The 40862-nt window shown below is 66.0% G+C and carries 35 protein-coding genes (1 of these 35 only partly in view); 16 read left to right on the plus strand and 19 right to left on the minus strand.

Annotated elements, in window-relative coordinates; genetic code table 11:
* The 3 genes from VFW04_13225 to VFW04_13235 form a co-directional block, all read left to right on the plus strand.
* Window positions 1–432 carry the final stretch of a sugar phosphate nucleotidyltransferase gene (locus VFW04_13225; GenBank protein ID HEX5180289.1) on the plus strand. Its footprint begins 2190 nt before the window's first position, so only the last 432 of its 2622 coding nucleotides appear in the window; its start codon lies beyond the left edge, outside the window; its stop codon occupies window positions 430–432.
* A 75-nt stretch (window positions 433–507) separates the two neighbouring features.
* On the plus strand, window positions 508–1518 hold the full coding sequence (locus tag VFW04_13230) for an integron integrase (GenBank protein ID HEX5180290.1): 1011 nt from the start codon (window positions 508–510) through the stop codon (window positions 1516–1518).
* Between the two features lie 311 nt (window positions 1519–1829).
* On the plus strand, window positions 1830–2588 hold the full coding sequence (locus tag VFW04_13235) for an SDR family oxidoreductase (GenBank protein HEX5180291.1): 759 nt from the start codon (window positions 1830–1832) through the stop codon (window positions 2586–2588).
* A 185-nt stretch (window positions 2589–2773) separates the two neighbouring features.
* Here the strand turns inward: VFW04_13235 and VFW04_13240 are convergent, their stop codons facing one another.
* Complete coding sequence (locus VFW04_13240; protein ID HEX5180292.1) at window positions 2774–3001, minus strand: hypothetical protein; 228 nt, start codon at window positions 2999–3001, stop codon at window positions 2774–2776.
* On the opposite strand from VFW04_13240, the gene VFW04_13245 reads away from it, so the two are divergent.
* The 7 genes from VFW04_13245 (at window position 2974) to VFW04_13275 (ending at window position 11881) form a co-directional block, all read left to right on the plus strand.
* Window positions 2974–3561: a Nif3-like dinuclear metal center hexameric protein gene (locus VFW04_13245; protein HEX5180293.1), complete on the plus strand. Its 588-nt coding sequence runs from the start codon at window positions 2974–2976 to the stop codon at window positions 3559–3561. The two genes, VFW04_13240 and VFW04_13245, sit on opposite strands and share 28 nt — an antisense overlap.
* A 45-nt stretch (window positions 3562–3606) precedes the next feature.
* Window positions 3607–4416, plus strand: coding sequence for a class I SAM-dependent methyltransferase (locus VFW04_13250; protein HEX5180294.1), 810 nt, complete (start codon window positions 3607–3609; stop codon window positions 4414–4416).
* A gap of 144 nt (window positions 4417–4560) precedes the next feature.
* On the plus strand, window positions 4561–4980 hold the full coding sequence (locus tag VFW04_13255; GenBank protein HEX5180295.1) for a hypothetical protein: 420 nt from the start codon (window positions 4561–4563) through the stop codon (window positions 4978–4980).
* A gap of 523 nt (window positions 4981–5503) precedes the next feature.
* Window positions 5504–6211 carry a hypothetical protein gene (locus tag VFW04_13260; GenBank protein ID HEX5180296.1) on the plus strand — a complete coding sequence of 236 codons (708 nt, stop codon included), beginning with the start codon at window positions 5504–5506 and terminating at the stop codon, window positions 6209–6211.
* 724 nt (window positions 6212–6935) lie between these two features.
* Complete coding sequence (locus VFW04_13265) at window positions 6936–7418, plus strand: SgcJ/EcaC family oxidoreductase (GenBank protein HEX5180297.1); 483 nt, start codon at window positions 6936–6938, stop codon at window positions 7416–7418.
* Window positions 7419–7490: 72 nt separating this feature from the next.
* A complete protein-coding gene (locus tag VFW04_13270; protein HEX5180298.1) occupies window positions 7491–8831 on the plus strand; it encodes a galactokinase family protein in 1341 nt (446 codons plus the stop codon).
* A gap of 101 nt (window positions 8832–8932) precedes the next feature.
* Window positions 8933–11881, plus strand: a complete 2949-nt coding sequence (locus VFW04_13275) for a BTAD domain-containing putative transcriptional regulator (protein ID HEX5180299.1) — start codon at window positions 8933–8935, stop codon at window positions 11879–11881.
* A 416-nt stretch (window positions 11882–12297) separates the two neighbouring features.
* On the opposite strand, the gene VFW04_13280 is transcribed toward VFW04_13275, so the two are convergent.
* Window positions 12298–13053 (minus strand): helix-turn-helix transcriptional regulator, encoded by a 756-nt coding sequence (locus VFW04_13280; GenBank protein ID HEX5180300.1) that lies wholly within the window; start codon window positions 13051–13053, stop codon window positions 12298–12300.
* Window positions 13054–13300: 247 nt separating this feature from the next.
* On the opposite strand from VFW04_13280, the gene VFW04_13285 reads away from it, so the two are divergent.
* Entirely contained in the window at window positions 13301–14566 is a 1266-nt protein-coding gene (locus VFW04_13285) for a hypothetical protein (protein HEX5180301.1), read from the plus strand.
* 108 nt (window positions 14567–14674) lie between these two features.
* Here VFW04_13285 and VFW04_13290 read toward each other — a convergent pair whose 3' ends face one another.
* The 6 genes from VFW04_13290 to VFW04_13315 form a co-directional block, all read right to left on the minus strand.
* Window positions 14675–16621 carry a S9 family peptidase gene (locus VFW04_13290; GenBank protein HEX5180302.1) on the minus strand — a complete coding sequence of 649 codons (1947 nt, stop codon included), beginning with the start codon at window positions 16619–16621 and terminating at the stop codon, window positions 14675–14677.
* 87 nt (window positions 16622–16708) lie between these two features.
* Complete coding sequence (locus tag VFW04_13295) at window positions 16709–17317, minus strand: hypothetical protein (protein ID HEX5180303.1); 609 nt, start codon at window positions 17315–17317, stop codon at window positions 16709–16711.
* Between the two features lie 486 nt (window positions 17318–17803).
* Window positions 17804–20302: a DUF5916 domain-containing protein gene (locus tag VFW04_13300; protein HEX5180304.1), complete on the minus strand. Its 2499-nt coding sequence runs from the start codon at window positions 20300–20302 to the stop codon at window positions 17804–17806.
* 331 nt (window positions 20303–20633) lie between these two features.
* Window positions 20634–21812 carry a Fic family protein gene (locus VFW04_13305; protein HEX5180305.1) on the minus strand — a complete coding sequence of 393 codons (1179 nt, stop codon included), beginning with the start codon at window positions 21810–21812 and terminating at the stop codon, window positions 20634–20636.
* Window positions 21813–21963: 151 nt separating this feature from the next.
* Window positions 21964–22830: a hypothetical protein gene (locus tag VFW04_13310; GenBank protein ID HEX5180306.1), complete on the minus strand. Its 867-nt coding sequence runs from the start codon at window positions 22828–22830 to the stop codon at window positions 21964–21966.
* Between the two features lie 152 nt (window positions 22831–22982).
* A complete protein-coding gene (locus VFW04_13315) occupies window positions 22983–25892 on the minus strand; it encodes a M14 family zinc carboxypeptidase (GenBank protein ID HEX5180307.1) in 2910 nt (969 codons plus the stop codon).
* Window positions 25893–26179: 287 nt separating this feature from the next.
* On the opposite strand from VFW04_13315, the gene VFW04_13320 reads away from it, so the two are divergent.
* Both VFW04_13320 and VFW04_13325 read left to right on the plus strand, forming a co-directional pair.
* Window positions 26180–26572 carry a hypothetical protein gene (locus VFW04_13320; protein ID HEX5180308.1) on the plus strand — a complete coding sequence of 131 codons (393 nt, stop codon included), beginning with the start codon at window positions 26180–26182 and terminating at the stop codon, window positions 26570–26572.
* A gap of 167 nt (window positions 26573–26739) precedes the next feature.
* Window positions 26740–27084: a hypothetical protein gene (locus tag VFW04_13325; GenBank protein HEX5180309.1), complete on the plus strand. Its 345-nt coding sequence runs from the start codon at window positions 26740–26742 to the stop codon at window positions 27082–27084.
* Window positions 27085–27149: 65 nt separating this feature from the next.
* Here VFW04_13325 and VFW04_13330 read toward each other — a convergent pair whose 3' ends face one another.
* On the minus strand, window positions 27150–27800 hold the full coding sequence (locus tag VFW04_13330; GenBank protein HEX5180310.1) for a sigma-70 family RNA polymerase sigma factor: 651 nt from the start codon (window positions 27798–27800) through the stop codon (window positions 27150–27152).
* 231 nt (window positions 27801–28031) lie between these two features.
* Between VFW04_13330 and VFW04_13335 the strand changes: the two genes are divergently transcribed.
* Window positions 28032–28244, plus strand: a complete 213-nt coding sequence (locus VFW04_13335) for a hypothetical protein (GenBank protein HEX5180311.1) — start codon at window positions 28032–28034, stop codon at window positions 28242–28244.
* Window positions 28245–28379: 135 nt separating this feature from the next.
* On the opposite strand, the gene VFW04_13340 is transcribed toward VFW04_13335, so the two are convergent.
* The 6 genes from VFW04_13340 to VFW04_13365 form a co-directional block, all read right to left on the minus strand.
* Window positions 28380–29777, minus strand: a complete 1398-nt coding sequence (locus VFW04_13340; GenBank protein HEX5180312.1) for a M56 family metallopeptidase — start codon at window positions 29775–29777, stop codon at window positions 28380–28382.
* On the minus strand, window positions 29774–30148 hold the full coding sequence (locus tag VFW04_13345; GenBank protein ID HEX5180313.1) for a BlaI/MecI/CopY family transcriptional regulator: 375 nt from the start codon (window positions 30146–30148) through the stop codon (window positions 29774–29776). Before VFW04_13345 ends, VFW04_13340 begins: the two co-directional genes overlap by 4 nt.
* Window positions 30149–30244: 96 nt before the next feature.
* A complete protein-coding gene (locus tag VFW04_13350) occupies window positions 30245–30814 on the minus strand; it encodes a TetR/AcrR family transcriptional regulator (GenBank protein ID HEX5180314.1) in 570 nt (189 codons plus the stop codon).
* Between the two features lie 45 nt (window positions 30815–30859).
* On the minus strand, window positions 30860–31288 hold the full coding sequence (locus VFW04_13355) for a VOC family protein (protein ID HEX5180315.1): 429 nt from the start codon (window positions 31286–31288) through the stop codon (window positions 30860–30862).
* A 90-nt stretch (window positions 31289–31378) separates the two neighbouring features.
* Complete coding sequence (locus tag VFW04_13360; protein ID HEX5180316.1) at window positions 31379–32800, minus strand: FAD-binding oxidoreductase; 1422 nt, start codon at window positions 32798–32800, stop codon at window positions 31379–31381.
* Between the two features lie 156 nt (window positions 32801–32956).
* A complete protein-coding gene (locus tag VFW04_13365; protein HEX5180317.1) occupies window positions 32957–34126 on the minus strand; it encodes an FAD-dependent oxidoreductase in 1170 nt (389 codons plus the stop codon).
* A 100-nt stretch (window positions 34127–34226) separates the two neighbouring features.
* On the opposite strand from VFW04_13365, the gene cobA reads away from it, so the two are divergent.
* Window positions 34227–35774 carry a uroporphyrinogen-III C-methyltransferase gene (gene cobA, locus VFW04_13370; protein ID HEX5180318.1) on the plus strand — a complete coding sequence of 516 codons (1548 nt, stop codon included), beginning with the start codon at window positions 34227–34229 and terminating at the stop codon, window positions 35772–35774.
* A gap of 907 nt (window positions 35775–36681) precedes the next feature.
* Here the strand turns inward: cobA and VFW04_13375 are convergent.
* From VFW04_13375 to VFW04_13385, 3 genes are read right to left on the minus strand one after another with little or no spacing between them, the layout of a single operon-like run.
* Complete coding sequence (locus VFW04_13375) at window positions 36682–37545, minus strand: hypothetical protein (protein HEX5180319.1); 864 nt, start codon at window positions 37543–37545, stop codon at window positions 36682–36684.
* Entirely contained in the window at window positions 37542–37949 is a 408-nt protein-coding gene (locus tag VFW04_13380; protein HEX5180320.1) for a hypothetical protein, read from the minus strand. Before VFW04_13380 ends, VFW04_13375 begins: the two co-directional genes overlap by 4 nt.
* A 35-nt stretch (window positions 37950–37984) precedes the next feature.
* Window positions 37985–38146: a hypothetical protein gene (locus VFW04_13385; GenBank protein HEX5180321.1), complete on the minus strand. Its 162-nt coding sequence runs from the start codon at window positions 38144–38146 to the stop codon at window positions 37985–37987.
* 74 nt (window positions 38147–38220) lie between these two features.
* On the opposite strand from VFW04_13385, the gene VFW04_13390 reads away from it, so the two are divergent.
* Window positions 38221–38370 carry a hypothetical protein gene (locus tag VFW04_13390; protein ID HEX5180322.1) on the plus strand — a complete coding sequence of 50 codons (150 nt, stop codon included), beginning with the start codon at window positions 38221–38223 and terminating at the stop codon, window positions 38368–38370.
* A 1936-nt stretch (window positions 38371–40306) separates the two neighbouring features.
* Here VFW04_13390 and VFW04_13395 read toward each other — a convergent pair.
* A partial coding sequence (locus VFW04_13395; GenBank protein HEX5180323.1) for a hypothetical protein occupies window positions 40307–40862 on the minus strand: 556 nt, incomplete at its 5' end.

Below are 40862 nucleotides of genomic sequence, written 5' to 3' on the forward strand. Positions count from 1 at the left end.
GAGGCGCTGGCACGCCTGCGGACCACGCGCGGACCGGCGGCGATCGGGTTCTCGCGCGATGGTCTGCTGCGCGACGGCTCCATTCCGGCGGAGCGCATCGCCGCGTACGCGATGCTGGACGTCGCGACGGATGGCACGCTGCGCCGGGTGATCGAGAAGCCCGATGCCGCGGCGTACGCGCGACTCGATCGCTCGCTCCCGGTGAGCATGAATGTGTGGCGACTGACGTCCGAGTTTTTCCGCGCCTGTCGCGACGTGCAGCCCTCGCCGCGCGGCGAGCTCGAGTTGCCGCTCGCGGTCCAGTACGCCATCGATGTGTTAGGCATGCGGTTCTCGGTGGTTCCTGTGGACGGGCCGGTGCTCGACCTTTCGCGCCGCTCGGACATTCCGCGCGTGGCGGCCGCGCTCGCGAGCGTGGACGTGACGCCGTAGCCTGGGACGCCCTGGGGTTTGAGCGGAAATGATTTGATGATGGCGCCGAGCGCGGTCGAGCCATCGTGTGGCGGCATGACGCCTCCTCGCATTCCAGATTCGCAGCTCAGCGCGGCGCCCGATTCGGCGCGTCGCTTTCGATTCATGGAGATGGTGCGGCGCAGGATGCGCGAGCGCCGATACAGTCCGCGGACGGAGGCAGCATACTGCCACTGGATCGTGGCGTACATCCGCTTTCACGGCCGACGACATCCCCGAGAGCTGAGCGCCGAATGCGTGCGTCAGTTTCTCTCGCACCTTGCCGTCGAGCAGCGCGTGGCGGCCAGCACACAGAACCAGGCGTTGGCTGCCTTGGTCTTCCTGTACGAGGCCGTGCTGCACACACCGCTGCCGCGCGTCGACGGAATCACGCCTGCGCGCCGAACACGGTTCCTGCCGGTGGTGCTTTCACCGAGAGAAGTGAAGCTTATCCTGCGCCGTCTCCATGGCGACGCGCAACTTTGCGCATTGCTGATGTACGGCAGCGGTCTGCGTCTAACCGAATGTGTCTCTTTGCGGGTGAAGGACATCGATCTCGATCGCGGCGAGATCGTGGTTCGTCAGGGAAAGGGAAGGAAGGATCGGCGCACGCCGCTGGCGGAAGTGACTCGACCGCTTCTCGCGCGGCGTCTTCGAGACGGATTGGGAGTGTTCCGGCGTGACCGGAAAGCCGGTGTCAAAGTGGACGGGGTGAGCGTCTCGTACCTGCGAAAGGATCCGAACGCGGACGCGTCGTGGAGCTGGTGGTACGCGTTCCCGGCGACGCGGACGTTTGTTGACTCAGACGGAGCCCGTCGTCGTCATCATCTCCATCCCACCGTCGTGCAGCGAGCGTTCAAGCGGGCCGTGAACGAGCTCGGCCTGGTCAAGCGTGCGACGTGCCACAGCCTTCGTCACTCGTTCGCGACGCATCTACTCGAGTCGGGTTCGGATATCCGCACGGTGCAGAAGTTGCTCGGCCACGCGAGTGTGCAGATGACGATGCGGTACACGCACGTGCTGAATCGCGGTGGACTTGGCGTTCGGAGCCCCGCCGATCGCCTCTAGCGCTCCCACCGACGCTCGGCGCTTTTTTCACCACCGCGTTGATTCTTTCGCGCGGCTTCGCAGCCTAACTATCGGCGCACGCTTTCTTGAACGCCTCTAACTGCTGATCAGCCAACTCGATCACGTTGCAGTCGGCCTCCGTGCGTATATTTAGGCAGCGGAGCCTTGCGGCATAAGCAAAAAGTCCGCAGCATAACGCAGTTGCGTAAGACAATCGACAACTTTGACACGCAGCAGGGATATATAGTTAGGCCGTAACATACGCAGGATCGGCACGCATGGCGTGTTGTGCGTCAGCCACAGCGGACGCTATGACTCCTCTGAATGGTATTCGTGTTCTAATAACCGGCGCCACGAGTGGCCTCGGCGCGGCGATGGCGACGGCCCTCGCCGCCGCCGGTGCGCGTGTCCTGGTGACGGGCCGCAACGAGGAGCGCGCCGCCGCTGTTGCGCGCGCCCTCCGGCCCGGCGCGGTCTCGTCGGCATTGGATGTCCGGAACGAGCACTCGGTGGCCGCGTGCGTCGCGCGCGCGACCGAGGCCTGGGGCGGTATCGACATGCTGGTGAACAACGCTGGGATCGGCATGCGGACAGTCAATCCGCGCTTTCTGACCGAGCCCCAGCCGTTTTGGGAGGTGACGCCAGCCGGCTTCCGCGACGTCATGGAGACGAAGGTTGTCGGCTGCTTTCTGATGGCGCGCGCGATAGTGCCAATGATGCTCCAACAGGGCGGCGGGCGTGTGGTGAATATCTCGATGAATGAGGAGACGATGATCCGCCGCGGCTTCGTGCCGTATGGGCCAGCTGGGGCTGGCGTCGAGGCACTATCGCGCGTGATGGCGGCTGACCTCGCGGAGACATCCGTGACAGTCAATATGCTTCTTCCCGGTGGGCGCGGGACGGACACGGGGATGGTGCCCGACGACGTCCCTGCAAACGTTCGCGCGCGCCTGCTGGACCCAGCGGTGATGGGCCCGCCGATTGTATGGCTCGCGTCGGACCGTGCCGCAGGCGTCCATGACCGGCGCATCGTTGCGAATGAGTTCGACCCCGCCGCGTTCCGGCCGTGAGCCCGGCCGACACTGTGCGTTCCGCCGCCAGCTTCGCGCCTGCGGCCTAACAAACGTTGCAGCTGACGAACGATTGAAGGATTGCGCATGCTTCGCATGCGCTCTTATTTGACTCGTTCGCAGCTGAACTTGGGCGTTAAATCACACACGCATCCTATGCAGATCAACGATCTCGCATGACGCCGTCAAGTACCCTTGATGAGCTCCTCGCTCATTTGGAGACGATGCTCCGGACGAGCACTTATGCCGACGCAACCGGCAACGGCCTCCTCGTCCGCGGTCGCTCGCCCGTCCGGTGCATTGGGGCCGCGCTCAATACATCGTTCGCCACCATCGACGCCGCGATTGAAGGCGGGGTCGATTGCCTCTTCGTCCATCACGCGCCATGGGCCTCCATCGATCTCGATCTCCATGCGCCGAAGCTCGAGCGTCTGAGGCGGGCGGGAATCTCTCGCTCTACGCGGCGCACGAAGCCCTTGATCGTGCGGCTACTCCTAGTGTCGGCTCCGTTCTCGCGCGGCTCGTCGATCTCACCATCGAGCGCGAAGGCCAGGATGATCTCATCGTCGGCTTGGCGCCGTCAATGACGTTCGATGCTTGGACGGCTCTCGTTGCGGAACGCCTGATAACCCCGGTGCGTGCGTGGCCCAACGCCTCCGACTTCCAGCGCGTTGCCGTCGCCCCTGGAGGGGGCGGCAGCACAGCGTACCTGGCCCAAGCCATGGCGCTGGGGTGTGACACCTTCTTCACTGGCGAAGGCTCGCTCTACACCGAACTCTTTGCGCGCGAGCAGCGGCTGTCCCTCGTTCTCGCGTCGCACAATGCGACGGAGTTTCCAGGCGTGTGCCACTTTGTAGAATCGGTCGCGGCGGCGCTCGGGCTTGAGTACCGAGAGATACGAGAGGCCGCGTTTATAACCGGCGGTGGCCAAGCCCCGATCGAACATGGTCGCCTGTCACCTAACGAAGGCTGAACCTGCCGGGCGAGCGAGTGATTGCCTCGCTCGGGTCGGCTCGTTATGATTCGCCCGCGGGTTCGATCGGGCGTTAGGCTGACACCTAGACGAGAGAATCGCCAGCTGCCGGTGCCACCAGAGGGCCTTCGCGTAGCGGTCGGACCGTTCGCCGATGCGGAAACCTTTCTCCAATCGGGAAGGGAGACCCTGGCGCTGCTAACTTCCCTCTGCGAACTCCGCCCCGATCACGCGGTGCTCGATGTCGGCTGCGGTAGTGGGCGGGTCGCGCTCCCGTTAACCGAATATCTTTCGCACTCCGGTAGCTACGTCGGCTTCGATCCGGTCGCTGGGCTAATTCAGTGGTGCCACACTCACATCACAGCGCAATATCCAAACTTCCATTTCAGGCACGTCGATGTCCACAATGCCTCCTACCATCCGGAAGGGAGGTGGCCGGCCGCGGCGATTCGATTCCCCTGCGAACCGGGAAGTGTCGATGTCGCCCTATTGAGTTCCGTGTTCACGCATCTCCTCCCAGAGGATGTCGCAGCGTACGTTAGAGAACTCCGGCGTGTCCTGCGACCCGGCGGCCGGTGTCTGGTCAGCTACCTCTTGATGAACGACGAGGCGCGCGCGGCTGTCGAAGCGGAAACGACCATCTTTGATCTGCAGTACCGGCACGGGCCGTATGTAAGCTTCTCGCGGGAGCACCCGACGGAAGGCTTGGCCTACGACGAAGTTTACGCCTTGAAGACCCTGCGTGAGGCGGGGCTGGCGATCGAAACCGTACGCTACGGCACGTGGCGTCACATCCATAGTTTCGCGGTCGAACATGATTGGGTGGTCGCCCGCAAGCCGATTTCCGCGGCCTAACGAATTGCTGAAGCGGATGAGTGCGACTAATGCGGAAGTCATCAGTGCTCGGTGCCTGGCGGGTACCGTGATTGGTCAGCATCATCGTGCTCGTGGGCTGGCCGCTCAGCGCTTAGCTCGGCGTTAGGCCTCAAACGGTACGCCATGGCGGAGCTGGCTGTCGGTCATTGCGCTGAGTGCGCGGCACCATTCGCCTATCGCCTCATACACAATGGGTTCAACGAATCCGCCTATGCGTATTGCGACCGTTGCGGCATGACCGCCCTCCTTGATGGCTGGTACGCGGACATTCCTCAGGCGGCGCACCTCGAGTTGCATCAGCGCATCAGCGCAGATATCGAGCCGTTCCTGCGATCGTGCGCGTGCGGCGGCCGCTTTACTGCCGGTGCGGTACCTCGATGCCCACGCTGCACTCATCCACTCGATCCCAATGACGTCGCCGACTTCATCGAGTCAAATGCTCCTGGCGCGAAGCAGGGTTGGCGATGGCAGCGGAACTGGGCTGGGCTTTACGCGATTGTCGTTGATGACCGCGTCGCACGTGATCCGTGGCTTTCACCCTGAGACTCAAACCGGCTGAGGCCTAACGTACGTTGCCGACTGAACGTGCGACTGCGTTAGCTCGCTGGGCTCGCAAGTTGTGAAATCGGCCGCGGCTGAACTGAGGCGTTGACTAATGCATGGGGCGTGATGACCAATGACCGACTTTGCGACCGGAGCAGTTGAGGCGAACGAAAGCGCGCAGGTGTTCTGCCGTGCGCTGGATGCGCATGACTGGTCGGCCCTCAGCGCCCTCGTTGATGAGGCCTCCCTGGACGACGAGAATGGCCAGGCCGGTCGTCACGAACTTGCGCGTTCCCTCGCTGAGATCTTCGGTCCGGGTCCCTCTGCGCAGGTCTCGCGCACGTGGCTCGGTGTCGTCGCTGAACCGCCTGATCTGGCCGGCCTTCGGCGGCGACATGTATATCGTTGCTCGCGCGTAGAGATTCCGCACGAGCATAGTCTCACGTCGACCATCTTAGCGCGTGTAGGCTGAGCGGTTGCGGGTGCACTTGGCGTTAGGCGGCAGGAGATCAGGAGACACTCCATGTTAGGATGGTTCCGGAAGAAGCCCGCGTCGCCGGCAGCGCGGTCCGCTCCGCCGGCCCCGCCCACAGCGGGGCACCCGCTGCGCGAGCTCCTGTTCGGCGACTATCCGCTGGAGGCGTGGGCGCCCGGCGGCGACGCGCCCCGGACCGGGGAGCCGTGGACGCGATTCGCCGACGCGCTCGCGCGGCGCGAGCGGGGCGACGTGACCGGCGCCCGGAACGCGCTCGCCGAGATCGTGCGCCAGCCGGGGCTCGAATCGCGTCACCGCGTCCAGGCGTGGCATGCGCTCCGCGACCTGGGCCAGGACCCGCCGCCCACGGAGGCGAAGCACGTCTACGGCGTCGTCGTCGACATGCCGACGCCGGCGGGGCTCGACACGCTCGCCGCGTACGAGGACCGTTCGGCGCGCTTCCTGAGCCACGGTGGCGGGGCCGTCGTCTGGGAGCATCCCGACGCCTCGCTCGACGCTGCGGTCGACGCGCTGCTGGCAGCGGGCCGCGCCCTCGTCGGACCGATCGGCCCGTGGGCGGGTGTACGGCCTCCGCTGCCACCGGGCGAGGCGCGCATCAGCATCCTAACGCCCAGCGGACTACACTTCGGGCAGGGGCCGGTCGGCGTATTCCGCGGAGACGCGCGAGCGGCGCCGGTCCTGGCGGCGGCGACGGCGCTCATGCAGGCGCTCATCACGAAGGCCGTGCCCCGTTGAGCGCAGCCTAACGAATCGTTGACGATGACGAAGCGGCGCCCGCTCTCCGCGCCTAACTCACACGAATCATCGGAAGGACGATTGATGACGGACGTGAAAGAGTTTGGCTCGACCACGATCGTCTCGGGCCCATCGTGGACTGGACACGGGTTTACCGAGCCCAAAGCGCACTCGTTCTGGCTCCAGTTCTGTTGTCTTTCTCGCATTCGGGATTCCTTTGCAGCAGAGCCGGAGCGTTAGCCAGACAATTGTTGCGCCTCGGTTTCATGTACTATTGAGATGCCGCGACGTGGTTGTCCCGAGGAAGGCCGGCGCAGTGGGTTCGATTCCCACGCACGTTATTGGGCGCCGGAACCTTGGCCGGGTTCGAGTCCCGGGCGGCCTTTGGACGGATCAGCAGGGCTATGTTCCAATTCCTCGATGCGGTCCAGAGGAGCGACCTAGACGGCGAAAACGATCCCGTCCGCCGCCGCCTGGCAAACGGAAGTTATTGAACAGCTTGGAGCTGCGCCGCAAACGACAATGAGATGTCCTTGCAGCTCGACTCTGGCGTTAGGCGGCCGACACCGGTTACACCGCGACAGAGGGGGTCTTCGTCATGGATGCAGCCGACACGAGGAGCCGATTCGCCGCTCTCGGCGCGTCACGCGTCCCAAGCGCGCCGTCGGCGGACAGTCGGCGCGCGGTGACGCGACGCTGGCAAGGCCCGCGTTTCGCCGCAACGATGGTCGGTCTGTCACTTGGCGTACTCGGCCCGCGGCTCTCGGCACAGACCGCCGCCGACACCGCGGCCGTCCGCGGCGTTGTCCACGATGAGATCACGGCCTGGGATCATGGCGATGCGACCGCCTATTCGCGTCACCTCGCGCCTAACGCAACGTTCACGAACATCCGCGGCCAGTACTTCACCGGCTATGCCGGCTTTCTCCACCAGCACGAGACCATCTTCAAAGGCATTTTCAAGCACACGACGTTGCAGCAGGACATCGTGTCGCTCCGCTTCCTGGGTGCCGATGTCGCCGTTGTCGAAGTGCTGACGGCGGTCAGCGGCGTGACGCAGGCCCGTCCAGGCATGACCTTCGACCAGCGTGGGCGTTTGCGCACGCGCTTGCTGCAGATTCTCGCCAAGCAGGCCGGCGAGTGGAAGGTCGTGGCCTATCACAATATCGACGTGAAACCCGGGGTACCTGTCCCCGATCCGCGGTGACGGCCAGCGGACAAGTCAGCGTCTGCTGCGTGCCGTGGGACTGCCACGATTCGACTCACTCGTTAGGCAACAATGCAGACATCGACTCGCCTCGATGACGGTGCTCGCTCGGATGCGACGTTCCGGCGACTCGAACGCGATTTGGCGGGGCTCGGCGCGCCGACCGGGCACGGCGCCCCCATGGCGTTCTGGGTGCCCGGCCGCATCGAGGTGTTGGGCAAGCACACGGACTACGGCGGGGGACGAAGCCTGCTCTGCGCCGTCGAGCGCGGAATTTCGGCGGTGGCCCGCATCCGCGATGCCGATCCGCCTAACGCGCCACGCGTGCGCATCCGTGATGCCAAGCAGAACCTCGTCGCCGAGTTCGACGTCTCGGCCGACATCCCGGCAGCGCCCGGCACGTGGTCGAATTATCCGATCACCGTCGCGCGCCGCATCGCCGCGAATTTCGGCGGCCCGCTGCGCGGCGCCGACATCGTCTTCTGGAGCGACATTCCACACGCCGCCGGCGTGAGCAGCTCGAGCGCGCTCGTCGTCATGACGTTCCTTGCGTTAGGCGCAGCGAACGATCTCGAGGCGCGGCCGGCCTACCGCGACGCCATCCGCGGCGCCGATGATCTCGCCGGCTACCTGGGCGCGGTCGAGAACGGACTCGACTTCGCCGCGCTGCGCGGCGATCAAGGCGTCGGCACCTTCGGCGGCAGCGAAGACCACACCGCCATTCTTGCCGCACGCCGCGACGCGCTCGTGCAGTATCGGTTCTGCCCGGTCACGTTCGAGCGCGCGATTCCCATGCCCCGCGACGCCATATTTGTCGTCGCCTCGAGCGGCGTGCAGGCGGAGAAAACGGGCGCGGCACTCGAGCGGTACAACGACGTCTCGCGCCGCCTGCAGGTTGCACTCGCCTGCTGGCGCCGCGCCACCGGTCGCGCCGACGCGTCGATGGGCGCCGCGCTCGCCTCGGCCCCCGACGCCCGCGAGCGCGTGTTGTCTACGTTAGGCAGCGAGCACGACCACGAGTACCCGCCGGCATCGCTCATCGAGCGCGTCGAGCAGTTCGACACCGAAACCAACGATATCATTCCAGCCGCCGGCGACGCGCTCGCCCGCGGCGATCTCGCCGCGTTCGGCGCGCAGGTCGCCCGCTCCCAGCAGGGCGCCGAGCAGGCGCTCCACAACCAGATCCCCGAGACCGTCGCCCTCGTACGGCACGCGCTCGCACTGGGGGCATATGCCGCATCGGCCTTCGGTGCCGGTTTCGGTGGGAGCGTGTGGGCGCTCGTCAACCGCGACTTGGCCAGTGAATTCAGGGATCGTTGGGCCGTCGCCTACCGCACCGAGTTCCCCGAGGCGGCCCCGAGGTCCGAATTCTTTACGACCGGCGCCGGCGCGGCAGCGGCGCGGCTCGCATGAAACGCTCCAATCACCGTGTCAAATCGCTGTGCGAAAAGGCCGCCTCTCCTTGTCCGTTGGACCCGGCGCGCACAATGTAGAGGCTCACGGCCGGGAGCCTCATGATTCAACTCGACATGTTGGGTGCAGTTGCGCTACGCGCTTCGGACGGCCGCGAGTTTCGGCCGGTCCTCGCCCAACCCAAGAGGCTGGCCGTGCTCGCGTATCTCGCCGTCGAGTCCGCGCATGGACCGCAGCGGCGAGATCGGCTGTTCGCGCTCTTCTGGCCGGAGCTCAGCCAGGCTCAGGCGCGCCAGGCGCTCCGGCAATCGATCTATTTCCTGCGCCGTTCGTTGGGCGCGCAGGTGCTCGTCAACCGCGGCGCCGACGAAATCGGCCTCGATTCCGGCGTGCTGCAGTCCGACGTGCGCGCCTTCATCGACCATCTCGACAGCGGCCGCCTCGATGAAGCGCTCGCGCTCTATCGCGGCAGCTTTCTCGACGGATTCTTCATTGCGGACGCCTCGCCGGAATTCGAGCAATGGCTCGACGCGACACGCGCCCAGCTCGAGCGACGCACGATCGATGCGGCATGGTTGCTCGCCGACTCCGCCGAGCGGTCGGGGAATGGAGCCGAGGCCGTCCGTTGGGCGAGGTTCGCCGTGCGCGTCGCGCCCACCGAAGAGCGATCGCTGCAGCGACTGGTCGCGCTGTACGATCGGCAGGGCGACCGCGCGGGCGCCGTGCGAGCATACGCCGAATTTGCGCAACGACTCGACGCCGAGTTGGATGTCGAGCCGTCGGCGGAAACGCAGGCCTTGGTCGACGCGATCAGATGCCGCTCGGCGGCGATCGCCCCGGCCGCCACTGCGCCGGCGCTGCCGGGTGGGACGCCGCATGATCACGGCGCCGGCGCCGGCGCGACGCAGCCTAACGGGAATGAGGCGCTCGCGGCCCCGGCCGCGGCCCGGGCCTCCCGGCCTGTGCGGCGATGGTTCGGCATTCGCCGCTCATCATTCACCGCGGGCGCCGGCGCTGCCGTAACGCTCATCGCCACGACGCTGCTCCTCCAGGCGCACGCTGCGCACCGGCCGCCGCCGGTCGTCGCCGTTGGATGGATCCAGGACCCGAGCGGCGCCGATACCGGCTCGACGGTGCGCACGTTCGCCGAGCTGCTCGCCACCGATCTGGCGCGCGTGCCGGGACTCCACGTCGTGAGCCACGCGAGACTCTATGACGTCCTGAGCCAACTCGGCGCGCGCGCCGCGACACCGTCGGCGATCTCCGACGCTGCACGACACGCGGGAGCAGAGGATCTGATCGAGGCCGTGCTCTCGCAGGGACCCGACTCCGCGCATCCGCTGCGGCTCGACGTTCGCCGTGTGGATTTGGCGAGCGGTATGTCGGCGCCGGCCCGCTCGTTCAGCGGCCGATCGATTTCGGAGCTTGCCGACCGCGCGACAGCCGACGTGGCTGCGGAGTTCGAGCTCAGCGCGCCCGCCCAACCGTTAGGCGATGTCACGACCACGTCGCTCGCCGCCAGAAGCCTGTACGAGGAAGGGCTCCGCCGCTACTACCAGACCGACCTGTCGTCGGCCGCCCAACTGTTTCACGCCGCGCTGAGGCAGGATTCGACGTTCGCGATGGCGGCGTACTACGCGGGGCTGTCAGAGGCGGATAGCGGACTCGCGGCCCGACGCGACCTGCTGCGTGCGCTGCGGTTGGCAGATCGCGCATCGGATCGCGAGCGACTCATCATTCGATCCGCGTGGGCGTTCCAGACGAACGATCCCGCGCAGCTGGCGGTCGCCGAATCGCTCGCCACGCGCTATCCCACCGAGCCCGGCGCGGAGCTGGCTGTCGGCCGCGCGGCTGCGTGGACGGGGAAATTTGCCGATGCGATCCCGCATCTGTGGCGCGCCGTTAGGCTCGACTCGCTCAGTCTCAGCGGTCAGGGCCCGTGGTGCCGCGCGTGTGAAGCGCTGAGCACCGTGATCGGCTCGTACAACGCCATGGATTCGATGCGGGCAGCCGAAAGGACCGCGCGTCTCTGGACCAGAATGCAGCCACGGGCATCCGGCGCCTGGTGGGCGCTGTCGGACGAGTTTGCGCGTGAGGAAGAGTACGACAGCGCCCTGGCCGCTGAACGCGTCGCCGAACGATACGCGGGGAACGGATTCAATTACGTGGTGCCGCGCGTGGTGCTGGCCTTGCGCGCCGGGCGATTCGCCGCCGCCGATCAGATGCTGTCCGGCCGCGCGCAGTACGGGAACCACGCCGTGCGCGATGACGCGCTCTGGTGGTCGGTCATGAGCTTGCGCAACCAGGGCAGGCTGCACGAGGCACTCGGGGCCGCGCGTGAAATGGCGCGCGTCATGAATGACGAGCCGCCGGGGTTGACCACGCCACAACCGCTTGCTTCGCTTGCTGCCGCGCAGGTGCTGTTCGAAGCCGGGCGATATCGGGAGGCAGCGCTGCTGTTCGACTCCATCGCCAACTATCCGTGGCGTTCATCGCCGGACTTTCCGCGCGAGGCGCCGGGCCTGGTGGCGCGGCATCGCATTTGGATGACGACGCAGGAGGCGACCGCGCTGGCGGCAGCGGGCGACACGACGCGCCTAACGGCGATCGCGGACAGCGTCGAAGTGTGGGGTCCGCGGAGCGCCTTTTTTCGCGACCGCTCGCTCGTCCACTATGTGCGTGGCCTGCTCTGGTCCGCGCGCGGGCAGTTAGGCAAGGCCGAAGCCGAGTACCGGATGGCCCTCGTGTCGCGCAACGAAGACTACAGCCGCATCAACCTCGAGCTCGGGAAGACGCTCGTCGCCGAGAACCGTCCGCGCGATGCGATCCCGATCCTCGAAGGGCCGCTGCACGGCCCGGTCGAAGCGTCGAGCTATTACCTGACGTTCGCGCAACTGCATGCGACGATCGGTGTCGCGTTCGATCGCGCCGGCCAGGCGGACAGCGCCATCGCACACTATCGATGGGCGCTTGCCGCGTGGCACAACGCGGATCCGGAGTTGCGTCCGCAGGTGGACGCCATCACACGGCGGCTGCGCGCGCTCCGTTAGGCGCATGGTCGGATGCCGACCGGCGGTGCATGATCCTCCCTTCCGATGGCGGCGAAGACGCGACGACCGTGCGGGAGTTCGATCTTGCGTTAGGTCGACGGCGGGTTCGTCCTGCCGCGCGGCAAGCAAACGTTCGCCTGGGAGGGCGAGGACACGCTGCTCGTCGCTCGCGAATGGAAAGCCGGCGACCTCACGTCATCCGGATATCCGTTCATCGTCAAGCGGCTCGTGCGCGGTGAACCGCTCGACAACGCGACCGACGTCTTTCGTGGTGCCGCAACCGACGGCGGCTACGGCGTGTCGCCGTTTTCGCTCGCGTCGTTCGATCTGGCCTTGGCCAACGCGCATCCCGACAGGCTCGGGCCGGTCCCGATCTTCGAACCGGGACCGCGGGAATCACGTATTCGCGCGGAAGCTCATGTAACTCGTGACCTGACGTGCGCCCGGTCCGCCCGCACCGCCGACGGCAAGCGTCCGAGCGTCTTTCGGAACGTGCGGATCATGTGGCTCTGATCGAAGAAGCCCGCCTCGAGGGCGATCGCGGCGTGGGGGAGGTCGGTTTCACGCAACAGGCGAGCTGCGCGCTCGAGGCGGAATCGCGCGGCGGTCTCGCGCAGCCCTTCTCCCGTGGCGTGCCTGTAGGCGGCGCCTAACCAGGACGGATGCAACCGCGCGCGGCGCGCGAGCTCCGGCGCCGTCACGCCGGCGTCTTCCTTGAGGTGTCGGGTGACGTCATCGAGCCAGGCAGGCTGCCGAACCGGCGGCGCGCGCATCGCATCCGACAGGAATGCGCGCACGGCCGAGCGCAGGCGCTCCTCGGTCCTGTCGGCGCTGCACGCCCTGGCAAGGGCGGCGGCCGTGGCGCCGACGGGTCCGCCTAACCAGCGCGCGACAGGCGCGGTCGGAACCGGCAGGTCGAGCCAGGCGGGGTCGAACTCGATCTCGATCTGCTCGAATCCATCGGCCTCGATCACGTTCTCATGCGCGGCCCCGGCTGCGTACAGCACCGCGGACAGCCCCGAGACAAATCGCTCGCCGAGCTCGGTTCGACTCAAGTAGGAGCCCATCACGAAGAGCGACAGCAACGGTCGGTCATGGGCGTGGGCCGGCACCACCGTCGTACTGCGGTCGATCGTCCGCTTCATGCAGGCCCCACCGTACTCGAGATGCATCGGTTCCCGCCTCCGTGACATTGCCTTGAAACCATCCAATACATACGGTCGCTCCCTTCATACCGTGGCGCCACGGCGGCGGTAACCGGTTCGCGTGCCGTACGTCAGGCGTCAACTGAGAGGAGGGGAAAATCGCATGCCGCATCGAGCGCACGCTGCCATCGACGTGTTGATACGTCGTGCGTGCTGCCTGTGCCTGCTGGCAGCACTCACTACGGCGCCGTCCGTCGTTCGTGCCGGCGAGCCCATGGAGTGTCACATCGGCAGCTATCGACTCGCCGACGGAAGCACCATCGACATTGCACCAGACGATCCGGGCGCATTGCGCTGGCGCCGTCTTGATGGATCGACTGGAGCGTTGCGAGCGACGCCGGGCGGTGTATGGAAGAGCACCGCCGGTTGGACGGATCGACCGGACGGGATAACGGTCAGCTTTTCCTCGTGTTCCGACGATCGTATCGATTTCAGCGGTGTTGCCGGCAAGCGCATCCCGTTCGACGTCACGAACGTCACGTTCGTGAGCCACGGCATCCCACTGCGCGGGCGGCTCGTGATGCCGAAAGGTGAGGGAAGAGTACCTGTCGTTGTGCAGGTGCACGGTGCGGACACCGACCCGGCCCTCGTCAGCTTTTTTCTCCAACGCATGCTGCCCGCCGAAGGCATCGGTACGTTCGTCTACGACAAGCGCGGGACGGGCGAGTCCGGCGGACGGTACACCCAGGGTTACAGCCTGTTGGCCGACGACGCGGTGGCGGCCGTGGCGGAAACGCGGCGACTGACCGGGGGCCGGTTAGGCCGGATCGGGTTTCAAGGTGGGAGCCAAGCCGGCTGGGTCGCGCCGCTCGCCGCGGACCGCACGGGCGTGGACTTCGTCATCGTCTGCTATGGCCTCGCCGTCAACGTGATCGACGAAGATCAGGAGGCCGTCGAACTCCAGATGCGAGAGAAGGGCTATTCGCCGCAGGTGATCGCGCACGCGCTCCAGGTCGCCGGCGCCGTCGAGAACGTGTTTGCGAGCGGGTTCACGCGCGGCTTCCGCCGGCTGGATGCGCTGCGGGCGAAATACCGAACGGCACCATGGTACAAGGACGTGCACGGAGACTGGGCATTCTTCTTTCTTCCACACTCAGACGCCGAGCTCCGGGCGATGGCGCCGCAATACGATTGGCACGTGCCCTTCCACTACGACCCGATGCCGACGCTGCGCGCGGACACCACGCCGCAGCTCTGGATTCTTGGCGGCGAAGACTACGAAGCGCCGAGCGCGGTGACGAGCGAGCGCATCAAGGGGTTGATTGCGTTAGGCAGGCCGTTCACACTCGCCTATTATCCGAAGGCCGAGCACGGCATGACCTTGTTCGACACGAAAGCGGATGGCACGCGGGTTTCGACGCGGTACGCGCCCGGATATTTCGCGCTGATCAGAGACTTTGCCGAGTTCGGGCATCTCCGGGACGCGTATGGCGATGCGGTGATCACCGTCCCGCCCGGCCGTCGGCGCCCGGGCTCCTAGCGGGCGCGTCGGTCGAGTCATCGCTGGCCTGTCGACAACGGGTTCTGTTCTAACGCAGCCGAACAATGGCGAGACGGCGCAGCGGCCGGAACGCGCCACGCGGACGGGTCAGCCCGGCGGACGCGGCTTGAGGTACGAATCGAACCACGCGATCGAACGCCGCAAGACATCCGACTGGTGCGCCGGGTTGGCGAAGTGATGGCCTTCGTCCGGATAGACCACCAACTGCGTTTTCACGCCCTCGTGCTGGAGTCCGCGCCAGTACTCGAACGATTGCGGAGCAGGGCACTCCGCATCCCGCTCGCCCACGACGATCAGCATCGGCGTTCGCGCGTGCGCGATGTAGTTCATCGGCGAGCTGCGCGCGTACACCGCCGGGCTCTCGTACACGGTGGCGCCGAAGTACGGCACCATCCATTCACTGATCCCGTTCTCGCCGGTGTAGCTCAGCCAGTCCGAGATGCCCGCGCCGGCCACGGCCGCGCGGAATCGCTGCGTCTGCGTCACGGCCCACATCGTCATGTAGCCGCCGTAGCTCCAGCCCGTTAGGCCAAGGCGCTGCGGGTCGACCGGATACCGGGCGATGACGGAGTCGACGCCGGCCATGATGTCGCGCAGGTCGCCGTGCCCGAAGTCCTTGACGTTGGCGCGCGTGAATGCTTCGCCCTGGCCGAAGCTGCCCCGCGGGTTCGGCATGAACACGAAATACCCGGCGCGCGACAGCGCGGCCTGCTGCGACTGGTCGGAGAGAAACGTCGACGCCACCGCCGCAGCGGGGCCGCCGTGCACCAGGACGATCATCGGATACCGCGACCCGCTCCGAAAATCGCGTGGGTAGATGAGGAAGCCTTGCACGTTGAACCGGTCGCTGCGCCAATGGACGCTCACCGCCTTTCCCCACGACGGCGCGATAGCAGCGTTGGCGTGCGTGAGCTGCGTCCAGTGCCCAACGGCTCCGGCCCATACCTCGGGCGGCGCGGCGAGGGACTCGCGCACGAGGGCGACATCCCGCCCGGTGTCGGCCGCGGACACGTCGGGCAGTCCGCGCCCGGAGCGCGTGGTGATCGTTTCGTCGCCGTGCCAGAGCGACGTGATTGCCCCGGTGGCCGCATTGACGGCCGCAATTTCGGACCCGCCGTGCGACCACATGGTCGCCAGCATCGCGTGCGGCCCCTGCCACCGGAACGCGGCGACCGACACGGTTGCGTTAGGCGTGAGGTCTCGCGGCGTGCCGCCGGCCGCCGGCACGGTGTACAGGTCGCCGCCGGTGGATCCCTGGTCGCTCATCACGCCGCCGATGAACGCGATCTGCGACCCATCGGGCGACCAGCGCGGCTCCGCGATCTGCACCGCCGGTCTGGCGATCTGGCGCACCGCGCCCGACGCCGCATCGATGGCGTCGACCCGCGCCACCCACCAGTTGTTGTTCCCCGAGCCCGTGGCCGCGCTGACCACCAGCTCCCTGCCGTTAGGCGACCAGTCGAACTCGTAAATGTACAGATCGGCCGGCGACACGATGCGCTGCGCGCCCGTCCCGACGTCGACGAGCGCCAGGTGCTGGCGGTCGATGTGCGTGTCCATCACGCCGGTGTCGCGCGGTGTCGCCTGCGTTGGGCCGTTGGCCTCCTCCGATGGCGACGAGTAGAGCAACGCGATGCGCGACCCATCGGGGGAGAATCGGATGTCGTGCACGGATCCCGACACGCGGGCCACCCGGCGCGCGATGCGCGACGCAACATTGACGACATAGATGGCCGGCGTCCCGCCGTCGGCCGCCAGGACGCCCAGCTCCCGGCTGTCGGCCGACCACACGACTTCCGTGGGGCTCTCCCCGTTCTCGACGGCCAGCGGGACGCGAGCCGGCGCACCAGCGCCCGACGTCGCGGCGAGCATCACGCTCTTCGCGTCGCCGCCCGCCGATGCCGCGCCGATCCACGCCGCGCGGCGGCCGTCCGGCGCGATCGCGACACTCGAAAACTGCGCGACGTGCGGCCCGGCCGCGGTCTGAGTTGAAGCGCGCGCAGCAAGCGCTCCGATTGCGAGACAGCAGAGCACCGCGGCTACCGCGCCGGGGGAGCGCGAGTCGCATATCCTGTCGTGTCCGAACAACGTAATTCTCCTTCTCAACAGAGGATCATTCCGTTAGGCCCGGGGCGCGGCGGACCCGTCGGTCCCCGGCGCCGTCCCCGCCGCCGAAGCCTCCGGCGCCGGCTCCGCGCTGCCCGGACCGTAAGTGAGCGCGACGAACGTGACCGTGTCCCAGGCGTTGTGAATGCCGATGAACAGCAGCAACAGCACAGCCGCGCCGACGAGGAACAGCGCCCGCTCCGGGTCGTGCCGCAGCACGAACGCGGCGACGGTCATCACGCCATACGCACAGAACGGGAGAATCGAGTGCCACAGCCAATCCTCGAGCACCGGTGTATAGACCGTCTGCTCGCGCGCTCGTTTGGTGACGACGAGCGCGTACACCACCCCGGCCACCCCGAGTCCGCCGATGAACAACGCGGGGTTCGCCAGGCTCCGCCAGGGCGCGCTCACAATGGCCGACGCGAGGAGCGCAGCGCAAAAATGCACCACGGTCGGGGTTCCGAAGGCGGCAATCGCTCGGCCCCCGGTTTTTGCGCTCGATTCGGCGATGAGGGCGATGACGACGAACTGCAGACCGGTGAGCGCGGCCGCGGACGAGCCCACGATCACATAGAAGTTCTCCCAGTCGCTGAACGGCGATCCAGCCGCTTCGAGCATCATGCGATGGCCGGCTCCTCTTGGGTTCTGGCGTGCGCTCGGTTATTTGTTCGGTGTCCGCCCGATGTTTCACCCTGGAACCAGGAGGTGATCCCTTGTCTAGCAGTCATAGTACCATCGTCAGCCCGAGCTGGGCAAACGGTCGCCGCACGGTGATCGCCTGAGCTAGTGCCCGGCGTCAGCCGAGCGACCGTCTCGGGCTGACCGTGGTCACCGCGCCGTCCTTTGCCGTTAGGCGAGGGGCGGCGCGCTTGCTGAAGGACACGCTTTCAGGAGCCATCGAGCGTCTTCGCAATCCCAGGTAACTGGCATCTACGCAGAAAGACGCGGACAAAGCGTGACACGAGGGACACGACACGGATAAAGCGACTTTGTGTCTTATCCATGCCGTGACCGTTGTGTCCTGCTTTGTCCGCGTCTTCATGAGCGTAGATATACGACACTGTGGAAAGGCAACCTGCCCCCGGCCCGACCTGAACTCTCACCAGTTCAGCGCGCGAACCAGTACGACAGCTTGATGAGGAAGATGTCGTTGGACCGCTGGGCGAACAGCTCGCGGAGGTCGCCGCCGACGGTCTGGGTTCCCTCGATGGGGAATGAGCCGTCTCGTCCCTGGCTCCAGACGAGAAAGAGCGTCGAGCCCCGGCGATATTCCCAACGGAAGACCAGATTGGACCGGAACTGCTGCACGTTGAACCCGCCCGGGTCGTTGGTGACGGTCGTGTCGCCGTATGGCTGGTAGCGCGCCGCGTAGGCAACCGCGTGCGGGTCGGCCAGCTCGCGCACATTGGTGTACGTCCCCTTCGACACGAACGGCGACGCATACAGCTGCAGCGTCGCGTTAGGCGTGAACGCGTAGTCCAGCCGCCAGGTGAGGCTCAACGTGCGCTGCTCGAGATGCGCGAACGTATAGTGCTGCGCGCCCGCCGAATCGGTGTACGTGTCGAAGTACTGGGTATCGTTGCGATTGGTCGTGTAGCCGCCGTACACCGACGTCGAGAAGCGCGACGACACCTTGATGTCGAGCTCGGGCGACACGGTGAACCAGTGCGAACGGCCGCCGTCGCCGCGCCAGTAGTTGAACGAGACGGACGGCACCAGCGCATCGCGGTCGTCGCCCTGGATGCTGAGCCACGGCGCAAAATAGGAATCCTGCCGGATGGCCGGGCCGCCGCGCGCGCACCGGTCGCAGAAGGTTCTGCCTAACTGACCGAGCGTGCCGCCCATGTGCAGCCACCACCGGTCGTTGAACTGCGTGTGGATGTTGGTGTTGAACGCGCGCTCGGTGGGCAGCCCGGCGTCGCTCCAGTACTGCCAGTAGTTGACGTTCCACCGGAACTGCTGCCACACTGCGTTAGGCGTGCGGAACGCCAGGGCCGCCCACGTCGTCCACTCCTGCTGATCGGCTTGCAGGAGGAAACCCATGTCGTTGATCTCGAAGCCCGGCGAGCGGCGCTGATACGCCGTCTCCCACGACAGGAGCTTGCCGCCCACCTTCGCGGCCCGCACCTCGACGTTGGTGCCCGAGAGCGACGTCCGCGTCGAGTCGAAATGGAGCGGACCGTCCGGGCGCTGATACAGATGCACCGGGTCCTCCTGCGTCAGCGCGATCGCCGCCGGGGTGCCGCCGACGCGGCTCGCGTCGATCGAGCCGGACACCTCGTAGTCGCCCAGAAAGCGGCGTCGCGCATCGATGCCGCCCGCGTACGCGCTCGAGTGAAGATACGGACTGCTCGAGGGATCCATCCCGCGATTCACCCCGGTCAGGATGACCCCGACGCTGCCTAACCCACTCGCGTAGTCCTGGTTCCCGCGGACCACCGCATAGTTGGCCCGCGGCTCGAGCGTCACGTCGTTCGCGCCGCCGACACGATCGGTGACGGCGTCCATCACGCCTAACGAGAAACCGCCGGGAAACCGGCCCGTCAGCTTGGCCGCGCCGAGGATGCGCGTGGCCTGCTCGGCCGTCGAATCATCGTATTGACCCGCCAGCTCGGGGGCGCGACCGATGCGACGCGAGTAGAACAGTCCTTCACCGGTGTTGCAGTCGAGCACTACCACGCAGTTCACGTTGAACGTGAACAATCCCTTGCCTTCCACGAAAAACGGCCGCCGCTCGGCGAAAAAAGTCTCGAAGCCGGACAGGTTGAGCTGCGATGGGTCCGCATCGACCTGGCCGAAATCCGGATTGGCCGTCGCATTGAGCAGCACGTTAGACGAGAGCTGATACTTGAGATCACCGCCCACGCTCACTTGTTGATCGCGGTCGTAGCCAGACGATGCCGGACCCTGGACGTTCTTTGTGACCAGGTACGGCGTCACTTCCAGATCGCCCGGTCGCGCAAGACCGTCCAGGCCGGTGAGCTCGCCGAACTGCGACACGAGCCCGGTGCGCGACATGCGATAGAGCGGCCACGTGATGGTCTCGGTGTATCGCTGGATCACGCGCCAGATGAGAATGCCGAACACGCCATCCTTGCGCACCGAGTAGTGAAGTTGCGAGAGCGGAATTCGATATTCGGCGGTCCAGCCGAGCGAGTCGATGCGTGTGGCGACATCCCAGATCGCATCCCAGGCGACGTCTTCCGTGCCGTCGTTGTAGATCGCGTAGTCCGACTTCACGCCGGCAGGGTTCACGGAGAACTCGAATCCGGTGCGGTGATCGTGATACGAGTCAAGAAGAATGGTGATGTGGTCGGACGCGGTGGGATCGTCGCGTCGCGACAGGAGACTCACAATGGAGTCGGGATGCGGATCGTACGCGCGCACGAACACGTACAGGTTGTGCGCATCGTACGCGACGCGCGCCTCCGTTCGTGCTTTCGGTTGGGCGCCTTCTGTCGGCTCCGCTTCGAGAAATTGATTGATGACAGGCGCCGAGGCCCACACCGCGTCGTTGTCGCGGCCATCGATGACCGGCCCGGTCGTGGCCAGCGTTGCCGCAACCGACGTCGCCGTGGCGTGACGAACCGGGCTCGGCGCGTGCACAACCTGAGCTGCCGGGTGTGCTCCCTGCAGCGCTATCAGAAGCGTGAAACAAGAAACCACCGCGTCGCGTCGCCAATGAAGTCAGAGCTTGGACAACGCGACTCGGCGTTTCGTTTAAGCGAACTCCGATGCGGGAGGCTGATGCAGTGGGTCGCTTGCGTTGTCGGATGACAAACCGGTCATGGCACTGTGGCAGGGGCGCCGGTCGGCGTGGGTTCGTCAACAACAGGTGCAACAGCTTGAGGGGATAGCAAAAGTGAAACTTGTGCCGAACATCCAAAGGCTTCTCGTTTAACAATGGGCTTCCGCACTTCCGCTCCGCAACGAGTCGTTAGGCACCGGACGCCGGTGCCGTGTCGGTGAACAGGCTCACGTACGCGTCGTATCGGAACCGCCGGTGCCGCGCCCGGCCGGTGATCTCCGTCAACACACCAATCTCTTGCAGTCGCGCGGCGAGCGCGTTGGCGGCAGGGTACGTCGTCCCCGTCAGTTTCCGGATGCCGTCGACGGAAAGAACTGGACGATCGTAGAGCGACTCGAGCACCTTGTGCCCGGCGCCGGCCGCCCGCCCCAGGCGCTCGGTCACCGCCTTTCGATGCGTTTCCCGCATGAGCAAGATGCGCCGCGCAGTCTCCGCCGCGTCGGCGCTCACCTCGGCGACGCCCGTTAGGAAGAAGGCCAGCCACGATTCCCAATCCTCGTGGTCCCGGACGGCTTGCAGGTGCTCATAGTACGCTCGGCGATGCCGCTTGAAGTAGTGCGACAGGTACAGCACGGGCTTCTGCAGTAGGTTGGTCTGCACCAGGAGAAATGTGATGAGCAGACGGCCGATGCGTCCGTTGCCATCGAGGAAGGGATGAATCGTTTCGAACTGGGCATGCGCGAGACCGATAGTGATCAACGCGGGCAGCGCGGCGGGTCCGTTGAGAAACGTTTCGAGATCGCCTAACGCACGGGGCACGTCGCCAGGAGGCGGCGGGACGAACGTTGCTTCAGCCGGCGTCGCGCCGCGGGCGCCGATCCAGTTCTGCGACGTCCGAATTTCTCCGGGCGCGAGATTGCCGCCCCGCGCACTTTTCATCAGCTCCGCGTGAATCTCGCGAATCAGTCGAACCGACACGGGCAGCTCGCGCAGGCGCGCGAGCCCATGGTTCATCGCGGCAACGTAGTTCACGACGTCGCCGACGTCGCCCTTTTCGGATCGTGAAAGTAGATGCGATTCCGCGGCGAGCAGATCCTGAAGCGAGCTCTGTGTGCCCTCGATTTGACTCGAGAGCACAGCTTCCTTGCGCACGTACATGAGCACGAACAGATCCGGGTTCGGAAGCGTAAGCACCGAACCATCGAGGCGGCCAAGTGCGCGATCCGCATCCGACAAGACCTGTTGGAGGTTGTCGCTGATGCGGACCGGTGGGTCGGGCGGAAGCGGCGCCGGAATGAACGCCCGGACGCCGGAAGGCTGAAGCTGATAATGTCCAGCTCGCCTAGGATCGTTTTGCGAGGAAACCATACGTCAGGCTGCCTTTACCATGGAGATGATTCGCGCTCTTATTAAAGCAAGGCTTTAATATATCGCGAATTCTGCGTCATAGTAAAGGCAGCCTTTCACATGCAGTACACCGCTGCCGGCGTACTCAGCCATCCCGCACGCCGCGCGGCCTTCAGGGCGTGGATTGCTCGTCCGCCACCGTCAGCGTGTACGACGTCGGCTCGTCGCTTGGCGTCGAGATGATCAGGGTGAAATACCCGCCCGGCCCGCCGCCTAACGTGAACGCGTACGCACTCGGCCCGGTGGGCGGCTCCGAAGGATGGAGGAAGGCATCGGACGGAAGCGCGCCGAACGTGTCATCGTGCGGGCTGCCGCCGGCGATCGCCACCGCACCCGGAGACGACACCGTGATGGCCCGGGACGAGCCGCTGTCGATGTGGATACTGTAGAGATGCGCGTGCGAGCTGTCACCAACGAACGGCGCCGACGGCAGCACGCAGTCGGACGACTGGATGGAATCCGTGTGCGACACGGCGCCGGTGATCGGGGCTAACGGAACGGCGCAGGTCTGCACGCGGAGTGAGTAGGCGCCGGTGTCGGCGGGCAGGGAGTCGTCGACGGTCGCCCGCACGTCGAGCGAGTCTGGCGTCCCATTGACGAACGCGAGGACCGCCGGCGCGAACACTCCCGTCGGTGATGTCGCCAGCAGTGTGCTGTCGCTCGCCAGCAGATCGAGCCGGCTCGCGAGCTCGGCAGGCGGGAGGCCTTCCATGGCGATGATGACGCCAGTCGACCCCTGCACGTGAAGCGTGTAGTCGCTGGCCAGCGTGCTCTCCGGCTGTGCGTCCAGCACTCCGGCCAGCACGTTCGGTGTCACGCAGGCGTTCGCCGTGTCGAGCGAGTTGGCCACAACGCCCGCCGACAGCACGGCAGGCGGGCACACCTTGTTCTTGACGACCTTGGGCGCGGTGGCGGATGACCCGCAGGCGGCGCCGATGCTCGACGCAATGAGAACGACGGCGTAGCGGACGGTTCGCATGCGGTTGCCTAGGAAAGAGATTGGTTGCGGCACTATGGCGAGCGAACCGGCAGCCGGCAATCGCATTGGGGCGAATGGTTAGGCGGGCGATGCGAACACATCGCCCGCCCCGCTGCGAGTCAGAAGAGTGTCAGAGTGCCGTTCCGTTTGTGCTAACGGCGTCCCACCTGCGGCACGGACGACGCAGCGCGGCCCGCGTCGAGGTGATCCCAGTTCATGATCGTGTTGAAGCCGAGCATGTAGGTGCCCTGGGTCTGCCAGCGCCAGAAGGGCCGGATCGCGAACATCACGATGTGTCCCTTGCCCACCGATTCGTCCACGACCTGCGCGCGATCCGACAGCGCCTCGCCGCCCTTGAGCGTGCCGGAGAGCAGCATGTCAGCCGGACGGCGCGGGAAGCGCAGGATGACCCGCGGGCCCTGCGACGCGGTGTCGGCACTTACGTTAGGCGCGGCGCGGCCGCGCATGCGCCCGGGGCCGCGCGCCGGCGAGCCGCTGTCGATCTCCGAATCGGGATGCCACGGCGACAACGGCATCGGCGTCGCCATCGGCGTCACGTCCTGCCCAACGTCCGGCCCGCGATTGAACCCGCCGAAGAATTCGCCCGGCCCCGTCGCCACGCGCATCACCGGGCCCTGATTGAAGTACACCGGGATCTGATCGCGCTCGTAGCCGTACACGATCGGGCTCGACAGGTCGGTGATCTCGCCGCGCATGATGCTGCCGCGCGCGAACAAGCTGTCGGGTTGCTCGATGGTCACGCCCGGCGCGAGATTGTAGCTCGGAAAAATTTCCGATGTCGACCCTTCGACGATCAGCGTGCCGCCCTGCTGGACGAAGTCGTACAGGTTCTTCACACCATCGAGTCCCATACCGCCGCGGATGTCGCTCGACGAATCCGGCGTCCCGAAGCTCCGGAACTCGGCCGTCTTCCTGTAGGGCAGAGGCGTCGCGCCGGTTTTCGGGATGCCGTTCACCATGCTCTGCACCGTGCCGCCGATGTGCGGCATGATGATCACATCGTATTTCTGGCGCAGATTCCCATCACGGAGCTTCACGTCGCCGAAGTACGTATACGGGATGCTGTAGGTATCGAGCGCGGCGCGCACCCACCCTTCGTCCTGCGTGCGCGTCCAACTGTGGACGTATCCGATGCGCGGCACGTCCAGCGGGTGTGTCTTTACGTTAGGCGTAGACGCCATCGCGTACGCCGACAGGCCGAGCCGCTGCAGCTCGCCCTCGAGCTGCGTGCGATTGGCGTTCGGGATGATGAGTGCGCCGGCGCGGAAGTGATGGCCGTCGGCGTCGAAATCCTGTTCGGCGGCATCCATCCTGGTTTTCGCGAACTTGAATCGGAATGCTGCAATGTTGTTGTCCGCCGTGTTGTCCACCACGACGACGCTGCCGGCGCCGCTCACGCCGCCGGGCGCCACGGCGTCCTTCGTCAGCATGGTCATCGGATGATCGAGCAGACGCTTGTCGCCGATCGGCGTGATGGTGATATCGCGCATCAGCGGGAAGGTCCACCCCGTGTCATCGTACGGCGCGGGATTTTTGGGCGAGAAGTGTTGCAGCGCGAAGTACATGTCGGCGAGGGTGCGATACGGCTGGTCGCCGCGAATGATGTAGTCGCCCGGCTTCACCGAGACGCCGCCGGCCGTGAAGGCGGCGTTCGCGGTGTGCACTTCGAGTCCCTGCGCACGAAGGTCGTTCACCGCGTCGGCGGCGTTGGCTTTCCGATATTGTTGGGCGGGGATCACCCATCCATACACCGGACCGGTCTTCCCCTTGTCGACCGCGCGGACGTTCTTCCGCCAGTAGTTGTCGAGGAACGTCTCCTTGTTTTTCGCGACGTCGGAGAGCGCGAACAGGATGGCCGATTCCTGAATGTTGGTGTTGTTGCGCGGCCCCCAATTGATGCTGTCCAACGGCGGGTTGGGCCGGAACCATTCGCGGCTCGTGGTCGTCGCCCGCGGTTTCACGACGTAATTGTCGGGCCCGTAGCTCTGCACCTCGTAGAAGCGGCCCAGCTCGTTGTGGGTGTGGGCGATGAAAAAGAGATAGTTAGGCGTCCAGCCGTCGTAGAAGCCGTACGTCCACACGCCCGGCACCCCGCGCTTCGTCATCTCCATCACGTCGTTCTCGGCGAGCATCCACCATTCGTCGATCGTGATCGGGTCGATCTGCTCGTTGTACGGACCGGTGCCGGTAGATGCGTAGAGATACGTCTGCGCTTCGTGCAGATCGTGCAGCATCGTCGGATGCCAGTCGAGCACCGCCTGCGTGGTGTGCTTGGTGAGTTGGAGGAACTGTCCCATGCCATCGCGGTTGTTGTCGTGCTGCACGTACCGGCCCCAGTACATGAGCGGAAGCCGCGGGGCGCCTTTCGGCTGCTTCTTGTTGTAGTAGTAGGTGTCGACCGCCTTGTCGCGTCCATCGGGTTCGATCACCGGCGTGATCAACACGATCACCTTGTCGCGGATGTTCCGGATGAACTGCGATGAATCGACAGCCAACCGATAGGCGAGTTCCATGAGCATCTCCGGTCCGCCGAATTCCGGCGAATGGATGCCGCTCGTGATGTAGTAGATGGGCTTGGCGGTGTGGATCAGCTGCTGCGCTTCTTCCGGCGTGGTCTTGCGCGGGTCGCCTAACGCAGCCAGCATGCCGCGGTACGTGTCCAGCTCCTTGATCGTTTGCTCATCGGCCACGGCCGCGAGAATCATGTCCCGGCCTTCCTCGGTCTTGCCGATGCGCCACACTTTCACGCGCGGCGACGCGCCGGCGAGCGCGTCAAAGTACTTGTAGATGTCCGCGCTGCGGTCGAGAATGCCCGGCGCGCCGATGATGTGGCCCAACACCTTGAGCGGCGACGGCACCGTCGCCGATGCGGGCAGATAATCGACGAGCTCCGTCGAGATACGCGGATCCTCGAGATCCTGCTTGATCTGCGCCGTGTACGCCGAGTCGATAGCTTGCTGGGCGCGGGCCACCGACGGCACGAGCGCCACAGTCGCAGCCAGCATGCAGAGCAGCCGGACCTTCCGGGTGATGTCGGGCATCCTCATTTTCCTCTCGAGTTGGGATCGAGCCGCCGAGCGCGTCGGCTTGGGCGACGAATGACAACCGCCGCTCCTAGTACGCGAATAGCCTGCGAGACGTTCAGTCCGCTGGCTACGGGCGATCGATCGCCAACCCGCGCGCGAGGAAAACGTCGCTGACCAAGGTTATGAGCGCTCAACCGTCCTGCTCTGGCTCGGCACGTCAATCGCTGACACAATTGCTCGAGCAGCTTCGGCAACGATCCACGGATCCACCACGAACAGGCGTAGCCCAGGAGGCAGGTCCCATGCGCCCAAATGGTCTGATGTTGACGGTCGCGCTGCTCGCCGTCACCGCCTGCTCGAGCGACAACAATGGCATTACCGACCCGGTCGTAATCGAGCAAGCGCTGGTCGGGACGTGGCTCCAGAGTACGATTGCGCACGGATCAGGCGCGAGCTTCACGCTCGCGGTGACCGACAGCCTCGTGCAAGGAAGCGGACGGTGGTTCGGCGAGGCGACCGCCGGAGGGACACTGGTCGTCAACGGATTCGTGACAGGCCCTTCGGTCGTTCTCGACATCGCCGAAGACAACGGCACCACGCTCCACCTGGCGGGGCGCCTGCTGGAGCCCGACGTTCTCACCGGCGCACTCACCGGCAACGGGCAACGCGTTACAGCAACCTTCCAACGACAGTAAGGCAGGTCGCGCGTACTTGAGATTCGAGCATACGATAGGGTGCACTTCCAGCAGTCTCGCCACGACCGCCCGCGACACGCACTCCTTCGATACGCTGCGCGTCGCTTTGATGTTCTCCACTCGGCGCTCGCGATATATTGGTAGCCCTCGACGCACGGAGACGGACCTTGGCGCTCGAAGACGTACCGTTTCCGCTACTGGAACGCTACGCGATCGGACAGTGCACGCCCGAAGAGCTGGCTGAGCTCGAGGCATGGATCGGCGCCCACCCCGAGCGCCGACTCTTCGTCGATCGTCTACTCGGCTTGCTCGCGAATTCAGGCGACGAAGCCGATCCGCCTCTCACATTCACCGAGGGCGAGATCGAGCACGCGTGGGGCCGCCTGGCAGAGCGCATGGCGGAGGAGGGAAACAAAGACCGGACGCGAGTAGCCTGGACCAGGCGCGTACTCGCGGGAGTTCTGTGCGTGGCGGTGCTCGTGGTACTCTGGTTTCTGGTCGCGCGCGTCTGATCCTTTGATCGACGGCGCGGGGAACGGGGAGTGTATTGCGCCGCCAGAAACCCGGTCGCGCTCCACTAACCCGGCTTGCCGAACGCCACCCGCAACGCTTTGAGCCCGCGCGTGATATTCCGCTCCACCGCCTTCACACTCACCCCCATCACCTCTGCGATCTCGGCGTTGGTCAAATGGTATTGAAGGCGCAGTACGATGGTTCGCTGCGCGCGAGCCGGGAGACTGCGCACCGCGCGTTGCATGAGCTCCACCATCTCGTCCACGTCGACGGCGTCGTGCGCGCTCACCGCGTACTGACTCATGCCCCACTCCTCGCGGCGAGCGGCCACCAAATGCTGCCAGTCGATTTCCACGCGATCACGACGCAGATGGTTGAGCGCGCGATTGTGCGCCGTTTGGAACACGTACGCCTTGAGATCCATCGTCGCCGTCCATGCGTGACGGCGCTTCCATACCGCCAGAAACGCGTCCTGAATGATCTCCTCCGCGAGCGCGCGCGTGCGCACATAGCGTAGCACGAGGGCATACAGCTCCGAGTAGTGCGCACGAAAAATCTCGCCCAGGCGTCGGGACGCTGCCCGATCCTCATCGGTGTCGCGTTCTCTGATCGTCAGCGGCCAGCGAAGGGGCGGACGGTCCAGGGCATCGTCGAGTGTCTCGGTGTCGAGCAGGCGGTATTCTGGGACGGGCCAAATGGCGACCACTTCGGACATGGCGACGTGCTCCGTTTCAGGTGCGCTAGAATACATCATTCCTCGCGCACGAGCGTCATCGTTTTATTGCATCAGCCGATGACGTCCGAGCAGTGCCGGGTCCCCCACACACATCTCGACACCTCCCGAGCCGCCAGACCCCACAGCCGACGTCGATTCACCACGTGTGGGGTGAAACACGGGGCGCCGAGTTGAATAGAGAAGTCACCGACCTCCTCGCTCGGGGCGCCGATGCTGGATATCGACTGGGAGCTGCTCTTGCGCTACTTCGACCGCGACTGCGCGTCCGCGGTCCGCGAGCGATTCGATCGCTGGTTGCGCGCCGACCGCCGCCACCGCGCGTTCTACGACCTCATTGCGTTAGGCGGCGCCGACATGCGGCCTTGCCTCGACCCGCCCGACGCGCCCGACTGGCGGCGCTCCGGCTCCGCCAGTCGAGGCTGAGGATGCACCGGCGGGCTCCGGATGCACGCCGGGCCGCCCTCTGCACGGAGCGGCCCGACCCACCTCCACGCGATGCGCCAGGGGGCCGTTAGGCGAAACCGCCGAGCCCCACCGCGCGCCGTCCACCAGGTCGTGTCACGGCTTTTTCGTCGTCACCATGATCACACCGTTGGCGGCTCGCGGGTCCGCAAAGCTGTGCAGCGCGGCCGAGTGCTTGAGCACGTCGATGCGGTCGATTCGCTGCGGGGACAGCTGAGTGAGTGACTCGTTGTTCGAGATCATACCGTCGATCACCACCAGGCCGTCGAACAGCTTCGGAGTGTCCGGCTCGACGACGGAGTGCTTCTGCTGCTCCTGTTGCCCGTCAGCGCGGAAGCTCGTGATCACGTAATGGACACGCGACCGAACGCTGTCGCCGGCGTCGCTTTTGATCTTCATGTGATCCGGACGGAAGTTCACGTGAAGTGACTCCGTTGCGACGGCCATCTTCATCAATCCGTCGAGACGAAGGACGAGCGTGTCGGGCAGCGGTGCCGCGAGCGTCTTCGCCCGGCTGGCTTGCGCGCGCTCGGGCGCCGTCGGCACCGGAGTGTTGCAGGCGACGACCAACGCAACCACGGCCGCCGCGGCGAGCAGGCTGCCGCGGGCAGATGAGAAAGGACGGCGATGCGGCGTCATGGCGATCAACCTCCGTTCCAGATGGGTGAGTGTTAGGCCAAGGACGGGAATGCCGGCGCCAGCCGCCGAGCGGCCGGCGAGATCGATGAGGAGCGCGCCATAGGAGCGGGCCGTGACGCCGCGTCTGAGCACCCGCGCGTCGCAGTCGAGCTCCACGGCGAGGCGCAGGCGGGCCAGCATCCACCACACCGCGGGATTCCACGGCATGAGTGCCGCCGCACCAAAGCCGGCGGCCAGGACCAGCGGGTCGCGCGTACGCACGTGTTCGCGTTCGTGATCCAAAGCCACGTGCTGCTCGGCGCGCGAGCGCGCCACGAACCAGGCAGGCACGACAATTTCGGGCGCGGCCAGGCCTAACACAGCCGGTCCGGTGTGCGGCGCCAGCCGCACGCGCGTGTCGTCGAGGGTGATCACCGGCCATGCACGGCGCGCCGTGCGAAAGTGCTGGTGCACGGCCAGCAGCATGGCAATCGCCGCGATACTTGCGACGATCCACGCTGCCGCGAGCCAGCGGTCGAGCCGGGCCGCGCGCGATCCCGGCATCCACGCCAATGCGCCATTCACGATCGACGTGCCCGCCTGGCGCACGATCTCGACCGAGCGCGCGATTCGGTCGGGCAGTGACATCGAGTGGGACGCAGGCACGGCCGACGCCGCGCCGGCGACGGCGACCATCGGGCGGTGCGCCGCGCGCGCCGGAGCCAACGCCGTGCCGACCACTGTCACCCCCAACGCGGCGAGCCAGATGCCCCGTGCCGCGCGATTGCCTAACCGGAGGACCACGTCGGCGGCGGCCGCCGCGAGTGCGACGAGCGATCCGAACACCAGCGCGTAGACGAGCGTCGCGATGATCATGGCTTCTCCTTGAGCCGCTCGGCGAGGAGCCGCCGCATGCGCTCGAGCTCCTCGCGGCTCAGCTCGCGGTCGGACACCAGTTGGGCGAACATCCGCTCGGCCGAGCCCTGGAAGATCGCGTCGCGAATGCGGGCGAGCGCGCTGCCGCCGGCGCGTTCGGCTTTCACCGCCGGGGAGTAGCGATACGCTCGTCCCTTCGCCTGGTGCCGCACGTAGCCTTTTTCCTCGAGCGTCTGGAGGGCCGAGAGGACCGAGGTGTAGGCGAGCTCTTCGCCTAACGCTTCGCGCACCTCGGCGACAGTGGCGGAGCCCATTCGCCAGAGGACGCCCATGACGCGGAGCTCGCGGGGAGGAAAATAGATTTCGTCCATGGTCTCTACGGAAGTTTCCGTAGGATATGGTCGCGAGAACGGCTTGTCAACTGCTTTTTCCGTAACAGGCGATTGCGGGCGCCTGGAGAAGCCGCGTCAGCGGCCCAACACCTCGTCCACGAGATCAGCCGCCCGATCCGGATCGAACGGCTTGCTCGTCATGAGGCGGCAAAAAAAGATCGCGCCCAGCAGTGCGAACGCCGTGAGCTCCGGATCGAGGTGGCGCGGAAAATCGCCCGATTTGGCGCCCGCCTCGAGCAGCGCGATGAGCGGCCGGCGCGCCGCGGCCTGGAACCGCCGATGAAACGTGCGCAGCTCGCGATCACGCTCCGCTGCATCGATGAGTGCGGGCAGGCACTTGGAGAATGGCGAGTGCTTGGCGACCTCGGCCACGTGGCGCACGATGCGCACCAGCTTTTCGCGCGGCGTGCCGGTAGACAGGTCCGGGTCGCCCTCGTCCTGGAGCATGCGAAACGCGTCGGCGATGAGCGCGAGCTTGTGCGGCCAGAGGCGATAGATGGTCGCCTTGCCGACGCCGGCGCGCGCGGCCACCGACTCGATGCTGAACGCGCCGTAGCCCGCTTCGCCTAACTCATCGAGGGCGGCGCCGAGGATGATGCGGCGCGAGCGGGCGACGCGCGGGTCTTGGGGCCGGCGCGTCGCCACCGCACGCCGCCGCGGCGGCCGCGGCTTTTCGTTAGGCGTGGCGCGTCACCCGGTGGTGGCGCCGCCGCGCCACGAGCCGCTGCCCGGCGCGCGATACGCCGCCGTGTTCGGCTCGAACAGCTCCACGAGATTTCCCGATGGATCTTCCAGCAGAATCTGCTTGCCGCCCACGCCCTGGACGACATCGTTGCGGAAGCGACAGCCGGCGCCGCGGAGCGTGGCGACCATCGCGTCGAGGTCCGGCACGATGAGATGGATGCGGTTCCACCCGCCCGGCTGCTGCGCTTCGCCCGACGGCATCGGCGCGCCGCCGCCGCCGAGTCCGGGCTGCGTGAGGTAGAGGTGCAGCTCGTCGCGCGCGATCTCGGCGAACGGCGGCGACGGGTGCATCTGGACGGTGAATCCCAGGTGCCGCGTATAGAAGTCGATTGCGGCGTCGACGTTGGTGACGATGTAGCGGACGCAGGCGGGCATGTGGCGCCTCCGGCTCGGGACCGATGTGAAACGTACGCGTATCGCAGCGATACGTCAACGTATCACATCGATCCCGACCCCGGCGGGCCGTCAGGCCGCGGGCGAGATGTTCTGGTTGGTCCGCAGCAGGTTCATCGGGTCGTATTTCCGCTTGAGCGCCGCCAGCCGCGCGTAGTGCGATCCGTACGCGGCCTTCACCCGATCGCCCTCGTCGCCCGACATGAAGTTCACGTACGCGTTGCCGGTCGCATACGGCGCGAGATCGGCGTACAGCCGGCGGGCCCAGCCGATGCAGCGCTCGTCCTGCGCCGGATCGGTCCATCGCGCGTGCACGTTCACGATCCAGTCGGCATTGCGCCCGCTGTACGCCGTCGCGTCTTCGGGCGTCGCGCGGACGGCGCCGCCTAACTGCGCCAGGAACACCTCGCACTGCTCGCCGGGCAGCCGGCGCACGGCGTCGATCGCCAGGTCGAGCGCCTCGTCGCTCATCGGTGCGAGGTCGTGGGTCTTCCAGTAGTTGCGGGCGCCCGGCGTGAGCAACGGGTCGAACGCGGCCTGGAAGCCGGTGTAGGGGTGCGGCGACACGACGTCGGCGATCGGCTTCCCGATGGCCCGGAGCGGTGCGATCGCGCGCTCGGCCGCCTGCATGTCGCCCGAGTACAGGACCGCGATCACGACGACGTCCGTCCCGTGCACGTCGGCCGGCAGGAAGGGCAGCGGGGGCGCTTTGCGCATGACCACCCACGCCGACAGTTCGTTAGGCGCGGCGAGGCACACCTCGCGATACCGCCGGAGCAGCCGGCCGGCGTCCGCGAACGGGTGGACGAGGAGGCCGGCCATCACCTCGGGACCGACGGGCTGCAGCCCCAGCTCGAACGCCGTGACGATGCCGAAGTTGCCGCCGCCGCCGCGGAGCCCCCAGAAGAGGTCGGCGTTCTCGCGCTCGCTGGCGTGCACGAAGTCGCCGTTCACCGTGACGACGTCGGCCGAGCGCAGGTTGTCCACCGTGAGGCCGTAGGTGCGGGAGAGCCAGCCGAAGCCGCCGCCCAACGTCAACCCCGCGATGCCGGTCGTCGAGTTGATGCCCACCGGCGTCGCCAGGCCGAACGCCTGCGTGTCATGATCGAATTCGCCTAACGTCACGCCCGGCTCGACCACCGCCACGCGGCGCGTTGGATCCACCCGGATCGACTTCATGCCCGAGAGGTCGACCACGAGCCCGCCGTCGGAGAGCGCGCTGCCGGCGATGTTGTGGCCGCCGCCGCGCACCGCGATGTCGAGGCCCACCTCGCGCGCGAAGCGCACCGCGTGTCCGACGTCGGCGGCGCCCGCGCAGCGCGCGATCACCGCCGGACGCTTGTCGATCATGGCATTCCAGATCGTGCGCGCCTGGTCGTACCCGGGCGTATCCGGCGTGAGGACGGAGCCGCGCAGCGTCGATGCAAATGCGCGCAGCGCGCCCGCATCGAGCGCCGCCGAGCCCGGCACTGTGGAAGTGAGAGTGCTGCTCATACCAATCTCCGCGAGAGGGACATACTCCTATAACGGACTATCGCAGCGGAATCGCTCATCCCGACATCTGTAGTCGTGGCCGGTCCAATCGCCCGCGGCCGGCGCGCCGGCGCGCCGGCGTCCGGTGTCGCGCGAGCTGCGGCCGGCCGTGTTGCGTTAGGCTTTGGCCTCGAGGCGCTCGAGGCGCCGGTAGTATCCCCATTGCAGCAGACGCCGGAATGTGACCACCGGCGCGCCGCCGACGATGAAGCGGCCGTTGACGATGGCCGCGCGCCGCCGTCCCAGCGAAATGCCGTACGAGAAATCCCGATGCAGGCGATGCGGCTTGGGCTCGCGGCGCGGATCGGGATCCATCAACCGTGCCAGCGCCGCACCCTGCCAGATGGCTTCGATGGCGCGCATCGTCGTCGGCCACTCGCGTCCCCCTTCCACCACGCGGACGCAGTCGCCAATGGCGCGAATGGCCGGATCGCCGTCCACCTCGAGCCGGGCGTTCACGACGAGATGGCCATCGCCAGTGACCGGCAAGCCGAGTGTCGAGACCACGGGATGCGGGCGCACGCCGCCGGCCCACACGACCACGTCGCACGGCACGGAGGTCCCGCCCTCGAGCAGCACGTGATCGCGCGAGAGCCCGGTGGCCCGTCTGCCTAACAACAGCTCGACGCCTCCCGATGACAACGCGGTTGCCGCGCGCTGCGACACCGCGCGCGAGAACGTCGGGAGGAGGCGTGACGTGTCGCTCACCAGCGCTGTCGCGACGCGCGATCCATCCACGCGGCCGGACGCGAGCTCGGCGCTCCACTCGACGCCGGTGATGCCCCCGCCGATCACCACGACGCGCAGCACGCTCGCGCCGGACACGCGCAGCACGTGGAGCCGTCGTCGCAAGGCGGATGCATCGTCGACGAACTTGGCCGGAATCACGGCGGGCGATCGCTTGAACGCGTCGGGCAAGTTAGGCACGCTGCCGATGGCGATCACCACCCGGTCGTACGGCACCGAACGGCCATCGGCCAGACCGATCAGACGCCGCTCGCGGTCCAGCGTCGAGACGGCACCCTGGATCCACTCGGCACCGATCGCGCGGCAGAAGGCTGCCGCATCGAACTGCAACGCTTCCGCGCCGCGCACCCCGCCCGTCACCTCGTGCGCCAGCGGAACGTACGAGTGGATGGGGCGCGGATCGATCACCGTCATTGTGCCGGCGGCGAAGCGCCCGCGCCGGCGCACGGTGCGATACAAGTACTCGAGTCCGGCGAACGAGCAACCGGCGAGGACGGTACGTGTCGCCGCGGCGGTGTGCTCCGCCACTGGGGTGGTCATGTCCCATGATCATACGCGCCGGCAGACTGCGATGCACCTAGGCGCACGGACCGTCGCGTTGAGTTTGCGTGCCGCACCGGGCATTTTCCGAGTGATGACCGTGCCACCCCCGTCGACCGATTCTGCCCGTCCAGCATCCGGATTCGTGTCGCTCGTGGGCGCGGGACCGGGCGATCCGGGACTCGTTACAGTTCGCGCGCGCGCGCTGCTCGCGCAGGCGGATGCCGTCGTGTACGACGCGTTGGTCAATCCGCAGATCGTGCAAGACGGTGCTGTGCGACCCGGCGCAGAGCTGCACGATGTCGGCAAGCGCGGTGGTGCGCCTTCCGCGCGGCAGGATGCGATCAACGCGCTGCTCGTGCGCCTGGCGCGAGAAGGCAAGCGGGTGGTGCGACTCAAGGGTGGCGATCCGTTCGTGTTTGGGCGTGGCAGCGAAGAGGCGCAAGCGCTCGCGCGAGCCGGCGTGTCGTTCGAGATCGTCCCTGGTGTGACTGCCGGTGTCGCCGCTCCTGCGTACGCGGGCATTCCGGTGACGCATCGGGGCGTCGCATCGGCGGTGACGTTCGTGACCGGCCACGAGGATCCGACGAAGGGCGACAGCGATGTCGACTGGGCGTCGCTCGCGCGCGCCGGCGGCACGCTCGTGCTCTACATGGGTGTGAAGCGGTTGCCGGAGATCGTCGCCGCGCTGACCGCTGGTGGACTGCCCGCCGACACGCCGGCGGCGGTCGTCGAATGGGGCACGTGGCCCAAGCAGCGGACGGTCGAGAGCACCGTGGCGGGCATCGCCCAAGCCGCAGGTGCGGCGGGAATTGCGGCGCCATCCATCACCATCGTGGGCCAGGTGGCGCGGCTGCGCGGCGAGATCGCGTGGTTCGACCGGCGCCCACTGCACGGTCGGCGGATCATCGTGACGCGCGCCCGCGCGCAGGCGTCGGAGCTCGCCGCGCGCCTTACGGAGTTAGGCGCTGAGGTGATCGAAGCGCCGGCCATCGTGATCGTGCCCGCCGACCCCGCGCCATTGCGCGACGCGCTCGTGCGGCTCGATGGCTACCAGTGGGTGCTGTTCACGTCGCAGAACGCGGTGGAGATCGCGTGGGCGGCGCTCCGTGATATCGGCGGGGATGCGCGGCGGTTTGCGGGCGTGCGCGTGGGAGCCGTTGGGCAGGCGACCGCCCGAGCGTTGCTCGAGCACGGCCTTGCCGCCGATGTGATTCCGGTGCGGGCCACGGCAGAAGGACTTGGCGACGCGCTTCGAGAGCGCGCCGATGTGGGAGGCGCGCGCGTCTTGTTCATCAAAGCCGAGGGCGCGGGCGATGCGCTCGCGGGGTCGCTGCGCGAGATGCGCGCGGCGGTCGACGAGGTTGTCGCCTATCGAACGGTAGCCGACACGGGCGGCGCGAGCGCGGCGCGCGATGCGGTTGCCGTGAGGGGCGTGGACGCGATCACGTTCACCTCGGCGTCCACCGTTCGTTTTTTCTTGGAGGCGCTTGGCGGAGACGCGGGCGCGGTGGACGGTGCGCGGATCATCACGATGGGGCCGGTGACCAGTAGTGCAGCTCGCATGCACGGGTTAGAGGTCCACGCCGAGGCGGCCGCGGCGACTATCGAGGCGCTCGTGGGCGCAGTTGTCGCCGAGCTGCGGTGAACGAAGCGCCGATAAGGTCGCGAACCACGCCGATCGCACGCTCTTCAGCGTTCCAGCCAGTGGTCGGGCGACGTCGTCAGAGTTTTCGATATCGACCCCTCCCTCGCCGACGAGCACGGTGCGCACGGGCTTCCACGCCGCGGCGCCTCGAGTGCGGTGTACCGCAGCCCGGCGCGGAGCACGAAGTCGTCCTCCACGTTGCGCTCGCGCCAGTACTGGAGGTCGAGGCCGGTGACGGATGCGCCGTTGAGGAGGTGCGCACCGACGGCCGATTCGGTTAGGCGCCAGCCGTATTCGGGATCGGCGTCGTCGGGGCGGTGCGATTCAATGGGGGGGACGACTTTGATCTTCTTGAATGTGGTCCCTTTATTAGTACTAGTCCTCTTATTGCAGGGGCATCGAAGACAAGCCGCAGTTGACCGCGCGACGACGAAATCACGAGAGTGAGACGGTTGGGTTCTTTGCTATCCGGCGCGTCGCTGATCGCGGATCCCGGTCTCCTACAAAATCTCTAAGCGGCACCGAGCACTGTGAACCCAGTCTTGACGTTCGTACATAACGACTGTGCTGATACACCATCAGTCTATCGTCGTTCAGAATGGCCACGAGGGCCTGCACGCTTTGCCGTTCGATCTCGTCGTTTTTGTCGTCATCTTCATCTGTGTCGTTGGGCTGACTCTGGCTGCAGCACTATGTAGGGTGCGACCAGCTGGGAAGGATCAGTGGTGGAAGGAGTTACCAATCCCGCTTGTTAAGGGCAAGGACGACTACACCGCGACAGGTTGGTCGCTTGTCCTCGCAAAGCGCGCGCTCGTGGTTTTAGGCGTGGTTTGGGCGCTCGTTTCTTTTCTGCACCACCCCATCTAGGAAAGCTCTGCACAGGGTGAATAAGACGAGAATTCCGTACTTACGGGCATGTCGTTAGGCGCTCAGGGCGGCGATCGAGTCTCGGCATCGACACCCTCGCCGATGTGGCGGAGCACGCGAAGCTCACGCGCAGCACGGTCGCAATGCGTAACGTGTCGCTGGCCAACGTCCCGTTTGGGTTGTACGTGCGCGCAATTCTCGCGTACGGATTGTTCGCGACCACGAGATGCCCAACGGCGTCGTACCCGTACGTCGCCTCTTCGCTTCCGCTCGCAATGACTCGGCGATTGAGCGCGTCGTACACGTTGGTCGTCGGCCGCCGACCACCGTCGGTCAGGTTACCAGCGGCGTCGTACGTCCAGGTGATCGGCTGAAAGCCAATCAGCGTCTCGGTGACCTTCCGACTGGCGCGATCGTACGCAAATGCGGTCTTTTCAACGCCAATGCTGTTCGGGTCTGGCGTACTCCACTTCCACAAGTTGTCGACGTTCCCTCCTCGGTCGACGTGTTGCCGCACGTGCAGCACTTGCGCGCCGGCGCTGTCGATGCTGAGCGTATCCCGATCCAACAGCGAGCAGGTGCCGAGTGAGCGCGAGCCGGCTGTCGAGTCGTTAGGCGTTGTGTCGGAGACCACCCGACCGACGTCGTCCCGCGCGTGCGCGGTGACTATGCCCAACGGCGAAATCGTGCGCACGAGATTCCCGAGCTGGCTGTCGTACACGAGAGAGTCTTTGGCCCCGCTCGGATACTGGACGCTCCTGAGCAGCGCGGTCGCGGTACCCGTCGTGTAGTACGCGAACGCGACTTGGTGTCCGGCGCCGTCCTTTTCGGTCAGCGTATTGCCGTCCGTGGCGTCGTAGGTCGCGGTACTGGAGTCGCCTTCCGGGTTGATCGTTCGCGTCATGAAATCCCAGGCGGGTCCCAGGTATACGAGGTCGTCGCATACCTAAGCGGACTCGGATCGAACGTCGTCGAGTCCGTGACCGCCTTGACGTGGCCAAGGCTGTCGTATGCCGCGGCGACAATCTGCCCGTTTGCGTGCTCTATGCGCGTGGCCAGGCCTGGGAACGTCGAATTCCCGAACGCGATGAGCGTTTCGTTCCCCAGGGCGTCGCGAGTGCGGTTGGGCGCGCCTAACGCCGTGAGCCAGAACTCCGTCGTGTCCCCCACATCCGTGCGCGGCCCGTCGACCTTGGTGTTCGCCGCCCCGAGCGCCACCGCCGCCGTGCCTTGGAGACCACGCGTCTCCACCGGGGTGAAGCTCGTCACGGCGTTGCTGCCGGCCGCGAGCGGGATGGTGGCCTGCACCAACGGGCTCGCCAGCGTCGTGGAGTAGGCGAAAGTCAGCGAGTCGCCGCGTGGTCGATCAGCTTGCTCACGCGCGCATCGTGCGACGCGCGCGCGATCATCTGCATCTGCCCAGCGTGATACGCGTCGTGCGTGGCCAGGCCTAACGCCTCCATTCCGATCGTCAGGTTGCAGCGTGGCCGTACGGTTCCGAGCAAGCGCCGGCTTGAGAGCGACACTGTGCCCACGGGCCGGACGCACAGCGCCTCGAGCTGCCATTCGGCTTCGTCACGTGGCAGCCGTGTCGGCGCTGCCCGTGCATCATCGCGAACCGTTCGACCGGATGTTGATCACGCAAACGATTGTGGAGGGGTTTGTGCTGGTCACTGCGGATCCGGTGATCAGACATTACGGTGCGCCATTGTTGTGGGTCGGTGAGTAACGCGGGTCCGGACCACTGACTCGACCCACAGAGAGTTTCTTTGCTACCCCCCGCGTTGAACCTGACTACTCCGGGCGATTGGGACACGCGGGATGAGGCGCAGCTGGCGATTTTCCGCTGCGTCGAGACCCGACACAATTGCCACGGCGGCACTCGACACTCGGCAACGTTAGTCCCGCACAGTTAGCCCTGGCGGCATGAGCTGATCGAGCGCGACGCCAGCGCGCACGAGGCACGCGCGCACATCGTGCGCTGGCACGACGTAGCCGTAGTGCTCCGCTGTCAGTCGCCGAAGCGTGTCCATTACCCCTTCGCGGCGACACATGTGCTCATACAGCGATAGTAACCAACGCCATCCTAATCGAGCCGAGGAGGGGCGCTGGGCATCGCGACTCTGCAACAGGTAGCCTTCGACGAATCTAGCAGTCCGTGCCGAATCGACGTGCGCCGTCCAGCGGAGACCCAACGCGCCGCAAATGGCGAACGACAGCTCGAATGCATTCTCGCCAGCAAGTCGGCAGCCGCTAGCCCACCAAAGACCAGCCAAGGAGCGAGCGAGGGTCGCGTGGTTTGGCTGCACCCCGTTCGACAGGCCGTACGCCGACGGAGACTCGGAAAGACATGGCGTCCCCCACAGTGCGGGATACTCCGGAGTCCGCTCGACCGCCAAGGCGAGTATGCATGCGTTCACATCGTACCGTAAGTCCGCGGCCAAGAACCTCATGATGTCAGTCAGCAACGACAATACACTCGTCTCCTGCGTCTCAGCGACGTTAGTCAAGCCGACGCCCAACCTGAGTGCGACATTCGGATGAACGGAAACGGTAGCAGCGTAATCTCCACGATAGAGAGCGAGTTGTCGCAGCGCACCGTTCTCGTCAGTCGACGTCCCGATAAACGCGGCCGGCTCTACGTCCCCGGCGTAGCGTAGGACAGGTTGTGGCCAGCGTCCCAAGTTGAACCGTTCGTTGACCAGCGCCGGGAGCATAGCGGGGAAAATCGTTAACGGCGGCGAGTGGGCATCCGTGGACCGTGCTGGCCACGCAAGACAGATCTCGACTGACGCGCTATGCCAGTCCTCGCCCGGTAGCAGGTGACATAAGAGGATGCGCCCTCCACTGAATCTCACTGGCCCCAAGACCCGGCAACGACTTCCCTGCGCACGAACGAACGACAGGGGACTGGCCGATAGGTCGAAGCTCACCACCTTACCGCTCACGGCCGCGTCGTGCTCGAACGCGTACGTGGCGATCACTCTGTCGCTTGATCCTTCCGAGTTGCACGAGATATCGATTTGTCTAACGCGAATCCCGTGCACTGGGTCTGCCCCCAGCGGCCTCGCGACGGCGTCAATCAATTTCGCAATGGGAGTTACCCAACTCATCGGTTGCCTTAAGCCGTTGACGGATTGATTACGGCGATGGTTTGAAGTACTGGTTTACAGGTCACAGTCAGAATGGCTCTCTTGACGCGACAAGAATGTCGGTCTCTTTCGCGCACGTCGACCAGCCTTGCCTCCGGTCCGATGGCACTATACCGTCCGTGTTTTCGCAAACGTGCGAGGCAGACCAAGTTACGTGTTCGACCACACGACGTGACCGCGCCGATCGTGTCATCAGCCCGGCGATCCTCGACGGACCTCGGGTGCCACCGGACCGGCCCACGCGGCCAGCCGACGCCAGTGCGACAACGAGGGCAATTGACTCTCTGTGACTCTAGACCGCTACCAGAGAGACGCGCGAATTACAAATTCAGATTCGGAATTCCTCGGATTCGTCGCACAAATCCTTGCTTGAAAGTCCTGCACCCGGCACGTTCGGGGCGGCCAGTAGTCCTGGTTGGCACTCAGGAGCATGACGACAAGGCTCGATCGCTGCCAGGATCTCTTGCGCGGGGAGGCCGTAACCAGCACGAGTGTTGAGCGTCCACCGCAAGATCAAAATAGCGCGGCAATAAACGCCACCAATTCGCTGATACCCTCTGCGCCGCTAGCCGCTTCCGCAACCGGTGCGGCAGCTTCTGCCGTAGGCGCGACAGCAGGTGCCACTTGAAAGATCGGCGCGCCATCGGCTGCTGAGCCTATGTTAGTCAATGTTTCGCCACTGGGAAGTTCGAAAGGCGTGGGGGGTGGGCCGGCTGCAACCTTGGCGCTTGCCGCAGTCGCAGCGTCCATTGCTTGATTGGATTCAATGTCCGACATGGTTTCGGACGAGGTCTTGCCCATCGTTTCTGGACCTACCTCGTGTGCTGGTTCCAACAGCTGTTCAATTGGGTGTGACTCAGCCGGCCGTACGACCTCCTTCTGTGGCGATTGAAGCGGACCCAAGTGAAGATGTGCCGCCAGGGCGACGACTTCAATCGACACTCGCGCCGCCGTCTGCCACCACCAAGGGTCCAGCCCAAACGGATCCGAATACGTGATTGGATCGTCGTTCGCGAATCCGTACGCGTTGAGCCCACCCGCTAGTCCTAACGGGTCTTCCTGTGTGAAC

The organism is Gemmatimonadaceae bacterium, assembly GCA_036273715.1.
In the GTDB taxonomy this organism is placed as follows: domain Bacteria; phylum Gemmatimonadota; class Gemmatimonadetes; order Gemmatimonadales; family Gemmatimonadaceae; genus JADGGM01.

Bases quoted from the DNA above. Each gene is read 5' to 3' on its own strand.
- VFW04_13340 (HEX5180312.1), bottom strand. From the start codon at position 29,777: ATGATCATCGCGACGCTCGTCTACGCGCTGGTGTTCGGATCGCTCGTC.
- VFW04_13265 (HEX5180297.1), top strand. From the start codon at position 6,936: ATGGTCGGTCTGTCACTTGGCGTACTCGGCCCGCGGCTCTCGGCACAG.
- VFW04_13320 (HEX5180308.1), top strand. From the start codon at position 26,180: ATGCGCCCAAATGGTCTGATGTTGACGGTCGCGCTGCTCGCCGTCACC.
- VFW04_13280 (HEX5180300.1), bottom strand. From the start codon at position 13,053: ATGCATCTCGAGTACGGTGGGGCCTGCATGAAGCGGACGATCGACCGC.
- VFW04_13285 (HEX5180301.1), top strand. From the start codon at position 13,301: ATGGAGTGTCACATCGGCAGCTATCGACTCGCCGACGGAAGCACCATC.
- VFW04_13335 (HEX5180311.1), top strand. From the start codon at position 28,032: ATGCTGGATATCGACTGGGAGCTGCTCTTGCGCTACTTCGACCGCGAC.
- VFW04_13375 (HEX5180319.1), bottom strand. From the start codon at position 37,545: ATGACGCGAACGATCAACCCGGAAGGCGACTCCAGTACCGCGACCTAC.
- VFW04_13315 (HEX5180307.1), bottom strand. From the start codon at position 25,892: ATGCCCGACATCACCCGGAAGGTCCGGCTGCTCTGCATGCTGGCTGCG.
- VFW04_13355 (HEX5180315.1), bottom strand. From the start codon at position 31,288: ATGCCCGCCTGCGTCCGCTACATCGTCACCAACGTCGACGCCGCAATC.
- VFW04_13295 (HEX5180303.1), bottom strand. From the start codon at position 17,317: ATGATGCTCGAAGCGGCTGGATCGCCGTTCAGCGACTGGGAGAACTTC.
- VFW04_13250 (HEX5180294.1), top strand. From the start codon at position 3,607: ATGATTCGCCCGCGGGTTCGATCGGGCGTTAGGCTGACACCTAGACGA.
- VFW04_13330 (HEX5180310.1), bottom strand. From the start codon at position 27,800: ATGTCCGAAGTGGTCGCCATTTGGCCCGTCCCAGAATACCGCCTGCTC.
- VFW04_13275 (HEX5180299.1), top strand. From the start codon at position 8,933: ATGATTCAACTCGACATGTTGGGTGCAGTTGCGCTACGCGCTTCGGAC.
- VFW04_13240 (HEX5180292.1), bottom strand. From the start codon at position 3,001: ATGGAGATCGAGATCGATGGAGGCCCATGGCGCGTGATGGACGAAGAG.
- VFW04_13260 (HEX5180296.1), top strand. From the start codon at position 5,504: ATGTTAGGATGGTTCCGGAAGAAGCCCGCGTCGCCGGCAGCGCGGTCC.
- VFW04_13305 (HEX5180305.1), bottom strand. From the start codon at position 21,812: ATGGTTTCCTCGCAAAACGATCCTAGGCGAGCTGGACATTATCAGCTT.
- VFW04_13245 (HEX5180293.1), top strand. From the start codon at position 2,974: ATGGGCCTCCATCGATCTCGATCTCCATGCGCCGAAGCTCGAGCGTCT.
- VFW04_13235 (HEX5180291.1), top strand. From the start codon at position 1,830: ATGACTCCTCTGAATGGTATTCGTGTTCTAATAACCGGCGCCACGAGT.
- VFW04_13310 (HEX5180306.1), bottom strand. From the start codon at position 22,830: ATGCGAACCGTCCGCTACGCCGTCGTTCTCATTGCGTCGAGCATCGGC.
- VFW04_13230 (HEX5180290.1), top strand. From the start codon at position 508: ATGACGCCTCCTCGCATTCCAGATTCGCAGCTCAGCGCGGCGCCCGAT.
- VFW04_13255 (HEX5180295.1), top strand. From the start codon at position 4,561: ATGGCGGAGCTGGCTGTCGGTCATTGCGCTGAGTGCGCGGCACCATTC.
- VFW04_13360 (HEX5180316.1), bottom strand. From the start codon at position 32,800: ATGAGCAGCACTCTCACTTCCACAGTGCCGGGCTCGGCGGCGCTCGAT.
- VFW04_13345 (HEX5180313.1), bottom strand. From the start codon at position 30,148: ATGGACGAAATCTATTTTCCTCCCCGCGAGCTCCGCGTCATGGGCGTC.
- VFW04_13365 (HEX5180317.1), bottom strand. From the start codon at position 34,126: ATGACCACCCCAGTGGCGGAGCACACCGCCGCGGCGACACGTACCGTC.
- VFW04_13270 (HEX5180298.1), top strand. From the start codon at position 7,491: ATGCAGACATCGACTCGCCTCGATGACGGTGCTCGCTCGGATGCGACG.